This window comes from Bacillus sp. NMTD17, from assembly GCF_002998735.1.
In the GTDB taxonomy this organism is placed as follows: Bacteria; Bacillota; Bacilli; order Bacillales; family Bacillaceae; genus Bacillus.
Window position 1 is genome coordinate 57,672 of record NZ_PVRH01000003.1, and the last position, 55,550, is coordinate 113,221.

The 55,550-nt window shown below is 41.3% G+C and carries 70 protein-coding genes, 1 tRNA gene and 2 riboswitches (1 of these 73 only partly in view); of the genes, 53 read left to right on the forward strand and 18 right to left on the reverse strand.

The features are described 5' to 3' along the window. Positions 1-24 carry the 3' portion of a DEAD/DEAH box helicase gene (locus C6347_RS09810; protein WP_106071621.1) on the forward strand. It extends 1,296 nt beyond the left edge of the window, so 24 of the gene's 1,320 nt are visible here — the last part of the coding sequence; the start codon falls outside the window, past its left edge; the stop codon is at positions 22-24. Between the two features lie 9 nt (positions 25-33). Continuing rightward, entirely contained in the window at positions 34-927 is an 894-nt protein-coding gene (locus C6347_RS09815; RefSeq protein ID WP_106061278.1) for a deoxyribonuclease IV, read from the forward strand. Between the two features lie 48 nt (positions 928-975). On the opposite strand, the gene C6347_RS09820 is transcribed toward C6347_RS09815, so the two are convergent. Then, positions 976-1,230, reverse strand: coding sequence for a DUF2624 domain-containing protein (locus tag C6347_RS09820; protein WP_060596669.1), 255 nt, complete (start codon positions 1,228-1,230; stop codon positions 976-978). Between the two features lie 140 nt (positions 1,231-1,370). On the opposite strand from C6347_RS09820, the gene C6347_RS09825 reads away from it, so the two are divergent. From C6347_RS09825 to C6347_RS09845, 5 genes are all read left to right on the forward strand, one after another. Next, entirely contained in the window at positions 1,371-2,252 is an 882-nt protein-coding gene (locus C6347_RS09825) for a YitT family protein (protein ID WP_066030651.1), read from the forward strand. Positions 2,253-2,387: 135 nt separating this feature from the next. Continuing rightward, a complete protein-coding gene (locus C6347_RS09830) occupies positions 2,388-3,164 on the forward strand; it encodes a metal ABC transporter ATP-binding protein (RefSeq protein ID WP_095285396.1) in 777 nt (258 codons plus the stop codon). Continuing rightward, a complete protein-coding gene (locus C6347_RS09835) occupies positions 3,164-4,024 on the forward strand; it encodes a metal ABC transporter permease (protein WP_106071622.1) in 861 nt (286 codons plus the stop codon). The genes C6347_RS09830 and C6347_RS09835 overlap by 1 nt, the downstream gene beginning before the upstream one ends. After that, positions 4,002-4,430, forward strand: coding sequence for a zinc uptake transcriptional repressor Zur (zur, locus tag C6347_RS09840; protein ID WP_012010595.1), 429 nt, complete (start codon positions 4,002-4,004; stop codon positions 4,428-4,430). The genes C6347_RS09835 and zur overlap by 23 nt, the downstream gene beginning before the upstream one ends. Positions 4,431-4,564: 134 nt before the next feature. Further along, complete coding sequence (locus C6347_RS09845; RefSeq protein WP_060596672.1) at positions 4,565-5,482, forward strand: ROK family protein; 918 nt, start codon at positions 4,565-4,567, stop codon at positions 5,480-5,482. Between the two features lie 86 nt (positions 5,483-5,568). On the opposite strand, the gene C6347_RS09850 is transcribed toward C6347_RS09845, so the two are convergent. Then, positions 5,569-6,147, reverse strand: coding sequence for a 5' nucleotidase, NT5C type (locus C6347_RS09850; RefSeq protein WP_066030654.1), 579 nt, complete (start codon positions 6,145-6,147; stop codon positions 5,569-5,571). 139 nt (positions 6,148-6,286) lie between these two features. Here C6347_RS09850 and C6347_RS09855 point away from each other — a divergent pair, with 139 nt between their 5' ends. Then, a complete protein-coding gene (locus tag C6347_RS09855; RefSeq protein ID WP_060596674.1) occupies positions 6,287-6,649 on the forward strand; it encodes a DUF308 domain-containing protein in 363 nt (120 codons plus the stop codon). A gap of 43 nt (positions 6,650-6,692) precedes the next feature. Here C6347_RS09855 and ispG read toward each other — a convergent pair whose 3' ends face one another. Both ispG and C6347_RS09865 read right to left on the reverse strand, forming a co-directional pair. Continuing rightward, positions 6,693-7,805 (reverse strand): flavodoxin-dependent (E)-4-hydroxy-3-methylbut-2-enyl-diphosphate synthase, encoded by a 1,113-nt coding sequence (ispG, locus tag C6347_RS09860; protein WP_060596675.1) that lies wholly within the window; start codon positions 7,803-7,805, stop codon positions 6,693-6,695. Positions 7,806-7,910: 105 nt separating this feature from the next. Continuing rightward, positions 7,911-8,213, reverse strand: a complete 303-nt coding sequence (locus C6347_RS09865) for a hypothetical protein (RefSeq protein ID WP_003217371.1) — start codon at positions 8,211-8,213, stop codon at positions 7,911-7,913. A gap of 205 nt (positions 8,214-8,418) precedes the next feature. Between C6347_RS09865 and C6347_RS09870 the strand changes: the two genes are divergently transcribed. Then, a complete protein-coding gene (locus tag C6347_RS09870; protein ID WP_060596677.1) occupies positions 8,419-8,964 on the forward strand; it encodes a GNAT family N-acetyltransferase in 546 nt (181 codons plus the stop codon). A gap of 54 nt (positions 8,965-9,018) precedes the next feature. On the opposite strand, the gene C6347_RS09875 is transcribed toward C6347_RS09870, so the two are convergent. Further along, positions 9,019-9,789, reverse strand: a complete 771-nt coding sequence (locus tag C6347_RS09875; RefSeq protein WP_060596678.1) for a DUF1189 domain-containing protein — start codon at positions 9,787-9,789, stop codon at positions 9,019-9,021. Positions 9,790-9,932: 143 nt separating this feature from the next. Between C6347_RS09875 and C6347_RS09880 the strand changes: the two genes are divergently transcribed. The 9 genes from C6347_RS09880 (at position 9,933) to pstB (C6347_RS09920) (ending at position 19,537) form a co-directional block, all read left to right on the forward strand. After that, the gene (locus C6347_RS09880) at positions 9,933-10,418 is read left to right on the forward strand and encodes a DUF456 domain-containing protein (RefSeq protein ID WP_060596679.1); all 486 of its coding nucleotides are present in this window, start codon (positions 9,933-9,935) and stop codon (positions 10,416-10,418) included. Between the two features lie 187 nt (positions 10,419-10,605). Next, complete coding sequence (gene sodA / locus C6347_RS09885; protein WP_007501264.1) at positions 10,606-11,214, forward strand: superoxide dismutase SodA; 609 nt, start codon at positions 10,606-10,608, stop codon at positions 11,212-11,214. A 122-nt stretch (positions 11,215-11,336) separates the two neighbouring features. After that, the gene (locus tag C6347_RS09890) at positions 11,337-12,623 is read left to right on the forward strand and encodes an MFS transporter (RefSeq protein WP_066030655.1); all 1,287 of its coding nucleotides are present in this window, start codon (positions 11,337-11,339) and stop codon (positions 12,621-12,623) included. 122 nt (positions 12,624-12,745) lie between these two features. Next, a complete protein-coding gene (locus C6347_RS09895; RefSeq protein ID WP_060596704.1) occupies positions 12,746-14,881 on the forward strand; it encodes a peptidoglycan D,D-transpeptidase FtsI family protein in 2,136 nt (711 codons plus the stop codon). A 214-nt stretch (positions 14,882-15,095) separates the two neighbouring features. Then, entirely contained in the window at positions 15,096-16,013 is a 918-nt protein-coding gene (locus tag C6347_RS09900; protein ID WP_034661310.1) for a phosphate ABC transporter substrate-binding protein, read from the forward strand. Between the two features lie 79 nt (positions 16,014-16,092). Then, on the forward strand, positions 16,093-17,019 hold the full coding sequence (pstC, locus tag C6347_RS09905) for a phosphate ABC transporter permease subunit PstC (RefSeq protein WP_060596681.1): 927 nt from the start codon (positions 16,093-16,095) through the stop codon (positions 17,017-17,019). Further along, on the forward strand, positions 17,019-17,903 hold the full coding sequence (pstA, locus tag C6347_RS09910; protein WP_003217489.1) for a phosphate ABC transporter permease PstA: 885 nt from the start codon (positions 17,019-17,021) through the stop codon (positions 17,901-17,903). The genes pstC and pstA overlap by 1 nt, the downstream gene beginning before the upstream one ends. 23 nt (positions 17,904-17,926) lie before the next feature. Beyond that, a complete protein-coding gene (gene pstB, locus C6347_RS09915; protein ID WP_106071623.1) occupies positions 17,927-18,739 on the forward strand; it encodes a phosphate ABC transporter ATP-binding protein PstB in 813 nt (270 codons plus the stop codon). A 15-nt stretch (positions 18,740-18,754) separates the two neighbouring features. After that, the gene (gene pstB / locus C6347_RS09920) at positions 18,755-19,537 is read left to right on the forward strand and encodes a phosphate ABC transporter ATP-binding protein PstB (RefSeq protein ID WP_034661307.1); all 783 of its coding nucleotides are present in this window, start codon (positions 18,755-18,757) and stop codon (positions 19,535-19,537) included. A gap of 43 nt (positions 19,538-19,580) precedes the next feature. Here the strand turns inward: pstB (C6347_RS09920) and C6347_RS09925 are convergent, their stop codons facing one another. Both C6347_RS09925 and C6347_RS09930 read right to left on the reverse strand, forming a co-directional pair. Next, positions 19,581-20,072 (reverse strand): endolytic transglycosylase MltG, encoded by a 492-nt coding sequence (locus C6347_RS09925; protein WP_034661306.1) that lies wholly within the window; start codon positions 20,070-20,072, stop codon positions 19,581-19,583. Then, on the reverse strand, positions 20,069-20,416 hold the full coding sequence (locus C6347_RS09930; protein ID WP_003217285.1) for a hypothetical protein: 348 nt from the start codon (positions 20,414-20,416) through the stop codon (positions 20,069-20,071). The genes C6347_RS09925 and C6347_RS09930 overlap by 4 nt, the downstream gene beginning before the upstream one ends. Positions 20,417-20,835: 419 nt before the next feature. Here C6347_RS09930 and rpmG point away from each other — a divergent pair, with 419 nt between their 5' ends. The 11 genes from rpmG to C6347_RS09980 all read left to right on the forward strand — a co-directional run bounded on the left by rpmG (position 20,836) and on the right by C6347_RS09980 (position 30,156). Next, positions 20,836-20,985, forward strand: coding sequence for a 50S ribosomal protein L33 (gene rpmG / locus C6347_RS09940; protein WP_008360061.1), 150 nt, complete (start codon positions 20,836-20,838; stop codon positions 20,983-20,985). Positions 20,986-21,033: 48 nt separating this feature from the next. Beyond that, entirely contained in the window at positions 21,034-21,594 is a 561-nt protein-coding gene (locus C6347_RS09945) for a 5-formyltetrahydrofolate cyclo-ligase (RefSeq protein ID WP_106071624.1), read from the forward strand. Between the two features lie 141 nt (positions 21,595-21,735). Beyond that, a complete protein-coding gene (locus C6347_RS19440; protein WP_258182066.1) occupies positions 21,736-21,870 on the forward strand; it encodes a hypothetical protein in 135 nt (44 codons plus the stop codon). Positions 21,871-21,970: 100 nt separating this feature from the next. Beyond that, entirely contained in the window at positions 21,971-22,144 is a 174-nt protein-coding gene (locus C6347_RS19245; RefSeq protein ID WP_017367602.1) for a hypothetical protein, read from the forward strand. Between the two features lie 86 nt (positions 22,145-22,230). Then, positions 22,231-23,769 (forward strand): rhomboid family protein, encoded by a 1,539-nt coding sequence (locus C6347_RS09950; protein WP_106071625.1) that lies wholly within the window; start codon positions 22,231-22,233, stop codon positions 23,767-23,769. A 70-nt stretch (positions 23,770-23,839) separates the two neighbouring features. Then, positions 23,840-24,043, forward strand: coding sequence for a YqgQ family protein (locus C6347_RS09955; protein WP_008342322.1), 204 nt, complete (start codon positions 23,840-23,842; stop codon positions 24,041-24,043). Positions 24,044-24,056: 13 nt separating this feature from the next. Beyond that, entirely contained in the window at positions 24,057-25,010 is a 954-nt protein-coding gene (locus C6347_RS09960) for an ROK family glucokinase (RefSeq protein ID WP_106030992.1), read from the forward strand. A gap of 214 nt (positions 25,011-25,224) precedes the next feature. Further along, positions 25,225-27,144 carry an LTA synthase family protein gene (locus tag C6347_RS09965; protein WP_106036863.1) on the forward strand — a complete coding sequence of 640 codons (1,920 nt, stop codon included), beginning with the start codon at positions 25,225-25,227 and terminating at the stop codon, positions 27,142-27,144. Between the two features lie 86 nt (positions 27,145-27,230). After that, positions 27,231-28,355, forward strand: coding sequence for a M14 family metallopeptidase (locus C6347_RS09970; RefSeq protein WP_106036862.1), 1,125 nt, complete (start codon positions 27,231-27,233; stop codon positions 28,353-28,355). Between the two features lie 155 nt (positions 28,356-28,510). Further along, a complete protein-coding gene (locus C6347_RS09975; RefSeq protein WP_060596687.1) occupies positions 28,511-29,764 on the forward strand; it encodes an MFS transporter in 1,254 nt (417 codons plus the stop codon). 77 nt (positions 29,765-29,841) lie between these two features. Continuing rightward, entirely contained in the window at positions 29,842-30,156 is a 315-nt protein-coding gene (locus C6347_RS09980; RefSeq protein ID WP_106071687.1) for an MTH1187 family thiamine-binding protein, read from the forward strand. Between the two features lie 24 nt (positions 30,157-30,180). Here C6347_RS09980 and C6347_RS09985 read toward each other — a convergent pair whose 3' ends face one another. After that, entirely contained in the window at positions 30,181-30,354 is a 174-nt protein-coding gene (locus C6347_RS09985; RefSeq protein ID WP_003217333.1) for a DUF2759 domain-containing protein, read from the reverse strand. Positions 30,355-30,511: 157 nt separating this feature from the next. On the opposite strand from C6347_RS09985, the gene C6347_RS09990 reads away from it, so the two are divergent. After that, positions 30,512-31,150, forward strand: a complete 639-nt coding sequence (locus C6347_RS09990; protein WP_060596838.1) for an MBL fold metallo-hydrolase — start codon at positions 30,512-30,514, stop codon at positions 31,148-31,150. 48 nt (positions 31,151-31,198) lie between these two features. On the opposite strand, the gene C6347_RS09995 is transcribed toward C6347_RS09990, so the two are convergent. Further along, entirely contained in the window at positions 31,199-31,441 is a 243-nt protein-coding gene (locus C6347_RS09995; RefSeq protein ID WP_003217440.1) for a DUF2626 domain-containing protein, read from the reverse strand. 213 nt (positions 31,442-31,654) lie between these two features. On the opposite strand from C6347_RS09995, the gene C6347_RS10000 reads away from it, so the two are divergent. Next, positions 31,655-32,035, forward strand: a complete 381-nt coding sequence (locus C6347_RS10000) for a Spx/MgsR family RNA polymerase-binding regulatory protein (RefSeq protein WP_007501232.1) — start codon at positions 31,655-31,657, stop codon at positions 32,033-32,035. A gap of 54 nt (positions 32,036-32,089) precedes the next feature. On the opposite strand, the gene C6347_RS10005 is transcribed toward C6347_RS10000, so the two are convergent. Next, positions 32,090-32,160: transfer RNA gene (locus tag C6347_RS10005), tRNA-Gln, on the reverse strand. A gap of 98 nt (positions 32,161-32,258) precedes the next feature. On the opposite strand from C6347_RS10005, the gene C6347_RS10010 reads away from it, so the two are divergent. From C6347_RS10010 to C6347_RS10055, 9 genes are all read left to right on the forward strand, one after another. Beyond that, on the forward strand, positions 32,259-33,131 hold the full coding sequence (locus C6347_RS10010; protein WP_034661297.1) for an STAS domain-containing protein: 873 nt from the start codon (positions 32,259-32,261) through the stop codon (positions 33,129-33,131). A 177-nt stretch (positions 33,132-33,308) separates the two neighbouring features. After that, complete coding sequence (gene comGA / locus C6347_RS10020) at positions 33,309-34,379, forward strand: competence type IV pilus ATPase ComGA (protein WP_060596836.1); 1,071 nt, start codon at positions 33,309-33,311, stop codon at positions 34,377-34,379. Beyond that, a complete protein-coding gene (gene comGB, locus C6347_RS10025; protein WP_106071626.1) occupies positions 34,360-35,400 on the forward strand; it encodes a competence type IV pilus assembly protein ComGB in 1,041 nt (346 codons plus the stop codon). The genes comGA and comGB overlap by 20 nt, the downstream gene beginning before the upstream one ends. Before the next feature lie 16 nt (positions 35,401-35,416). After that, positions 35,417-35,710 (forward strand): competence type IV pilus major pilin ComGC, encoded by a 294-nt coding sequence (gene comGC / locus C6347_RS10030; protein WP_003217322.1) that lies wholly within the window; start codon positions 35,417-35,419, stop codon positions 35,708-35,710. Then, positions 35,703-36,149, forward strand: coding sequence for a competence type IV pilus minor pilin ComGD (gene comGD / locus C6347_RS10035; protein WP_066030666.1), 447 nt, complete (start codon positions 35,703-35,705; stop codon positions 36,147-36,149). The genes comGC and comGD overlap by 8 nt, the downstream gene beginning before the upstream one ends. Next, entirely contained in the window at positions 36,133-36,450 is a 318-nt protein-coding gene (gene comGE, locus C6347_RS10040; protein WP_034661291.1) for a competence type IV pilus minor pilin ComGE, read from the forward strand. The genes comGD and comGE overlap by 17 nt, the downstream gene beginning before the upstream one ends. Further along, positions 36,389-36,889 (forward strand): competence type IV pilus minor pilin ComGF, encoded by a 501-nt coding sequence (comGF, locus tag C6347_RS10045; protein WP_034661289.1) that lies wholly within the window; start codon positions 36,389-36,391, stop codon positions 36,887-36,889. The genes comGE and comGF overlap by 62 nt, the downstream gene beginning before the upstream one ends. Next, positions 36,886-37,269 carry a competence type IV pilus minor pilin ComGG gene (locus C6347_RS10050; RefSeq protein WP_034661288.1) on the forward strand — a complete coding sequence of 128 codons (384 nt, stop codon included), beginning with the start codon at positions 36,886-36,888 and terminating at the stop codon, positions 37,267-37,269. The genes comGF and C6347_RS10050 overlap by 4 nt, the downstream gene beginning before the upstream one ends. Positions 37,270-37,327: 58 nt before the next feature. Then, positions 37,328-37,522: a YqzE family protein gene (locus tag C6347_RS10055; RefSeq protein ID WP_024718846.1), complete on the forward strand. Its 195-nt coding sequence runs from the start codon at positions 37,328-37,330 to the stop codon at positions 37,520-37,522. Between the two features lie 33 nt (positions 37,523-37,555). On the opposite strand, the gene C6347_RS10060 is transcribed toward C6347_RS10055, so the two are convergent. Beyond that, entirely contained in the window at positions 37,556-37,834 is a 279-nt protein-coding gene (locus C6347_RS10060; protein WP_223251449.1) for a DUF3889 domain-containing protein, read from the reverse strand. A 299-nt stretch (positions 37,835-38,133) separates the two neighbouring features. On the opposite strand from C6347_RS10060, the gene tapA reads away from it, so the two are divergent. The 3 genes from tapA to tasA are packed head-to-tail and all read left to right on the forward strand — an operon-like array spanning position 38,134 to position 40,146. Further along, the gene (gene tapA, locus C6347_RS10065; protein WP_106071627.1) at positions 38,134-38,664 is read left to right on the forward strand and encodes an amyloid fiber anchoring/assembly protein TapA; all 531 of its coding nucleotides are present in this window, start codon (positions 38,134-38,136) and stop codon (positions 38,662-38,664) included. A 51-nt stretch (positions 38,665-38,715) separates the two neighbouring features. After that, a complete protein-coding gene (gene sipW / locus C6347_RS10070) occupies positions 38,716-39,288 on the forward strand; it encodes a signal peptidase I SipW (RefSeq protein ID WP_066031752.1) in 573 nt (190 codons plus the stop codon). Between the two features lie 57 nt (positions 39,289-39,345). Then, positions 39,346-40,146, forward strand: coding sequence for a biofilm matrix protein TasA (gene tasA, locus C6347_RS10075; RefSeq protein WP_106071628.1), 801 nt, complete (start codon positions 39,346-39,348; stop codon positions 40,144-40,146). Between the two features lie 67 nt (positions 40,147-40,213). Here tasA and sinR read toward each other — a convergent pair whose 3' ends face one another. The 4 genes from sinR to C6347_RS10095 all read right to left on the reverse strand — a co-directional run bounded on the left by sinR (position 40,214) and on the right by C6347_RS10095 (position 43,412). After that, positions 40,214-40,549 carry a transcriptional regulator SinR gene (gene sinR / locus C6347_RS10080; RefSeq protein WP_095285385.1) on the reverse strand — a complete coding sequence of 112 codons (336 nt, stop codon included), beginning with the start codon at positions 40,547-40,549 and terminating at the stop codon, positions 40,214-40,216. 33 nt (positions 40,550-40,582) lie between these two features. Next, on the reverse strand, positions 40,583-40,747 hold the full coding sequence (locus C6347_RS10085; protein WP_106031001.1) for an anti-repressor SinI family protein: 165 nt from the start codon (positions 40,745-40,747) through the stop codon (positions 40,583-40,585). A 182-nt stretch (positions 40,748-40,929) separates the two neighbouring features. Next, on the reverse strand, positions 40,930-41,727 hold the full coding sequence (locus C6347_RS10090) for a YqhG family protein (RefSeq protein ID WP_034661279.1): 798 nt from the start codon (positions 41,725-41,727) through the stop codon (positions 40,930-40,932). 14 nt (positions 41,728-41,741) lie between these two features. Next, complete coding sequence (locus C6347_RS10095) at positions 41,742-43,412, reverse strand: DEAD/DEAH box helicase (RefSeq protein WP_060596833.1); 1,671 nt, start codon at positions 43,410-43,412, stop codon at positions 41,742-41,744. 250 nt (positions 43,413-43,662) lie between these two features. Continuing rightward, positions 43,663-43,770: riboswitch (glycine riboswitch) on the forward strand. A 3-nt stretch (positions 43,771-43,773) separates the two neighbouring features. Next, a riboswitch (glycine riboswitch) is annotated at positions 43,774-43,869 on the forward strand. A 104-nt stretch (positions 43,870-43,973) separates the two neighbouring features. Here C6347_RS10095 and gcvT point away from each other — a divergent pair. From gcvT to gcvPB, 3 genes are read left to right on the forward strand one after another with little or no spacing between them, the layout of a single operon-like run. Then, positions 43,974-45,071: a glycine cleavage system aminomethyltransferase GcvT gene (gcvT, locus tag C6347_RS10100; protein ID WP_060596832.1), complete on the forward strand. Its 1,098-nt coding sequence runs from the start codon at positions 43,974-43,976 to the stop codon at positions 45,069-45,071. A 16-nt stretch (positions 45,072-45,087) separates the two neighbouring features. Beyond that, entirely contained in the window at positions 45,088-46,434 is a 1,347-nt protein-coding gene (gene gcvPA, locus C6347_RS10105) for an aminomethyl-transferring glycine dehydrogenase subunit GcvPA (protein ID WP_106071629.1), read from the forward strand. Further along, complete coding sequence (gene gcvPB / locus C6347_RS10110) at positions 46,427-47,884, forward strand: aminomethyl-transferring glycine dehydrogenase subunit GcvPB (protein ID WP_060596830.1); 1,458 nt, start codon at positions 46,427-46,429, stop codon at positions 47,882-47,884. Before gcvPA ends, gcvPB begins: the two co-directional genes overlap by 8 nt. A 44-nt stretch (positions 47,885-47,928) precedes the next feature. Here the strand turns inward: gcvPB and C6347_RS10115 are convergent, their stop codons facing one another. Further along, positions 47,929-48,309 (reverse strand): rhodanese-like domain-containing protein, encoded by a 381-nt coding sequence (locus C6347_RS10115; RefSeq protein ID WP_024718853.1) that lies wholly within the window; start codon positions 48,307-48,309, stop codon positions 47,929-47,931. Positions 48,310-48,529: 220 nt separating this feature from the next. On the opposite strand from C6347_RS10115, the gene C6347_RS10120 reads away from it, so the two are divergent. The 3 genes from C6347_RS10120 to C6347_RS10130 all read left to right on the forward strand — a co-directional run bounded on the left by C6347_RS10120 (position 48,530) and on the right by C6347_RS10130 (position 51,070). Continuing rightward, on the forward strand, positions 48,530-49,366 hold the full coding sequence (locus tag C6347_RS10120) for a lipoate--protein ligase family protein (protein ID WP_003216009.1): 837 nt from the start codon (positions 48,530-48,532) through the stop codon (positions 49,364-49,366). A gap of 85 nt (positions 49,367-49,451) precedes the next feature. Continuing rightward, positions 49,452-49,886, forward strand: a complete 435-nt coding sequence (mntR, locus tag C6347_RS10125; protein WP_003215946.1) for a transcriptional regulator MntR — start codon at positions 49,452-49,454, stop codon at positions 49,884-49,886. Between the two features lie 308 nt (positions 49,887-50,194). Next, entirely contained in the window at positions 50,195-51,070 is an 876-nt protein-coding gene (locus C6347_RS10130) for a patatin-like phospholipase family protein (RefSeq protein WP_060596829.1), read from the forward strand. On the opposite strand, the gene C6347_RS10135 is transcribed toward C6347_RS10130, so the two are convergent. Then, positions 51,067-51,462: an SA1362 family protein gene (locus C6347_RS10135; RefSeq protein ID WP_060596828.1), complete on the reverse strand. Its 396-nt coding sequence runs from the start codon at positions 51,460-51,462 to the stop codon at positions 51,067-51,069. The two genes, C6347_RS10130 and C6347_RS10135, sit on opposite strands and share 4 nt — an antisense overlap. 38 nt (positions 51,463-51,500) lie before the next feature. Continuing rightward, positions 51,501-52,457, reverse strand: a complete 957-nt coding sequence (locus tag C6347_RS10140) for a DUF1385 domain-containing protein (RefSeq protein ID WP_060596827.1) — start codon at positions 52,455-52,457, stop codon at positions 51,501-51,503. Between the two features lie 222 nt (positions 52,458-52,679). Here C6347_RS10140 and C6347_RS10145 point away from each other — a divergent pair, with 222 nt between their 5' ends. From C6347_RS10145 to efp, 4 genes are all read left to right on the forward strand, one after another. Then, the gene (locus C6347_RS10145; RefSeq protein WP_066030670.1) at positions 52,680-53,207 is read left to right on the forward strand and encodes a YqhR family membrane protein; all 528 of its coding nucleotides are present in this window, start codon (positions 52,680-52,682) and stop codon (positions 53,205-53,207) included. A gap of 108 nt (positions 53,208-53,315) precedes the next feature. Then, positions 53,316-53,759 carry a type II 3-dehydroquinate dehydratase gene (aroQ, locus tag C6347_RS10150; RefSeq protein WP_003215787.1) on the forward strand — a complete coding sequence of 148 codons (444 nt, stop codon included), beginning with the start codon at positions 53,316-53,318 and terminating at the stop codon, positions 53,757-53,759. Continuing rightward, the gene (locus C6347_RS10155) at positions 53,756-54,817 is read left to right on the forward strand and encodes a M24 family metallopeptidase (protein WP_060596826.1); all 1,062 of its coding nucleotides are present in this window, start codon (positions 53,756-53,758) and stop codon (positions 54,815-54,817) included. The genes aroQ and C6347_RS10155 overlap by 4 nt, the downstream gene beginning before the upstream one ends. Before the next feature lie 25 nt (positions 54,818-54,842). After that, complete coding sequence (efp, locus tag C6347_RS10160) at positions 54,843-55,400, forward strand: elongation factor P (RefSeq protein ID WP_012010541.1); 558 nt, start codon at positions 54,843-54,845, stop codon at positions 55,398-55,400. The last annotated feature ends 150 nt before the right edge of the window (positions 55,401-55,550 follow it).

The following is a 55,550-nucleotide window of genomic DNA, read 5'->3' on the forward strand; positions in this document are numbered from 1 at the left end:
AAGTCAAAGCGTAATGGAAAGTAGGGGGAAACATTGTTGAAGATTGGTTCACATGTATCCATGAGCGGAAAACATATGCTTCTTGCAGCGAGTCAAGAAGCTGCCTCTTATGGTTCGAATACGTTTATGATTTATACAGGTGCACCGCAAAATACGCGCCGCAAAAAAATTGAAGACCTCAATATTGAAGCTGGACAAGCGCATATGAAAGAGCATGGTATGACAGATATCGTCGTACATGCACCGTATATTATTAATATTGGGAACACCGTCAATCCAGCGACATTTGAGCTTGGCGTGGACTTCCTTCGCTCTGAGATTGAACGTACAGAAGCGCTAGGTGCAGGGCAGATTGTTCTCCACCCAGGTGCACATGTCGGAGCAGGACCAGAAGCAGGAATCCAAAAAATCATTGAAGGTTTAAACGAAGTCATCGTAAAAGGGCAAAAGGTTCAAATTGCACTTGAAACAATGGCAGGCAAAGGATCAGAGTGCGGAAGAAGCTTTGAAGAGCTTGCCCAAATTATCGACGGAGTGACACATAACGAAGCACTTTCTGTCTGCTTTGATACGTGTCACACACACGATGCTGGTTACCCGATTGTGACTGACTTTGATGGGGTGTTAGAAGAATTTGATCGAATCGTCGGTATTGACCGAATCAAGGTTCTTCATATTAATGACAGTAAAAACGTACAAGGCGCAAGAAAAGACCGACATGAAAATATCGGCTTTGGTGAAATTGGCTTCGATGCACTGAACTATATTGTGCATCACCCGCAGCTTCAAGAAGTGCCCAAAATCTTAGAAACGCCTTATGTAGGTGAAGATAAAAAGAACAAAAAACCACCTTACAAATTCGAAATTGCGATGCTGAAAGAAAAGCAATTTGACGAAGGCTTACTAGATAAAATTAAGGGTCAGTAAAAAAGCATACAACATCATGAGGTGCCGCTAAATGCGGCCCTTTTTTGCTTAACTTGTAAACTGATTAAACAGATCATTGACAGTCTGAGCTGTCTGTTTAGAAGTAATCGCTTCCACTTGCTTAAGAAGCCGGTTACGCTCTGCATCATTAAAAATATTGACGTTTTTCCCATTCATGAGTTTGGCCACCTCGGCAGCTTGGTTTGACGTTAAACTGACACCATACTGTTTCGCATACCTTAACAGATCATTTGCTGTGATCTGATTAAGCCGCTGCAGGACAATTTTTTGAATTAAAATCAATTCCATTCCTCCCCTCTGTAACAATGTATGGGCGAAAACGGAAAATGTGCAAAAAATTTTATTTTACCCTGTGAAATGATAAAATAGTAAAGTGAATAAAATGATTATTGAAAATTTAACATGTGTAGAAGGGAGAACGTATGGCAAATAGTAAACAGCATAGAAAGGAATCAGTGCCTCATTTTATTTTGAGAATTTTCCTGATTCTAGTAGGAGCTGCATGCGCAGCAGTCAGCATTGAATTATTTTTAGTGCCAAACAATATTATTGATGGAGGCATCATCGGCATTTCGCTTATTTTGGATTATCTCTTTACAGATAACCCATTCATCAATTTTGCGACGATTGTTGTCATTTTAAATATTCCATTTATGATATCAGGATACAAACATATTGGGAAAACGTTTCTCATTTCCACTGTGATTGGGATTGTCAGCTTAGCCGTGATTGAATCTTCACTCCATCATGTAGAGGCATTTACAAATCAGCCGATCTTAGCCACTGTATTTGGCGGGCTATTACTTGGTTTTGGTGTTGGACTTGTCATCCGTAATGGAGGCTCAATGGATGGAACAGAGATCTTAGGAATTCTTCTGACGAAAAAAATTCCTTTCTCCGTCGGTGAGTTTGTCATGATCGTCAATGTGTTCATTTTTATTTGGGCAGGCTTTGTCTTCGGACCAGAGCAGGCTATGTATTCTGTCATGACATATTATTTGGCAATGAAAACAATTGATGCTGTCATTCAAGGGCTTGATGAAACAAAAGCTGTCATTATCGTGTCAGATTATTATGATGAAATTTCAGATGCGATTCTTCATCGACTTGGCAGGGGAACGACAAAGCTGAGAGGGAAAGGCGGTTATACAGATGAAGAAAAGGATGTCATCTACGCCGTTGTCACAAGACTTGAAATTACAAAGCTAAAATCCATTGTATTTGAAATTGATGGTCAAGCATTTATTACGATTATGGATACGCATGAAACAAAAGGCGGTAAGTTCAAAACAGCCATTCATTAGCTTTTATTTTACTTTTTAATCTTTCTTTTATATAATGAAATATATGTATGGACAGAGAAAATGGCAAAAGCCATTTTCTTTTTGTTGTATAAATCGTAATCATTCTTTTTATATTGATTAAAGGTGGAAAGATTCATGGCAAAGCCAATTATTGAAATGAAGGATATTTCGTACTCGTATGGACAGCGAAATGTCATTGATCACATTCATTTAACAGTAGAGGAAGGGAACTTTCTAGCACTTGTTGGACCGAATGGATCTGGTAAAACAACCTTATTAAAATGCCTGCTTGGGCTCATTAAACCACAGCAAGGTGAATTAAAGCTATTTGGCACGCCTGCGTCAAAATTTAGAGACTGGGATCAAATTGGATTTGTTTCTCAAAAGGCGAATAGTTTTAATACGGGTTTCCCTGCTTCTGTTTACGAGGTCGTTGCAAGTGGATTGACGGCGAAAATTGGTTTATTCAAACGAATGAGCAAGCAGGACAAATGGCAAGTTGAGGATGCCATTCGCTCAGTTGGCATACAAGATTTAAAGCACCAAAACATCGGTGAACTTTCAGGCGGTCAGCAGCAACGTGCTTTTATTGCCCGTGCGCTCGTCAGTCAGCCAAAGCTGCTCATTTTAGATGAACCGACGGTTGGGGTAGATCAGCGGACAGTAGAAGGCTTTTATCAGCTGCTTGAAACATTGAACAAAGAAAAAGGAATGTCTTTAATTCTCGTCACACACGACGTTGGCACCGTGTCTGATAAAGTCACCCATGTGGCTTGCTTAAATCAGACACTTCATTTCCACGGGGATGCAGAAACGTTTGATTCAATGGATGATCAAGCGTTATCTCAATTTTACGGACATGACATTCAAGTGATTCATCACGATCATCACCATCATGGGGGACATGAATAATGCTATTTCCATTTTTTCATTATGAATTTTTACAAAATGCGTTTATCGCAGGAATGCTGATCGGCTTTATTGCGCCCTTACTTGGTGTATTTATCGTCGTGAGAAGGCTCTCGCTGATTGCAGATGCCCTCAGTCACGTATCACTTGCCGGTATTGCAGCAAGCTTATTTCTTGATAAAAAGTTTGGCCTCTTTACAGGGGTGAGCCCGCTGTACTTAGGGATGGCGTTTTCTGTTGCCGGTTCATTGTTTATTGAACGTCTGCGCTCCGTGTATAAGCATTATCAGGAGCTTGCGATTCCTATTATTTTATCAGGTGGTATCGGGATTTCCGTCATCTTCATTTCACTAGCGAATGGCTTTAATACCGATTTGTTTAGTTATTTGTTCGGAAGTGTCAGTGCGGTTTCGAGATTAGATCTTTGGATTATTGTTGGGATTTCACTCGTTGTTGTGTTAGTTGTCGTGCTTTTATATAAAGAATTGTTTTTACTTTCTTTTGATGAAGAGCATGCAAAGGCTTCTGGTATTTCAGCGAAATGGATTCATTTTATTTTTATCTTAGTCGTCGCACTTGTCATTGCGGCATCAATGCGTATCGTAGGTACACTGCTTGTCTCTGCGCTTATGACGCTTCCTGTTGCGGCAAGTATCCGCATTGCCAAAGGATTCAAACAAGCGATCTTCCTTTCGATCTTGTTCGGTGAATTGTCTGTATTGGCCGGATTAATCTTAAGCTATTATCTAGATTTAGCGCCAGGCGGAACCATTGTGATGCTGTCCATTTTGATTTTAATCGGATGTATTAGTATTGGAAAATTCAGAAGGGGGAATCATCATGAACGTACAAGAAGCACTTGATTTATTAAAGGAAAAAGGCTACAAATATACAAGCAAACGTGAAGATATGCTTCAATTGTTTTCTGATTCTGATAAATATTTGACCGCTAAAAATGTGCTGACGGCACTAAGTGAAGACTACCCAGGTCTTAGCTTTGATACGATATATCGAAACTTATCGCTATATGAAGACTTAGGTATATTAGAAACAACGGAATTGTCAGGGGAGAAGCTTTTTCGTTTTAAATGCTCATTTTCTCATCACCACCATCACTTTATTTGTCTTGCATGCGGTAAAACAAAGGAGATCGATGCCTGTCCTATGGACAAGCTAGACGCCGATTTAGAGGATTATCACATTAGCGGACATAAATTCGAAATCTACGGAACGTGTCCTTCCTGCGAACCGAAGGAAGTTCACTCATGAAAAAGCCAGCCGCAGAGCTGGCTTTTTCTTTTGTCTTTTTGAAAACGTTTTACAAAGGGCGGCTGTTTCATTAAAATGAGAACAAGGTACGATGCAGCAATTTGCGTCTTTTGGAGTAAAGGGAGGGGTCAAAAGTGGCGTATTATGTCGTGTTCGATGTAGGCGGGACGAGAACAAAACATGGATTAATGGATCAGGATGGGGAGCTGGTCACGAGCGGTGACTATCAAACGAACTGCCGGCAGCTTGAACCGTTTTTAGAAGCTATGGCGGATGTGGTCAAGCAATATCAAAGAACGTCGGATGTTAGCGGAATCGCTATTAGTCTTCCGGGTTTTGTGGACAGTGAAACAGGTTATACAGAATTTGCAGGAGCCATCATCGCCTTAAATGGCCAAAATGTAAAAACACTGCTAGAAGAGAAAACATCTCTTCGTGTTGAAGTTGAAAATGATGCGAATTGTGCAGCTCTTGCAGAAAAATATAGTGGCCATGCGAAAGATTGTGACAGCTTTATTTGTATGACGATTGGGACAGGTGTTGGCGGTGGTCTTTTCGCTGGCGGTCAGCTTGTGCGCGGGGCTTCCTTCCGCGGCGGTGAATTTGGCATGATGCTGACAGAGACAGAAAATGGACAATTTACAACACTCAACAGCAGTGCTTCAACGGCTGGATTAATTCGCAGCTATAAAGAAAAGCAAGGAATTCCGCAAAGTACTCAAATAGACGGTCAAGAAATTTTTGAAAAGGCAAAGCACGATCCGTCCATTGAGAAGCTGGTGGATCAGTGGTATAAGCGAATCGCCATTGGCATTTACAATGTAGCAACTGTTCTTAATCCAGAGAAAATCCTCATAGGCGGCGGCGTAAGTGCAAGACCGGATTTACTATCAAGCATTGAGAAACATTTACATACACTGCATGCATGGAAGAATATTCAGGTGAAGCTGGAAACGTGCTACTACTTGAATCAGGCAGGCATGAAGGGAGCACTGTACCATTTTCTCATGAAAGAAGGTCAGCTTGTTCCATCAAAAAAGCCGATACATTAAACGTATCGGTTTCAGCATGTAGACAAACCCTTGCATTCTTTGTCCACAATCAAAAGCCGATATATTAAAGTATCGGCTTTTCTACATTAATAAGCAGTTTCCAAACGCTGCTCGTATTGTTTGATCCATTGAGATGCTTCCTGCCAGTTGTTGACGCGTATAATCCTGTCGTCAAGGGGCATTTGATTATAAGGGGAGTTAAAAAGAATAACCGGAATGTCAGCCTCTTTTGCAATCATCGTAGCATTCCCATGATGATCCTCGAAAAACACATCAATCTTGTGCTTTTGAACAGCTTCGAGCTTATGATGACCGCCAACCAGCTCAATGTCATCATAGTGCACGTGGTGTTTGTGAAACCACTCAAAGGTGATATCCGCGTGATGCTGCCTTCTTGCTGTAATATAAATCAGCCTGTGTTGATGTTTCATTTGATCAAGAATCTCTTTTGCATCCTTAGCAGGCTTTGCCTGTTTATATATAAGAGGCTCATGCTCATTCATCCAGCCCCAAAATTCTTCTTGAGAAATATTTAAAAGCTTCGTCAAATCATATTCTGTCATATCATCTAGTGTCATGGCACATCGAAACGACTTATTTAAATAGGGAACAAAGGTGTCCTGCGCCGTCACTGTGCCATCTATATCAATTCCTAAACGTAACATGCCCACACTCCTCATTTTTATACTCTTAAAGTGTAACATAATCAATTCACAATTCCAGCAAGTTTTAGCAAACATGAAACAGACATTTTTGCTCATACTAAAAAAGCTCCTTTCTATTAACCAAAAGGGGGAATTGATCATGGAAAGAGACGAAGATTTCAGAAGAAATGATCGTGAAATCGACACAAACTTTAGTAATGATGATGGCTATCTAGAGGAAACAGCTGCTGAAATTGCAGAGCCATATCAGGCTTCAAGAGATCGAGTAGACAGACGAGAACGTGACCAAGCAGGTGACGATTCAGGCAGTAAGGGGATAGGCTATACAGCACTCGCAATTGCGATTATCTCACTATTTGTCTTGCCGGTGCTATTAGGAGTAGCGGCAATCGTCGTTGGTTATATTGCAAGAAGAAAAGGAGCACATGCGCTTGGCGCATGGTCAATCGGGATCGGAATTGTTTCCGTCATCCTTGGCATATTTATCACCCCGTTCTTTTAACAAGAACAGGAAAACGCCTGACAGTGACGTCAGGCGTTTTTTGTTATGCGTTCGCTTTTTCTTTTTCAGCTTCCATTTTTGCATAATGCTCTTCAGCGATTTTATCGATTTCTTTTTTCAGTTCTTCGACCATTGTTTCTTCTGGCACTTTACGAACAATTTCACCTTTACGGAACAATAGGCCTTCGCCTCTAGCGCCGGCGATTCCGATGTCAGCTTCGCGCGCTTCACCTGGACCGTTTACAGCGCAGCCAAGAACAGCTACTTTAATCGGTGCTTTAATCGTGGAGATATATTCTTCGACTTCATTTGCAATGCTTATGAGGTCGATTTCAATTCGGCCGCAAGTTGGGCAAGAGATCAGTGTTGCTGCATTTGATGCAAGACCAAATGATTTCAACAGTTCACGTGCTACTTTCACTTCCTCAACTGGATCAGCACTTAATGAGATGCGAAGTGTATTCCCAATCCCCATATTCAAAATAGCGCCGAGACCAGCTGCACTTTTGACTGTACCTGCAAATAATGTACCTGATTCAGTAATCCCAAGGTGAAGAGGGTAATCAAACGCTTTTGCCGCTTTTTCGTACGCCTCAATTGCTAGGTTAACATCAGATGCTTTCATGCTGACGATGATATCATGAAAATCTAGATCTTCTAGAATTTTAATGTGGTGCAGTGCACTTTCGACCATACCATCTGCTGTTGGGTAGCCGTATTTATCAAGAATTTTTTTCTCTAATGAACCGGCGTTTACCCCAATACGGATTGGAATGCCTTTTTCTTTTGCTGCTTTCACAACAGCTTCGACTTTTTCTCGTCTTCCGATGTTCCCTGGGTTGATTCGAATTTTGTCTGCACCTGCTTCAATGGCTTTCAGTGCAAGCTTGTAGTCAAAATGAATATCGACAACAAGCGGGATGTTGATTTGTTTTTTAATATCCGCAATCGCATTTGCTGCACGCTCGTCTGGGCATGCGACACGCACGATTTGACAGCCTGCTTCTTCAAGACGCTTAATTTCAGCTACTGTCGCTTCGACATCATGTGTTTTGGTTGTTGCCATACTTTGGATGACAACTTCATTATTTCCACCTATAGTTAAAGGTCCCACTTTGACGGGACGCGTTTTAGTACGATGTGTGACTTCACTCACTTGTCAATCGCTCCTTAGTGTACAAGCAATCATTTGCCATGTACGTCTTGTTTTACAGTTCATATTGTAACAGTCTCTTTGTATGAATGACAAGGAATTAACGTTTTATCTCTTATACACCGGAAACTTATATGTGCTGCCTGCCCGAATTTCGTTTGCTTTGACGCCTTGATTCAGCTCTTCAAAATCTTCAATGACTTCATCAAGTGGCTTGCTTGTATGGACGATAGAGACGACGGTTTCACCTTGTTTCACAGTCACATTCTTATATGCTTTTTTCTCAGGTGTTTGAAAGGCATTTGCAGGGACAGCTGGACCTTCTTCAACAGGAATGGTGCCATTTTTTAAATCAAAAAAGATAATAAAAAGGACAAACAAACTGATTAGCAAAAAAATAATACGCCGCATTTCACTCACCGCTTTTAAGAGTTTACTTCAGTCTATGCATGTCCTGAAATGATAGAACCAAAATGAGGAGAAAAGCTGGAAAGCGTGGTTCTAGTTAGTTCTAGTGAGTCTTGTAATGAATTGAAAAAACACTTTGTTTTACGCTTGGCGGTGCTTTTTTCAAGCTTCTATGACCATTATGATAAAATAAAAGAAGGGGGAGTTTATGAAGAAACTAAGTCAGCATATATATGTGAGAACGCTAACAGAAAATGATGCACAATCACTATTCACACTTGAACTTGAGAATCGCTCATATTTTCAGCAATTTACACCTTTGGTCAAAGATGATTTTTTCACGTTATCTCGTCAAATTGAACGAATTCAGCGCAGTGTGGAAAGATGTGCACGGGATGAAGCTTACATGCATGGTATTTTCTTAAATGAAACAGATGCCTTAATTGGGACGATCTCATTAAGTTCTGTCGTAAGAGGCCCGATAGAAGGAGCTTGGCTGGGGTATGTACTTGATGAAAAGCATGGCGGGAAAGGGTATATGACAGAAGCCATTCGTTTAATCATCGATTATGCCTTTGATGAACTGCACCTTCATCGTATTGAGGCTGGAGTAAAGCCGGGTAATATAGGTTCCATTCGTGTGCTTGAAAAGACAGGTTTTGAAAATGAGGGACTGAATCGTAAAAAAGTAAAGATTAATGGCGTGTGGGAGGATCATTATTTGTTTGCGATGATTCATCCAGATGAATCATAGAGCATGAACATACATAAAAAGCTCCTCCAAGTTGGGGGAGCTTTCATTTACTCATTAACTTTTGACAAGTGGTTTATGTTTAGCGGGTATTTCCTTTACGACAAGGTATAAGAAGATAAAGTTAATGACCCAATTTAATAAAAATGAATTCGCAACAGGCGTGTTTAATGCACTCATGATGGCGAAAAAGACCGTTGTTAATGTGAGTGAATAAGCAGAGAGTTTCCAAAGCATTTGGAAAGACAGCTCTTTTTGCTGCATGCGTTTAATAAATGTACCAAGCATCGCAAGGAAAGTTGCGCTAATGAACATGAGAGCCGCAGTTGATAGATACAGCAGCACACAGATGACTGGGATAATAATCGCTTGATTCTGATTTGTGACGCGGGCAAGTTCGTCTTTTGTCAGCGTCCCACCAAGCAGCTGATACGGGATATCTGTCATTTGGCCATCAATGGCAATCACTGCTTTTTCTTTTAATAATGCGATGGCTGTTTGCTTTGATTCAAGCTCACTTGCTTTTATTTTTTCAGCAGGATCAAAAATGATCGTAATGCCGTTTTCTTCTTTTTCTATCGGTTCACTTTGATCGGCTTGAAGCTTTCCTTTTTCGATTGAGAAATCAGGTAAATCTTTTTTGATCACATGCTGAAATCCTGACATCGCATTCGAGATCTCCTGACTCATATGATAACCCTGAGGAACTGCTGCGATAATCGAAAGGATAAAAATGAATAAAATCGCTTTGCCAATCCCTGTAAACCGTGCTTTAGCAATATCTTTTGGAGAATAAATGCCTTTTAACAATAGTTTAAATACGTTCAATCAATTCACTTCCTACATTCTTTTCTATTTCTCATATTGTATCAATGTCTATCTATCAAGTACAAGTATGGCCTTCATCGCTGGTTAAGATAGATGGAATGAGGCATAATGTATACAGCATATAAAAAGGAGGCGGCAGTGACTTGGACGTGCTGTATTGGATTCTGGTTATCTGTGCATTTATCATTGCGTTTGTTGGACTTGTTTATCCAATTATCCCTAGCGTGGTCTTTATGGTTCTCGGATTTATTCTATATGGTTTCTTTTTCAGCTTCGAGCCGCTTACACTGACGTTCTGGCTCATTCAAGCCGTGTTTACCGCGGTATTATTTGCGGCAGATTATGTCTCAAACCTCATTGGGGTCAAGCGTTTTGGCGGCAGTCGTGCAGCTATTTGGGGAAGCACCATTGGGTTATTAGTCGGTCCTTTTGTGATTCCCGTTGCAGGAATTATCATTGGTCCATTTATCGGAAGTGTCATTGCAGAGCTCCTTGTTCATCAAAAAGATGTGAAGACGAGTGTGAAAGTGGGATTAGGCTCATTAATCGGGTTTATATCAGGTGTATTTGCCAAAGGATTGATTCAAGCGCTGATGCTGGGCATCTTTTTATTTTATGTCCTTCGCTAAATAGAAAAAGGGAGTTTAAAACTTTTTCTAAAGGGCTAAATACAAAATAAACACTGAAATGTTTCAGATCATGAGCAATAACATTGAAACAAGCCAATTCTTTTGATACTCTTTGAGTAGGTTGAATTGCTTGCTTACGACCTAAGGAAGCATTTCAGTACATACATTTCTAAGGAGGAATTTAACCATGGCTTTTAAACTTCCAGAATTACCATATGCTTACGATGCATTAGAACCACATATCGACAAGGAAACAATGACGATTCACCACACAAAACACCACAACACATACGTAACAAACTTAAACAAAGCAATCGAAGGTGTATCAGCTCTTGAAGATCAATCAATCGAAGAGCTAGTGGCTAACCTAAACTCTGTGCCTGAAAACATCCGTACAGCTGTACGTAACAATGGCGGAGGACATGCTAACCACTCATTATTCTGGACGCTTCTTTCACCAAACGGTGGCGGCGCACCAACTGGTGAACTTGCAGATGCAATCGAAAAAGAATTAGGCGGATTTGAAAAATTCAAATCTGATTTCGCTGCAGCAGCTGCAGGACGCTTTGGTTCTGGTTGGGCATGGCTTGTTGTGAACAATGGCAAACTTGAAATCACAAGCACGCCAAACCAAGATTCTCCTTTAACTGAAGGAAAAACACCAATTCTAGGACTTGACGTTTGGGAGCATGCTTACTACCTAAACTACCAAAACCGTCGTCCTGATTACATTTCAGCTTTCTGGAATGTTGTGAACTGGGATGAAGTGGCTCGCCTTTACAGCGAAGCTAAATAAATCATTCGATTTGAAAAGACCTGCTCTTTAGAGAAGCAGGTCTTTTTATATTTTCCCTCCTTTTTTTACATATCTGCCTTTTGATGAGACAGACTATTGTGTAGAAAAGGAGAATGAAATATATGAGCAGATTAAAGAAAATGTTCGGGGACATGGATGTTACAAGAGATTTAATGCTCCTCCTCACGATTGGCGGATTATACGCACTTGCCATTGCGCTTTCAAATACGTTTGTAAACGTGTATTTATGGAAACAGTCTGGGAAATTCACGGATCTTGCAATTTACAATCTGGCTATTGTTGTGCTTCAGCCCATTACATTTTTATTCGCAGGCCGGCTCGCTAAAAAAATAGACCGGGCGTTTGTCCTTCGTTTCGGCGTTATCTTTTTAGCCGCTTTTTACTTAATTGTCTTAATGGCAGGAGAGCAAGCGGCCACGCGGCTTGTTTTATTAGGGAGTGTCCTTGGGATCGGCTATGGTTTTTACTGGCTTGCTTTTAACGTACTTACCTTTGAGATCACTGAGCCTGAAACAAGAGATTTCTTTAATGGGTTTCTCGGAGTGCTGTCATCTACTGCTGGCATGATCGGTCCTCTCATTGCGGGGATTGTCATTTCTCAATTAACGGATGATACAGGCTATACGGTGATTTTCACGTTATCGCTTTTTTTGTTTTCACTGGCGGTTGTTATGAGCTTTTTCCTCAAGAGAAGGCAGTCAAAAGGGAAATTTATCATCAAGCAAATATGGAAAGAACGCCATGCCGACGAGAATTGGCGTAAGATTACAACAGCTCACTTTTTTCAAGGGCTTCGTGAAGGGGTCTTTGTCTTCTTAATCAGTGTCTTTGTGTTTATCGCAACAAACAGTGAGCTTGCTCTCGGGACGTTTGGTTTAGTGAACTCCGGTGTTGCCTTTTTCGCTTATTTCTTCGCTACACGTTTGATTAAGAAAAAGTGGCGAAAGAAAGCCATTATGCTTGGCGGGCTGATTTTATACGGCGCCTTGTTCTTAATCGTCTTTCACTTGTCCTATGTATCACTTCTCATGTATGCGGTAGCCATTGCGATAGGATACCCGCTTCTGCTTGTTCCATATGTATCCTTAACATACGATGTCATCGGTCATGCAAGGTATGCAAGGAAAGCCCGAATTGAATATATTGTGGTCAGAGAGCTGTTTTTAAATGCTGGCCGTATTTGTTCCATTGTGTTGTTTCTTCTGTCTGTCACCTTACTAGGTGATGAGCTCGGAATTCCTGCTTCTCTTGTTGTGCTTGGAGCGGGACACACACTCATTTATTATTTTGTAAAAGATATTCATTTAAAAGAAAAAACAGCTGATATGAAAGAGACTGACGGTCAAAAGCCAGTTTCTCACACGAACCTTATTAAGGGAGAAAGGTAAAATTTCTTACCAATGGAACATCAAATTTCTAGATAAATAATAGAAAAACCGCTAAAATGATGATGGCACCTTTTATACACAAAAAGGGGTGCCATTTCTTTCTTGATAGAAAAGGTGATGTGATGAGAAACAAGAAAAACAAAAAAGACGCAAAGGAAGGGCGCAAAACACTTCCACTCCGGCTGAATTTACTATTTTTAGCTGCGTTTATTATTTTTACCGGTGTTGTTGTGAGACTCGGATTTGTACAAATTGTCAATGGAGAAGATTATAAAAAGCAGGCAGAAAAACAAGAAGATGTGAATGTCAGCTCATCTGCTCCGCGCGGAAAAATTTACGATCGAAACTATAATACGATTGTCAGCAATAAAGCGCTAAATGCCATTACATATACGAGAACCTCGACAACTTCACAAGAAGAGCGGCTCAAAGTGGCAACAAAATTAGCGGATATGATTCATGTGAGTACGAAAAAAATCACAGATCGTGACAAAAAAGATTTCTGGATCTTAACGCATCCGAATGAAGCGAAAAAGCTTGTTCAAAAGGAATCGGAATTAAAGGGTGACGATAAGGTCTCTGATGATAAACTATATGAGCTACAACTAAAACGCATCACGGACAAGGAATTAAATCAACTGACGAAAAAAGACTTGCAAGTGCTTGCGATTAAAAGACAAATGGATGCAGGCTATGCACTTACGCCTCAATTCATTAAAAATGAAGATGTGAAGCCAAGCGAAATTGCTTACGTCTCTGAGCATTTGGACGAGCTGCCAGGTGTGGATGTCACGACAGACTGGTCACGCAGCTACCCGTATAAAGGACTGCTCCGCAGTATGCTCGGCAGTGTATCCTCAAGTGATGAAGGGCTTCCGCAGTCACTTCTTGAACATTATTTATCGCTCGGCTACAGCCGAAATGACCGTGTAGGAAAAAGCTATCTAGAATATCAATATGAAGATGTCCTGCAAGGCCAAAAGGAAAAAGAACAGAGCACAACTGATAAAGAGGGCAATGTGACAAGCTCTAAAGTGCTAACAGAAGGAAAGAGCGGGAAAGATCTTGTGCTCACCATTGATATTCAGCTGCAAAAAGCGGTTGAAAAAATCGTTGAAAAGAATTTGAGAAGTGCGAAACAAAGAGGCGGAACAGAGCTTCTTGATCGCGCGTTTGTTGTCATGATGGACCCGAGAAATGGAGAGGTTCTCTCAGTTGCGGGGAAACAGATTTCAAACAAAAACGGAAAATACAAATTTGATGACTACGCATTAGGAACGATGACATCATCTTATGCGATGGGCTCAGCTGTCAAAGGGGCAACTGTACTGACGGGATATAAAACAGGCGTGCTTCACATAGGAAGTACCCAGTACGATGAACCGCTGTATATCGCGCAGTCACCGCCCAAGAAATCCTATCAAAATATGGGACTCATTAATGATTTAACGGCACTCGAGCGTTCATCTAACGTGTATATGTTTAAAACAGCGATTGCCGTTGGAAAAGGGGAGTATCGTAAGAACCAGCCGCTCCCAATCGATCCGAAAGCTTTTGATACATTCCGCTATAATTTCAGTAAATTTGGTCTTGGGGTCAAAACAGGGATTGACCTGCCAAACGAAGCGACAGGCTACCGTGGAACGTCTACACAATCTGGTCTCCTGCTTGACTATGCAATTGGACAGTATGATACGTTTACACCGCTGCAAATGGCGCAATACGTTTCAACAGTTGCCAATGGCGGATATCGTTTACGTCCGCAGCTTGTTAAAGAAGTGAGAGAGCCAGATCCGCAGCGCGGCATTGGTGCTGTGACAGAATCCGTCAAACCGGACGTATTGAATAAGCTAGACATGACGAGTGATGAGATCAAGCGTGTTCAGCAAGGCTTCAAGCTTGTTATGCAGAACCCACGAGGGACAGCCTATTCGAACTTTGGCAACAAAAAATACAACCCGGCTGGCAAAACAGGGACCGCTCAATCATTCTATGACGGCCCAATTAAAAGCAAACGCGGCACACCGACGTATAACACCACTCTTGTTGCGTATGCGCCTGCTGATAATCCAGAAGTGGCCATTTCCGTCGTTGTACCGTGGGTGTATCAAGACTACAATCAGCGCTATCCAATTACAAATGATATCGGTGAACAAGTACTAGACAAGTACTTTGAGCTGAAATCAAAACAGGAAAGCAATGATACACAAGCGAAGAACAAAAATAAAATTGAAAATGAAGCAGAAACAAATGACTAGACCTTTTCTAGGTAAAAACGCTCACTTTTTGTGGGCGTTTTTTTACGTTTTCTTCAAATTATTCGAGATAAATTGACAAAATGCATAAAAAACATCGCAAGAATTCTACAAAACTTCGACATTTACAAAACCTTAACATTCCATTTAAACGAAATTAATAAAGAACCTTTAATGTATTACTCGTAGGACAAATTATTCAGGGGGTATTCTTGAAATGAAAAAGAACAAATTATGGCTGCTTACTTTCCTTACTATCGCATTGTTAGCATTCGTCACAGCATGCGGAAACAGCAGCTCAAGCGGAGATTCAAAAGACAGTAAAGGAAATGCTTCAAACAAAGATGAGGCATCAGGTTCCATTACCATCTCAGGATCATCTGCGATGCAGCCTTTAGTTCTTGCGGCAGCAGAAAAATTCATGGATAAACATCCAAAAGCCGATATTCAAGTGCAAGCCGGCGGTTCAGGAACTGGACTTTCTCAAGTGTCAGAAGGATCTGTACAAATTGGTAACTCAGATGTATTCGCAGAAGAGAAAGACGGAATCGACGCAAAAGCTTTAACAGACCACAAAGTAGCAGTTGTTGGAATGGCCGCAGCTGTAAACCCTGAAGTGGGTGTCAAAGACATCACAAAGGACGAATTGAAAAAAATCTTCACTGGTAAAATCAAAAACTGGAAAGAGCTTGGCGGGAAAGACCAAAAAATCACTCTTGTGAACAGACCTGACTCTTCAGGAACTCGTGCAACATTTGTGAAGTATGCACTTGATGGTGCAACACCTGCAGAAGGAATCACAGAAGATTCTTCAAACACAGTGAAAAAACTGATTGCAGAAACACCAGGTGCGATTGGATACCTAGCATTCTCTTATTTAACAGATGACAAAATTACACCGCTTAGCATTGATGGTGTGAAACCGGAAGAAAGCAATGTAGAAAGCGGTAAATATACAATTTGGGCTTACGAGCATTCTTATACAAAAGGTGAGCCGGATGGTCTAGCAAAACAATTCTTAGATTACCTCATGAGTGATGAAGTACAAAAAGAAATCGTCAAAGACCAAGGTTACATCTCAGTTTCTAATATGAAAGTAGAAAGAGACGCAACAGGCAAACAAACAGATAAGTAAGAGGTCTTGAATTGCTGATGAAGGAAAAGTGGAGCTTTTCACTTTTCCTTTTATGACATTCATAGGAGTGTAGAAAAAGATGAAGCAGATAGAACATACAGAAGCGAGCGATCGACTGATCAGCTCGAAGAAAAATAGGCAAATGGATGAAGTAAGAGGAAGTATTTTGGTGAGATTCTGCGCATTCTTAATGATTGCTGTATCAATCGCCATTACCATCTTCCTTGGCATTAAGGGTTTACAATCTTTCATCGTAAATGGTGTAAGCCCAATTGAGTTCTTAACCAGTATCAATTGGAACCCAACAGCAGAAAACCCGCAGTACGGTGCATTTCCGTTTATCTTTGGATCAATCGCCGTCACGCTCCTATCGGCACTCATTGCAGCGCCGCTAGGCATCGCAGGCGCCATCTTTATGACAGAAATTGCACCTGCTTGGGGACGTAAAATCCTCCAGCCAGTCATTGAATTGCTTGTAGGGATTCCATCCGTTGTTTACGGATTCATAGGTCTTACAGTATTGGTGCCGTTTATCGGACATTTCAAGTCAAGCGGCTCAGGACATAGCGTGCTAGCAGGAACGATTGTCCTGTCTATTATGATCCTGCCAACCGTTACATCCATTGCGACTGATGCAATGGCTTCACTACCAAAAAGTTTACGTGAGGGATCGTATGCACTAGGCGCAACAAGATGGCAAACGATTAGACGTGTGCTTGTCCCGGCAGCTCTGCCAACATTAATGACAGCGGTCGTGCTCGGCATGGCTAGAGCATTTGGAGAAGCCCTTGCTGTACAGATGGTCATTGGAAACACGCGTAATTTACCAGAGAGCATTATGGATACAGCTGGTACATTAACAACCATTATTACGTTAAACATGGGTCACACAACGTATGGAAGTGTTGAGAACAATACACTTTGGTCAATGGGACTTGTCCTTCTAGTTGTATCATTTATGTTCATACTCATTATCAGATACTTGTCGTCTAGGAGGAAGATTTAATGAATAGCAAAATGACCGATCGTTTTGCCACATTTATATTTGGATTATGTGCTGCCATTATTACGGCGATTCTCGTTGGTTTGTTTTCTTATATCATTTTCAACGGTGCAAAAGAATTAAATTTCGACTTTTTGACAACCCGCTCAAGTGCGATTGGCTCTGGCGGCGGCATCAGGGATCAGCTGTTTAACTCGTTTTATATTTTGTTTATTACGATGCTGATCACAGTCCCGCTTGGCGTCGGCGGGGGAGTGTATATGGCAGAGTATGCACCTCAAAACAAAGTCACAGATTTTATTCGTACATGTATTGAAGTGCTGTCTTCACTTCCGTCTATCGTCATTGGGATGTTTGGTTTACTCATGTTTGTGAATTTAACAGGCTGGGGCTATACGATCATTGGAGGAGCTCTGGCGCTCACTGTGTTTAACCTGCCGGTGATGGTCAGGGTGACAGAAGATGCACTGCGCTCTGTACCGAAGGATCAAAAGGAAGCATCACTTGCGCTTGGTGTAACGAAGTGGCATACAGTCAAGACGGTTCTTATTCCAGGTGCGCTCCCGTCTATTATCACCGGTGCGATTTTAGCATCAGGAAGAGTCTTTGGTGAGGCGGCTGCCCTTCTTTTTACAGCAGGTCTCTCAACACCGCGCCTTGATTTCACAAACTGGAGTCCTTTTTCTGATACGTCACCGCTGAATGTTTTTAGACCGGCTGAAACATTAGCCGTTCATATATGGAACGTCAATACACAAGGAATCATTCCAGATGCAGAAGCCATTGCAAATGGTGCATCAGCCGTACTTGTGCTTTCAGTCTTATTGTTCAACTTAGCAGCTAGATGGCTTGGTTCATTTATTCATAAAAAGCTTACGTCAAAATAATGTGAGAGAGGTGTGAAGGGGATATGGTTCAAATGCTGGCAGAAAAAAAAGAGATTGCAGCGAAAAAGGCTCCACTTCAAGCGGAACAGATTTTACAGGTGCAGGATTTAAGCATTTATTATGGTGAAAAAAGAGCGGTCAATCACATTTCATTCGAGATCGAGAAGAATGCGATTACCGCATTAATCGGCCCATCTGGCTGCGGTAAGTCTACCTTTTTACGCAGCATTAACCGCATGAACGACTTAATTCCAGGTGCGAGAAGTGAAGGGGCGATCATGTACGAAGGGTTAAATATTTTGGATGACCGCATTAATGTGGTGAATTTAAGAAGAGAAATCGGCATGGTCTTCCAAAAGCCAAATCCATTTCCTAAATCGATCTACAATAACATCACCCATGCGTTAAAGTATGCCGGGGAAAAAAGAAAATCTGTGCTTGATGATGCGGTTGAGGAAAGCTTAACAAAGGCGGCGCTATGGGATGAGGTCAAAGATCGTTTGCACAGATCTGCTTTGTCATTGTCAGGCGGTCAGCAGCAGCGCCTTTGTATTGCACGTACACTTGCGATGAAACCTAGTGTTCTGTTATTAGATGAACCGGCTTCTGCCCTAGACCCCATCTCAAATGCGAAAATTGAAGAACTATTAGGGGAATTGAAAAATGATTATTCAATCGTCATTGTGACACACAACATGCAGCAAGCGCTCCGTGTATCAGATCGTACGGCCTTTTTCTTAAGCGGAGATCTAGTGGAATATGATGCCACAGAACGTATCTTTACACGTCCTGCGCAGCAAAAAACAGAAGACTATATCAATGGTCGATTTGGATAAGGCGGGTGGATTTTGATGAATGCAGTAGCAACTGAAACAGCAAAAAAAGAAGTGTTTCGTGTGAATGATATGAATCTTTGGTATGGACAGCATCATGCACTGAAGCATATTGACTTAGCTATAAGAGAGCATGAAGTCACAGCGATTATCGGCCCATCCGGCTGCGGAAAGTCAACGTTTATTAAAACGTTAAATCTTATGGTCAAAACAGTGCCAGGTGTGAAAATCACTGGGGATATGATGTATAAAGATGACAACATTTTAAAAGGCCGTGTCGATTTAGTGGAGCTGCGTAAAAATGTCGGGATGGTGTTTCAAAAAGGGAATCCATTCCCTCAGTCTATCTTTGATAATGTCGTATACGGACCAAGAATTCACGGAGTAAAGAGCAAGCAGCAATTGAAAGAAATCGCTGAAAAAGCGCTTCGAGATGTTGCCCTTTGGGATGAAGTGAAAGATCGATTAAGTGCTCCCGCTCTAGGCCTTTCTGGCGGTCAGCAGCAGCGTCTTTGTATCGCAAGAGCCATTGCCACAAGCCCAGACATCTTATTAATGGATGAACCAACATCAGCGCTTGATCCTGTCTCAACATTAAAGATTGAAGAATTGATTATGAAATTGAAAGAGAAATATACAATTGCCATTGTGACGCATAACATGCAGCAAGCGGCTAGGGTATCAGACCGAACGGCATTCTTCTTAATGGGGGAGCTTGTTGAGGTTAATGATACGAATGTGATGTTTTCTGAGCCAAACGATCAAAGAACGAATGATTATATATCTGGTCGATTTGGATAAGAAAAGCCCCCTGGAGGTCAGTGCCGCCAGGGGGCTTTTGTTGTTATTTTGTTAAGGCTTTGACAATCTGTTTGAACGTCATCCCTGTTTTTAAATTGAACTTGCCTGCACGAATTTCTTTATGGTAGCCGGCGTCAATTACGTAATCATTAAAATCTTTAGACGAGTTGATGATGCCGTCCTTTTCAAGCATGTCTGAAACATCACTTGTACTCATACCGTTTTTAATCACGAATTTGATCGATTTGCCTTTAGGCTTTTGTTTATCACTCTTAGAATCGCCGTCTTCATTTGCCTTCAGCGCTTTTTCTTTATAGTCAAGAAGCTGCTGGTACGTTTCACGGCTGACAGTGACTTCTTTTTTGGAGTCTAAATAGTTTTTCACGTCAGTGTCTGTTACTTTCTGTGCGAGGGTTTCTTTTGTTGTTGTATCAGCTGCTGCCTCGTCTTTCCCAGTGAGAAAAAAGACAATCGCAAGAACCCCAGTTGCAAGAATCATACCTGCTGCAAACGTTTGGATGCTTTTTTTCGTCATACAAGCACCCTCTCGTTGTCTTTAATGATCATGTTGACATCTTCTACAGATACATGCTCAGCGCGCGCAATGGCCTCAGGAGACATGCCATTTTGGTGCTTTGAAATGATCTGTCTTGCGATGGATGGATCAATTTCTGAATGCTTGCGAACGACGATGTTTGTTTCAAGTAATTCTTCTTCAAGCACTTTCATTTTCTTTTTCAGTTTATAGATTTCTTGCATTGCAGATAGTTGAAGTGTTTCAAGTTCCTGCTCGACTTCTTTAATCGGCTCTCTTTGAAAATATGAGAATGCGATCAGTACAATACTGACAACAAGCAATCCGATAATTGCAATTTCCATGTTTCATCACCTTTTATTCATATTTTTATGCTGAAAGCCATAAAAGGCTTTCAAGATTGTTTCAGACAGTTTTCGACCCTTCTTTTTTATACCATAAAAAAGCTAGTTTCAAAAGGAATTGCTGAAGAAAATCACCTTTTTTTCATCTTTTTTCTTTTTATATGTAAAACGGGTATGAAACCTTGCTTCGCTGTCAAAATAAATGAAAGAGGCGCGGAGAAGAGGGGTCTCATGTATACAGTACGACAAAGGATAAGGTTTTATAGGGGAGCAGACGATTTTTCATGACATAACCATGCGATATGTAAGTGAATGCACTCAAAATGAAATTGGTGAAAAAACATTCTAGCATTCCTAAGCTAGAAGTGGTATTATAGTTAGGTCTGAATGTGAATTGATTTTAGTTTGGAGGGAAAAATATGCGCGTAAATATTACTCTAGCTTGCACTGAATGCGGTGAGCGTAACTATATTACTAAAAAGAATAAGCGAAACAATCCAGATCGCGTTGAATTCAAAAAGTATTGCTCACGTGATAAAAAACAAACTTTACATCGTGAAACAAAGTAAGCAGCAGGGAATTTTCCTGCTGTTTTTTTATGATGGGAGATGATCTTTATGAAAAAGGAGCTTCGCCTTCAAACATTAGCCAAGCTGGATCAGATAAGCGCTGAAGAGTTTGAGCGCAGCACGGCTTTACTTCATGAGTACTTATTGCAGCTGCCAGCATGGAAACAGGCGAAAACGATCGCTTTGACAATGTCTAGAGGAAAAGAGATACCGACAATGCCTCTGATTGAAAAAGCGTGGGAAGAAGGAAAAACAGTATGTATCCCTACCTGTTTTCCGAAAACAAAAGAGATGATGTTTTATGAATATACACCGCAAACAAAGATGACATCCAGCTACTTTGGGCTATTGGAACCAGACCCTCAAGTATCAACAGCTGTACATAAAGAAACCATTGATTTAATCATTGTGCCTGGGGTATGCTTCGATCAAAAAGGCTACCGGATTGGATTTGGGGGCGGCTATTATGACCGCTACTTAGCTGACTATCACGGTGTAACCATTGCACTTTGTCTGTCTTTACAGCAAATCACACATGTGCCGTCTGAAGCACACGACATACCGGTGTCTATGATTGTCAGTGAAAAAGGTACGTTATATCAAAAGTAAAAGTCCGCTGATTGTCCAAAGAACGGGCTTTTTGTGTTGAGATCGTTTCATCAGAGTTGCAGGTACGGTAGGGTGAAACGCAATATGATTTCACATTGATTAAAAACCAGCATGTAATGGCATTTTGCTAGGAGGTCCGTTTTGAAAAAATTTCGTGGAAAGAAAAGATACTTCCGTAATATGTGGGAGGAAGTGAATAATGACGTTTCTTATGATCAATCAGAGTGTGAAGAGGTCTATTATATTCAATCAAAAGAACAAGGGATTAGATTGTGAAAGCCGGCTAATGAAAAGAACCATTGAAAGTGATAAAAATGATGGTTCATGCATAAACAAATCCTATTTAAGCCACGATACGAACATAGGAGGGAATATGATGAATAAAATGATTTGGAGCATTGTGTTCACATTGTTTGCATTCGTTCTCGTGCAAAATCGTTATCGGCTGATGAATTTGATCTTAGGTCAAAATCAAGTGCGTCACTTTTTTATTAAGTGGCTGATGAAAATCCCATATTTTCGGACGAAATTTATTCGCCAAGCATTCTAATCCCGCAGAAGCCGGGATTTTTTTGTTCAGAAATGCGGATCAGAACGATTCTTGTTATAATAATGTAAAAAATGGAGCGCGAATGAATGAATGTCATAGATAGTCTATTTTGGCGAGTTGTTGATGAATTAAGACAAAAAGGGTACGAGATGATTCAAAGTCCGTATCCAGAAGATGAAATATTTTTTGAAGCACCACGAAACTCAGGGTATGATCTCATCCGTCTATATAGAAAAGATGTGAATTTTAGACAGGAGATCGTTCGAGATATCGAAGAGCAGACGTATCGGATGAATCAGCTGAGAGAGGCGATGCGTAAACGGTCTCTTCATCTCTTGCAGCTCCAATTTACAGCTGACAATCCTGTAGATGATTGGGAAGACTTAAACGGTCAGCCGCAAAAAAAACAAAAGGTGACGGTTACACCTGTATTACTGAACGCAGACACTCTTCAGCACGACGTAAACGAGCTGCAAAAATGGCTGAACACCTCGCTGACAGTGGATGTAGAAGAGGCGAAGAGAGACACAGCTGAGGATGTCATGCGGCTTAAAGTGAACGTACTTCAGGCATTTGATGATCAGGAAAAGCAGCGTGAACGAGAACGGGCCGTTTTTCAAAATGGCAGACCGATTTTCACCTACTTGCTCATCGCTGTTCAAGTGGTGATGTTTCTTTTGCTTGAACTATCTGGCGGAAGTACCAATACGGCAACTTTAACAGCGTTTGGTGCTAAAAATAATGGGCTGATCTTAGATGGAGAATGGTGGCGCCTCATTACACCAATGTTTTTGCACATTGGCTTGACGCACTTACTCTTTAATACATTTGCTCTTTGGTCTGTCGGAGCGGCTGTTGAGAGAATTTATGGCTCAGGGAGATTTTTGCTCATCTATTTCATTTCCGGCATTTTTGGCTCCATTGCGAGCTTTGTCTTTAATACGGCCATCGCAGCCGGTGCATCAGGTGCGATCTTTGGCTGCTTAGGTGCGCTATTATATTTAGCAATTTCTAACCGCAAGCTATTCTTTCGAACGATGGGGACAAATATTATTGTGATCATCCTTATCAATTTAGGGATAGGCTTCACCGTATCAGGTATTGATAACGCAGGGCACCTTGGCGGTCTGGTTGGCGGTTTTTTAGCCGCTTTAGCTGTCCGGCTCCCTAAACAGGTGCAGCCTGTCAAAATGTTTGTTGCTAGTGTTGTTTTGCTGTTGATTGGCAGTTTTGGACTGTATACAGGGTTTCATTCAGACGATCAAAAGGAAGCGGCGGCAGTAAGTGAGGCAGCAAGTCTATTTGATGAGAAGAACTATAACGAAGCAAGTAAACGGTTAGAGGAACATGTACACCAAAAGGATGCATCAGCTGATGCTCTCCATATATATGCACTATCTGAAGCGCAGCTCGGCCACCTTGACAAAGCGATTGAATTTTTACAAAAGTCGCTTAAAAAAGATCCTGATGATCCAAATAAACTGTATCATTTATCGTTGTTGTACGTAGAAAAAGGAGAGACAGCGAAAGCGGAGGATCTAATCGAGAAAGGGTTAGACCAAGATCCAAAAAATGATCAATTTTTAAAACTGAAACAATATATTGAAAGCACGCAAACACATTGAATGACTTGACTGAAAGCGCATTTATGAATACGCTTATCCTATCTGTTGATGAGAAGAAATGGTGGAAATAATGAAAACGTTATATGATGTACAGCAGCTGCTCATGAGATTTGGAAATTATGTGTATTTCGGAGATCGTGAAGTGGAATTAGAATTTATGGCAGATGAACTGAAGGAAATGTATACATCGGGCATTATTGACCGGACCGAATGGTCAAACGCAATGACTATTCTTCAAATGGAACTAGCCAAATTAAATCGAAAAACAATGTGAAGGTGGAGGGCATATGATAGGGGATTGGTTTGTAGGAGTTGATCTTGGCGGTACGACAATTAAGCTTGCGTTCATTAATCTATATGGTGAAATTCAGCATAAGTGGGAGATTCCTACGGATAAATCAGGGCAGACGATCACAGTCGATATTGCCAAATCAATTGACCACAAACTGGTCGAAATCAGTATGCCAAAATCAGCGCTTATTGGGATTGGAATGGGTGCACCTGGGCCTGTAGATAAAGTATCTGGGATTGTCTATAAAACAACGAATCTCGGCTGGACAAACTATCCACTCAAAGATCACCTGGAGGCAGAGACAGGACTTCCATCTGTCATAGAAAATGATGCGAATATTGCTGCACTCGGTGAAATGTGGAAGGGGGCAGGAGATGGCGCAAAAAATATCCTGATGGTCACACTTGGCACGGGTGTTGGCGGCGGTATTATTGTAAATGGTGAAGTTGTTCAAGGTGAGACTGGGGCTGGCGGAGAAATTGGCCATATTTGTGCCGTTCCATTCCAAGGAGCACCGTGTAACTGCGGAAGAACAGGCTGTATTGAAACCATTGCTTCTGCGACTGGCATCGTTCGGCTTGCAAAGGATAAATTAGAAACGGAGCAGCATACATCTTCACTTGGCACGCTCACTTCGCTGTCTGCAAAGGATGTGTTTAGGGCCGCTGAAAGTGGAGATGATCTTGCCATACGTGTCGTAGAAGAAGTGACGACTCATCTTGGACTAGTCTTAGCGAATCTTGCCAGTGCGTTAAACCCAACAAAAATCGTCATTGGCGGCGGTGTTTCAAAAGCAGGGGAGCTTCTTCGCAGTAAAGTAGAGCGCGTTGTTAAACATCACGCATTTCCGCCTTGCGCTGATGATGTCGAAGTCGTGATTGCTTCACTCGGAAACGATGCAGGAGTCATCGGTGGTGCATGGATGGCAAAAAACAAATGGCTGTCATAAACAAAAAAGTCATCATGATGTCATTTTTATTAAAAAAAGCCATAGATGGGCATGAAATGAAATGTTTAGCATATTCATAAGTTTGTCATGAGGAAAAAGACATTGATTTTCCAGCACATACAGGATAAGATATAGTTTAGTTATTTTTGAAGAAGCACCAATAATTAGGGTATTCCCTAACTTGAGTGCATGCTTAGAGCATAAGGAGGTTACAATGCGAAAGAAAAGATTAAAGGCGATTTCATTTTTACTGATTGCGACATTGTTAATGTGGGTCAAAACCTATGTTATCTATAAATCTAGCTTTAATATTAAAATAGAAAATTTCATGCAGGAGTTTATCCTGTTTATTAATCCGCTTAGCTTTCTCTTGTTTATCTTCGGTATCGGTTTATTTATGAAAGAAAAAAATCGCAATCGATATATCATCGTGATGAGTTTTATCCTGACATTCATTTTGTTAGCTAACATTGTGTTTTATCGATTCTATAGTGACTTTCTAACCATCCCCGTCCTATTTCAAACAAACAATATGGGTGACCTCGGGTCAAGTATTACCTCTTTAATTGAACCAGTCGATTTTCTGATGTTCGTTGATATTATGATTTTAATGTGGCTCTATAAAAAGCAGCCTTCCTTTAGAACGGATGTCACCATTTCACGAAAAGAACGAGCAGCTTATTATTTATTTGTGGCAGCCACTTTCTTCTTTAACCTTGGTTTGGCTGAAACAGAAAGACCAGAACTGCTCACTCGCTCATTTGACCGTGAGATGCTGGTGAAAAATATTAGCTTATATAATTTCCATATTTATGATGGAGTGTTGCAATCGAAGCAGTCTGCTCAACGAGCCCTTGCCGACAGCAATAGCTTAACGGAAATTGAAAACTATGTAAGCGCAAATCAAACCGACCGTAATGAAAAAACGTTTGGTCAAGCGAAAGGGCGAAATGTCATTCTTGTCTCCCTAGAGTCTACTCAGAGCTTTGTGGTCAATGAAAAATTAAATGGGAAAGAAATTACCCCATTTTTAAACAAACTAATCAAGAAAAGCTACAACTTTACTAATTTCTATCATCAAACAGGTCAAGGGAAAACATCGGACTCAGAGTTTATTGTTGATAACTCTCTCTATCCACTTGGAAGAGGGGCTGTGTTCTTCACAAACCCAAGCAATGAGTATACAGCCACACCTGAGTTGTTAAAGGATGAGGGGTATCACTCTTCTGTTATTCATGCGAATAACAAAAGTTTCTGGAATCGTGACCTGATCTACGATAGCTTTGGCTACGATAAGTTTTTTGATATTAAATCATTTGATGTGAATGAAGAGAACTCAGTTGGCTGGGGCTTGAAAGATGGTCCGTTCTTTGAACAGTCAGCGGAATTGATGAAATCGATCCCGCAGCCTTTCTATACGAGATTGATTACATTAACGAATCACTTTCCATTTGATCTAGATGAAGAAGATAAGCTCATTGATGAATATGATTCTAAGAGCAAAACGTTAAACAAGTTCTTTCCTACAGTGCGTTATCAAGATGAGGCGCTGAAGATTTTCTTTGAAAAGATGAAGGAAACAGGTTTGTACGAAAATTCCATCTTTGTTTTATATGGGGATCACTATGGAATTTCAGAAAACCATAACGAAGCAATGGGACAATTTTTAAATAAAGAGATTACGCCATTTGAAGAAGTGCAGCTTCAAAAAGTCCCGTTTGTTGTACACATTCCAGGGATCACAGATCAACATCCAAAAGAAATTGATACGGTAGGCGGTCAAGTCGATATCCGTCCAACTATACTCAATCTTTTAGGAATTGATACAAGTAAACAGATTCAATTTGGTCATGATCTTTTATCAAAAGATAAGAATGACTTTACCGTGCTTCGTGATGGCAGCTTTATTACGAAGGACAGTGTTTTCACAGATGGAGTTTGCTACAATAAAGAAACGGGTGAGCCAAGAGATGATGAGACCGTTTGTCAGTCTTATGAAGAGAAGGCAAAGCAAGAGCTCCAATTCTCTGATCAAATCATCTACGGTGATCTCCTTAGATTTTATGACCGGAACAGCCCGGACCATTCTCCATCCAAAAAAGAAGATGAAACGAAGCTGAAAAAGGCGTCCTAACATATGAGAAAACCTCTGCTATTTTTAGATGCAGAGGTTTTCTTTTTTTGTCTGCCGGCTCATATAGTATGAGAGGAGGGATGTAAATGAAGACAACGTCGTTTGGGAAAATTGAATGGCAGCTGGATGAAGCGGGAAAGGATAATGTGGCAAAACAGTTAGGGATAGGGAATGCGGCTTTTCATTTATCCAATCAAACAAGCACTGATCACCTTCTTTTACCGGGATATAGACTTCCGGAAGGCATCCATTCATTTTCTTCCATAGGTGAGCTGCAGAAATTTATTGCGCCTTACAGGCTGCAGCAATCCGATGATTGGATCAATGGAACCTTTGAATATGATAGTGCTCAATTAGAAGAAGAGCTGAGCCGCTTGAAAGCCGCATTTCCTTTTCTTCAAATCAGCATAATAGGTCATTCAGTGCTTGATACACCTATTTATGAAATCCGAACAGAGCCTGTTCAGCATTTACATTCTATTCATTTGAATGCCTCTTTTCATGCAAATGAATGGATCACGACGTCTGTTTTAATAAAATGGCTGAAATCGCTGTGTTTAGCCGCATCTGACCCGGTGCAAGCAAGACATCATGAAGCCGTTCATATTCTGCGAACCACAGCTCTCTCCATCGTGCCAATGGTGAATCCAGATGGCGTAGACCTCGTTCGGAATGGACCTGAGTCGCTAGGTCTCAGCAGTGAAGAATTCACACCGCTACATGGTGGATATGCTGATTATCAGGAGTGGAAAGCAAATATTCGAGGGGTGGATTTGAACAATCAATTTCCAGCTTATTGGGAGGTCGAATACTACCGTCATGAGCCTAAGGCACCGTCCAATCGGGGGTTTCCAGGGCGCGAGCCGTTAACAGAACCAGAAGCGAAAGCGATGGCAAATCTAGCGTTACGAAAACGCTTTGACCGGCTGATCGCTCTCCATACACAAGGAGAAGAGATATACTGGGGTTTTCTTGGCCACGAACCTGCCATCTCAAAAGAAACGGTCAAACGATTCGAGCAAGTAAGCGGCTATAAACCGGTTCGATATCTTGACAGCTATGCAGGCTATCGCGATTGGTTTATTTATCAATTTCACAATGAGGGCTATACAGTCGAGCTTGGTCTAGGAAAAAATCCTCTTTCCATGAATCAATTTGACACCATCTATGAGAAAACAAAGCGGCTGTTATGGGAAGCATGTAAGTGTTAAAAAGCACCTGTCAGGTGCTTTTTACATTTGAACGTGAATCAATTTCTTATTGTCAATAAAAATAATGTTAGAGCAATTGACGAAGGCCGCCTTGTGAGCTATTGTGAAAAGTACGGATGTAAAAAAAAGGATATGTTTTAGGGAGATGTCGAACATTGAGTGCTCAAAGCCTGTGGAAAAGGAATTTCACTTACTTATTTATTTCTAAAATGTGCAAAATAACAGCTGATAGTTTATCTTTCAACACCATCTTGTGGCTTTTAGTACTAGGCGGGAAAGGGGCAATTGGAACAGCTTTTTTTATTGCGGTCAGCTTTGTTCCGCAAGCCATTGTTGGGCCGCTGATTACCCCAATGATGAAGCCGCATCAATTGAAATTTTGGATGTGTTTTGCTGATTTAACAAGAGGAGCGATAATCCTTGTGATCGTGGTCAGTTACTTTTATGATTTCACGCCATTAGCACTTGTGATTGGCTGTATGCTGCTTCATTCGGCGACTGGTGGCTCCTACGAACCGGCGTCCGTATCAATTATTCCAAAGCTTGTCCATGAGGACCTCATACAAAAAGCGAATGCAACTATCCAATCAGCAAGTCATGTGGTCAGGCTTGTGACGGTAACGATTTGTGGTGTCATGATTGCGTTTGTAGGGGTAGGGTATACAATGCTTGTGATCATTCCTCTTTATCTCTTCTCCGCTTTATTGGTATTAATGATTACATATGAAACAGAAGTCATCATCGATAAAGCCAAAAAAGGGTTATCATACGGCAAAAGATTAATTCGGGGATTTTCACTTGTTAAAAGGCATCATATTTTGTTTCCATTGGCGATTTTTTGTGTCTGTTCAAACTTCGCTGCAGCACCATGGGAAGCATTGTCTGTTATTTATTTAACAGAGGATTTACATAGTGGACCAGTTATCTATTCATTTATTAAAGTCACAACGGCACTAGGTGCCTTCTTGATGGGGTTTGTTTTGACAAAGGTAAAAGTGAACCGGTATGGGCTGCTGTTTATAGGTGCCGGGATCGTTGATGGAATCTCGTTCTTCATCACAGGCATGAACGCATTTTTACCACTTGTGTTTATATCAGCCTTTGCTTTAGGGGCTGCCATCAGTGCAGTCAACGTGCCTGAACATACAATGATTCAATTGTCAGTAAAAGCAGAGGATCAGCCGCAAGTGTATGCGATTATCAACATGATCTCCTTCTTCATGATTCCGTTAGGCGCTCTCATTGGCGGCTATATGGCGACACTATTTGGGTCTGGGTATGTCATTGCGGCTGGCGGCATCATTGAAGCTGTGTCAGGGATATGCCTGCTTCTATTCACAAAGATTGGGAAGGTAGAGAGGGCGGATTTGACGATAGAACGAGACAAACCTTCTTTAAATGCAACGTGAGCATGGCATGATTGATTGTGAATAGGTTACAATGAGGACGAGAAAACATGAGGATTCAATGGAAAGGGGCAAGAAACATGGCCATAGCAGATGTGACCATCATTCCAATAGGTACTGAAACACCAAGTGTCAGTGCTTATGTAGCAGATGTACAAAGAATTTTAGAAGGCTTTCAAAAAGGAGGGAAAATTAATTATCAATTAACACCAATGAATACGTTAATTGAAGGTGAATTATCTGTTTTATTTGAAGTCATTCAGCGCATTCATGAAGCACCTTTTGAAAAGGGATTGCACCGCGTAGCGACCAATATCCGCATTGATGACAGGCGGGATCAAACCACAACGCTTACAAGTAAAATAGAAAGCGTGAATAAGCACTTGAATCAATAAAAAAAGCCTGCTATTTGCAGGCTTTTAATGTGCGGTTGGATAACCGCTATAGATGATGGTCATGACAGTAAACCATCCAAAAACCAAAAATGTCGCGCCAGCAAAAGCGATGGCAAGTACGTTCACTTTTTTAAGTGAGCGATAGATCCCGAGTGCAGCTAAAATCGTGACTAGACCAAAAATAATGACGAGCATCATGTGAAAGTCCCCCTTTGTCATCAATCCCCTTGATTTCCTTTCTTTTCATTTTAACCGTTTTCATAAAGCTTGTCGAGTAGATTCCAGTTGACGATTGTTTGAATTTTTATTGTGTAGCCTTCATAATAAAAAAGAATGAATAAAGTAGGTGATGAAAATGAATTGGAGAAGAATGCCACTAGGCTATGTACAAGCAAATGCGTATATTTGGAAAAATGAGCACGGAGAATGCTTAATCTTTGATCCAGGCGGTGAAGCACAAAAGCTGATTTCCTATATAAAAGAAAAACAGCTCACACCGCTTGCTGTCTTACTGACACATGCTCATTTTGATCATATCGGTGCGGCAGATGAGGTGCGTGCAGAGTGGGGAGTGCCACTCTATGTACACGAGAATGAAAAGGAATGGCTGACGAACGCTGAATTAAACGGTTCAGCTCGATTGATTGGGAATGGAATTACGGTCAAAGAAGCAGAAAAATTAATTACGTCAGAAGGAACTCTTCAAATTGGATCGTTTACATTAGAGATGTTCCATACACCTGGGCATTCACCAGGCAGTGTGTCTTACTATTCGGCGGAAGAAGGATTTGTGATTTCTGGTGACACGTTATTCGAAGGTGGCATCGGGAGAACAGATTTAGTAGGGGGCAGTCAAGAAGTGCTGCTTCAATCGATTCATAACAAATTGTTGTCATTACCAGAATCAACTCTTGTTTTAAGTGGACATGGCGGTGAAACCACTGTACTCACAGAGCAGGAGCAAAATCCGTTTATCAATGGTTTTTCTCTTTAAACACAGGTATGAAAAAAGCATCTCTTTTTAAAGAGACGCTTTTTTCAATTAATGTCCGGTACCGGGAACCATGATGAAGATCGAATAATATGTAAATCCGGCAAAGAAAATCGTCAAGTACGCTCCGAAAATGTAAATATACATTCTTTCGGATAAATTCAAGTAGGATAAAAATACAAAAAGAACGGTTTGACCGAAGAACAGCAACGATGCATCTTTCATATGCCCTAAATAGAACATGACAGCAAAAATACCCGTCCAAAAGCCAAGCACGCGGAACATGCGATTCATTTCTTTCCCTCCCCTTAAAAAAACCCCTTTGATTCATATTATAGCTGATCACCACTTGTTATGTAAACATTTACATTTTTGACAACGTGTGAACATTTATTTTACAAGTAGAAAAAATTTTTTTGAAAAAGTGATCAAAACGTGTTTATGCCGAAATACATGAGGGTACTTACTCCATAAGAGAAAAGGTTAACGACCTAAGGAGGAAGACTAATGAGTGACATTACTTTTTATTCATACCCGAGCTGCACGTCTTGCCGCAAAACAAAACATTGGCTAAAGGCGAATCAAATTGATTTTAAAGAGCGTCACCTTTTCAGAGAAACGCCAACCCTAGATGAATTAAAAAAGATTCTTTCCTTAACAACAGAAGGAATGGATGAAATTTTAGCCACACGAAGCCAGGCTTTTAAAAGCTTAAATTTAAATATTAATGATTTAAAAGTAAACGAGGTTCTTCAGCTTCTCATTGAAAAACCAAAACTGCTCCGGAGGCCAATTATCATTGATGGAAATAAATTAGTAGTAGGCTATAATCCCGGAGAACTCATGAAAATATCAAAAAAGAAAGCGATTCATCAATCAGTTTCCTAATAAAAACGAAGATCAGCTGAAACATTCTTCAGCCGTCTTCGTTTTTGTGCTGAACTGGGCTAGCTGGGTTCGAACCAACGATCACGGAGTCAAAGTCCATTGCCTTACCACTTGGCTATAGCCCAATATCAAACGTGTAATGATATTGTTCACCATCTGCGGTCATTTATACATAAAAGTTGTATGTCACTAGTTTTAAGTGAAAAAGGAGCGGAAGAAGTAAATGAAAAATGAAAAATCTAAGCAATTATATGAATTTATCCTAAAAGAAGCCCCTGTCATGACCGAAGAATGGCTGAAAACAAGAACAGAAGAAGGCTCATTATATTCCAAACATGCTTCAGAGGAAACGGAAATGAAGCTGAAGGAACAGAACACAGCGTTTATTCAAACCATTGCAGCAACGCTTGTGACGCTGTCAGACAAAGTAGAAAATCATTTAAAAAAATGGTCTGTTGATATTGCACGTGATCGAGCCGTTCACGAGGTGCCTTTATATGAAATCATTGGACAATTTAAGATATTCCGTCAGATTTTCTGTTCGAGAATCGAGAAATTCATACTAGAAACCGAGCTTGAAGTGACGCTCCAAGATGTGTGCGGGTGGAATCAGCATTTTCATTCCACGTTTGATAATATGATCGAGCGTTTATCAGAAGAATACGACCGTGTGACACTGAGTCAGCTAAATGCACAAAGAGAGATGATTCAGGAACTGAGTGCTCCTGTTATTCCAGTTTCAAAGGAAATTGGGATTTTGCCGCTCATCGGAGAGATTGATACGTATCGGGCCAAAATTATTCTAGAATCCGTACTAGAACAGGCTTCAAGACTGCGTCTAACGCATTTGTTTATTGATATATCAGGCGTACCGGTCGTTGATACGATGGTTGCTTATCAGCTCTTTAAAGTGGTGGATAGTGCGAAGCTTCTAGGAATCGAGACGATTATTTCAGGCATCCGCCCAGAAATTGCTCAAACCGTCGTGAAATTGGGCATTGATTTCTCAAAAGTAAATACTGAACACAGCCTTGCAAAAGCTTTAGAAAAAAGAGGATTTCGTATTTTTGAAGAACAGCCGCAAGAAGCCACATGACCAAAAAACCTGCACTTGTAAAAGTCAGGTTTTTTTATATGCTCTTTTTTAAAAAACCACGTTTTCCATCGCAAGCTGATGATTTTTTCGCATGCTTAGTCGTTAAAATGATAAAATGCTCTTTTGTCAGACAGGTTCCTCCAACTTACAATATGGTCAGAGAAGGGAGTGAACCATTTGTATGGTATTGAATATTTGGGACAAGAGCTGCTAGAAGAAGCATGCCGCATGAGAGCATCTGATGTGCATATTGTTCCAAAAGAAAAGGAAGCGTCGGTATCTTTCCGCGTAGACTCAGATTTAATTCAGCAGCGAACCATTGATAAAAAAAGCGGCGAGCGGCTCATTGCTCATTTTAAATTTTTATCATCCATGGATATCGGGGAAAAAAGGAGGCCGCAAAATGGGTCACTAGCTGTGATGCTAAGAAGCGGCCAGGTGTTTATTCGGATGTCTACCTTACCAACTGTAAATGATGAGAGTTTAGTGATTAGAATATTGCCGCAGGATCATGTTCCAAAAATAAAACATCTGTCACTATTTCCGAAAGCCTCCATCAGATTATTATCATTTTTGAATCATTCGCATGGGCTGATTTTATTTACCGGTCCAACAAATTCAGGGAAAACAACAACCCTTTATTCATTAATCCAGTTTGCAAAAAAGAATTTCAACCGAAATATTATTACACTTGAAGATCCTGTGGAAACAAGAAATGAAGAAGTGTTACAGGTTCAAGTGAATGAAAAAGCCGGCATCACATATGCCGCAGGATTACGTGCTATTTTAAGACATGATCCAGATCTGATTGTGCTAGGAGAAATAAGAGATGCCGAAACGGCCCGAACGGCAATTAGAGCAGCACTGACAGGCCATTTAGTGATGAGTACGCTTCATGCGAAAAATGCAAAAGGAGCCCTTTATCGTATGCTTGAATTTGGTGTCACGATGAATGAACTCGAACAAACGATGGTTGCGATTGCTGCGCAGCGATTAATCGAGCTTACCTGTCCTTTTTGCGGAGAAACATGTCAGCTTTACTGTAAATTAAATCGATCGGTCAGACGAACAAATGTATTTGAACTGCTGTTCGGAAAGGAGCTAGGTGAGTGTATCAAGGAGGCTAAAGGAGAATATGCTCACTCGTCATATGAAACACTGCAAAGATTAATTCGGAAAGGAGTGGCACTAGGCTATTTATCGAAAAACACCTATCATCGCTGGGTTTATGAAGAAGCAAGCCTCTAAAGCATGGTCTAAAAAGGACCAAGCGGAATGTCTATCAAAACTTGCTCAATTGATTCAGGCTGGATATACAGTGATTGAGGCATTAACGATGGTGAATATCCAGTTGTCGAATGAGCAGCAGCAACAATTAACACCGGGCATTCAGTGGCTGCTCGAAGGGGAGCCTTTTTATGTGGTGCTGGAGAGACTCCAATTTCAGCGGGAAGTCATTGCCATATTAAGTTTCTCCGAAAAGCATGGCAGTCTAGCACAAGCACTTGAACAAAGCGCGCGGTTTTTAGAGAAAAAAATCAAACAGGTAGACACGTTTAAACGCATGTTACGTTACCCGATCTTCCTCATCTTTACGGTTTTGGTCGTGCTCATACTCGTTCAGCAAATGATCATTCCTCAATTTTCTCTCTTGTACTCCTCGATGGATACCCGAATGTCATGGCTGATTCAAGGTATGTTTGGACTTTTTCAATTGCTGCATGTTTCTCTCCTCCTCATCGGCTGTGTGTGTATCTGTTTGACCGGATACTATGCTGTCTTTTTTAGGAAAAAGTCCACCCTTGAGAAGCTGAGGGTGATAAGCAGGTTTCCTTTTTTATATAAAGGAATGCGGCTGATGCATACGTACCTTTTCTCTCTTCAGTTAAGCGGACTGCTTCAAGCTGGATTATCGATGTACGAGAGCTTGCAAGCTTTTAAACAGCAAAGCTACTTACCCTTTCTTCAAGAAATATCAGAACAGATGATTGAAGAGCTAAGAAAAGGAGAAAGCATGGCACATCAAGTAAGTTCGTCTCCTTTTTTCGAGAAACATTTTGCAGCCGTCATCGAGCATGGTGAAGCGAGCGGGATGCTTGCAAGAGAAATGTACACGTACAGCCAATTTCTATTAGAGAATGCAGAGCTGAAAATTGAAAAATGGATTTCGTGGCTGCAGCCGGTTATCTATGGTGTGACAGCACTTCTTATACTCATTGTGTATCTATCTATTCTTTTACCAATGTATCAACTCATGGAGCAAGTGTAAGAAGGAGGACAAAGACATGAATGATAAAGGATTTACCCTGTTAGAAATGTTAATTGTCATGCTCGTGATTTCGATTCTTTTACTTATTACCATTCCGAATATCACTCGTCACCACCAAACGATTCAAGCAAAGGGCTGTGAAGGGCTTAAATCAATGGTGAGCACACAGGTGATGGCATATGAATTAGAGCATGATGGCAAGACACCATCTTTAGCTGAATTAGAAAAAGAAGGCTATGTCAAAAAGGGATTAACGTGTCCTAATGGAAAAGCGATTGTCATTCAAAACGGCCATGTGAAGCATGAATAAATTGATTTTTCATGAGAAGGGTTTTACCCTCATTGAACAGCTAATGATCTTACTTGTTCTATCGATTCTATTGTCGATCATAGGAGGAAAAATCCCAAATTTAATAGAAGGCGCTGAAGCCAAAAGACAAGTGAACATCATGAAACAAGATTTTCAATTGGCTGCTTATACTGCATTTATCAAAAAAACACGTGTGTATGTTGAATTCCATCCGCCACATGTATCGTATCAGGTAATCGATCAAAAGGATGGCGAAGTCATTACTTCTTTTCAGCAACAAAAGGGAAGCATTAAGGCTTCTACATTTCCACAAGGTATCTATTTTAATGTAAACGGACATCCAAGCAGCGGCGGGTCTCTCATCATTCAATTTGGCAGTCAAACGTATAAACTCACGATCTATTTAGGAAGCGGGCGAATCCATGTTCAAAAACAATAGAGGGTTTAGTACGATTGAGGCGCTGTTTGCTTGTCATATCTTCCTATTTGCAGCCCTTGTGCTCATGCCAGCCTATGAAAAAATCATGATAGGGAAAAATGAAGTAAGAGCCAAACTTGAAGCTTACCAAATCTTGCATGAACAGATGAATGAATCGTTCATAGATGGTACAAAACCTTCTGTCAAAAAGAAACGAGGCGACGTCACATATGTATTCAATTGGAGTAAAGAGAAGGGATGTGTATCATACAAAATACAAAAAAAGCAGACCATATGCTTTCACCATGTTGCTGAACGGTGAACAAGGTTTTACCCTTGTCCAGGCTTTGTGGCAATTACAGCTATTTTTGTTCCTTTCTTTTGGCTGTGTACTAATCTTTTCTACAGCTGAGAAAGCCCGTCCTTTTGAAGAGATTAACCGATTTTCACAAATGGAGTGGAAACAGACTGTCCTGCAATTAGATGAGGAATTAAGCCGTGCAACGGCTGTTAGATCGGTGCAAGGAGGTAAAGCGTTAGAGTATGTATCTGATCAAGGGCGAGTGGTAACGATTGAGCCATATCAAGAGATGCTTCGGAAGCGAATGGATCAAGCAGGCCATCTTCCTTTATTGCAAAAGGTGAAAGAATTTCGTGTCAGAACGAATCAATATAGAGCCATCCTGAAAGTCACAGATGAATCTGGTAAGGTGTATGAAGCCGTTTTTTTCATATATAAAGGGGTGGTTCCTACATCGTGAAAAGAGAAGGAGGATTTATCTATCCGCATGTACTAGCTGCGATTCTATTTTTTCTCTTGATCCTAGGATCAATGACGATAGGGTTTCAAAAAGAGCTGAGAAGTGCAGAGCTGACGATTTCTTTTTATAAAAAACAGCAGCTTTTCAGGGTGGGGGCGAGTGAAGCTGCCCGTACATTACATCGTTTGTGTGAAAAGCAGCATACCCATATTGACACTGAAGAAGGCCGCGTGACATTGAAGCAGATGACATGCGATCAAAAGAAAAAGCGTATCCTCATGTTAGTCAGTGTGAAAACAAAGGATGGTTTATCAGATGAGCGGGAACTGGTGCTGGATTGGAAGACCCGTGAAATCATGAAATGGGCAAACCCTGAATAGCCAGTGTATAAAATGATCCTCTTCTAGGTAACACTTGAAGAAAGAAGAGGTGAATGTGTTGAAAACCAATGACTATGTAAAATATATGACACAGGAAATCATTAAATATATGAATACACCACGTGACGAACGGAAGGAACATAAACAAGAGAAAATGGAAACGAAACCGCCATTTTCACAGCGTTTATTTGGGGTTCTGCCGTTTGGGTTTTCAATGATGTTAAAAAAACGTCAGCGACATCGACGAAAGTAAAAAGCCGCCAGCAGGCGGTTTTTTTATGCCCCTTTAGCTGTATTCTTCCACAACTATCACTTTATTGACCTTGTTTGAGTAAGGGTTATAAGAAATAGTGACAAATACCCCAAATTCTTTGGCGTGGTCTTTTAACGTAATATGATACTGTTTCACAGATTCCTTCTCACGATGACGGTCCCATACTTTTTGTTTGAATAAGACTTGTGCCAGCGGATATCGTTTCTTTGCTTCTTTGACTGCCCGTGTTTCCCATTGATCTGCGGCGGCAGTGAAACCTTTCGCATCAGCAGGATTGGCGTCGTGTATCATAGGGCTCAACAGTAAACTGAGCATGATTATCATCTTTCCATATTTCACTTCACATCACCTCACCTGTTATTATTCTGACCAAATGCTGCACTTTTATGTAAATTTTTAAGAAGTACAAATGTCACACAAAAAATTATTGAATACGGCGAAAGAATGAGAAAATGGAAGAATTTTCTCGTAATAGTTCTTGTTTAAGAACAAAATGGACTAATTTGACGTTTTGGGTTTTATAGGTATTTCCTTATACTGTATGTAATCGTTCTTATTAAAGAACAATCGTTCAAGGAGTTGGAGAATGAATGAAACAGTCGCTCTTTGTACTCTTTTGTACCATTTGTTTGATTTTCACATCTCTTTTGATCTCAACAACGAACGCTTCTTTTAACGATGTTGAGCACTCAAACTTTGTCATGAAAACATGCGAAAATTTTGAACAGACGGATCAGCATTGTCAGCCTACCAAATGGGATAGAAGTCATTTGGAACTCATCGATCAAACGATGAACAAAGGAACAGTCTGCGCGCCTCAAAGCTTGAGCATGACATTAAAAAATAGTGGACAACCTATTGCACACTCTGAATGGAAATGGGAATTACATAAAGTAAAAAGTGAGCAGAAGCCGTTACAAGATGGTCATATTCTTGAAAAAGGCTCTATACAGTCCCTTCTTTCACAAGAAACAACGACTGTCACGACAGATAAAGCAAAAACGAATGGAATCTATGCGTTTAAAATCTATTATCCTAAAGGTTTTGGTGGATCTGAAGAAGCATTCATATGGTCTAAACATATGCAGCTCGCAAAGTGTCAAGAAAAAAAGGCATCCTAAATGGAACTGTCTTCTAAAGGAAACAATGATAGGCGAAGGGGAGAAGAGGTCATGAAAAAATGGATGAAGATGTCTGGAAGTATTCTTTATGTGGTGGTGTTCACGGTGATGATTGCATGTATTATTGTCGTATTGTCTTCAAGAACTACTGGGGGAGATCCTCAGATTTTCGGTTATCAATTCAAGCAAGTATTATCTGGATCAATGGAACCAGAATTTTCGACTGGCTCACTCATTGTCGTAAAAGAAGTGACTTCACCGGAGGCGCTTAAAAAAGGAGATATTATCACGTTTCAAACGAAGCAGGACCAGTCTTATGTGACCCACCGAATTGTTGGGGTGAAAGGAAAGGGAGCAAATAAAGCCTTTGAGACGAAAGGTGACCACAATATGTATCAGGACGGCACGCTAGTAAAAGCGGATCAGGTGGCTGCGCAGTATACGGGTGTGAACATTCCTTATGCAGGAAAGCTTCTATCGTATGCAGGGACTTCGGCTGGAACTGCGTTGCTGCTCATTATACCAGGTGTGATGCTGCTCGTTTATTCCACTCTTCATTTTGTGGGCGCTGCAAAACACCGAAGACACACGGCTGATTTACATATGTCAGAGGAACAAGCTTAAATTTTCGTTTGTAACCTAATTAGGTTTCAATAAAACAATTTATTAGGGGGTTCATTCATGGCAAAGAAAAGATCAATTCGTTTAGGTGTATTATCAGGGGCTTTAGGCCTTGCATTAATCGGCGGGGGGACATGGGCGGCGTTTAACGATGTAGAAACGGCAAACGCGGTCTACTCGACAGGAGAGCTGGATTTATCAGCAAAAGAGAACTCCGGCGCCATCAACCTTGCGAACTTAAAACCTGGTGATCGGATCAAGAAAGAATTTCATTTTGAAAATAAAGGATCGCTTGCGATCAATCAAGTGCTGATGAGTCTTGATTACAGCCAGTTTCAAGACGGAGCTTCCGCGAAGAATGGCGGTAAGAATACAGCTGAAGAATTTCTCAGCCAGTTTCAGGTGAGTGTTCTTACGGTTGGAGCCGAAGGTGGAAATGGTTATCCGAAAAATATTATCTTAGACCATGCAAACCTGCTTGACTTGCATCAACTAACGTCAAAACAGGATCAGACCGCATTTGAAAAGCTTCGTCATGCCGTCGATGAGAAGTTTTTACATGAAAGTGGGAAGATTAATGTAGCAACTGTTGATGGAACAGTGGCTCCAGAGTATGACGGCATTCCAAAGAACCCGTTTGATTACGATAAAATGGAAATGATCATTGAATTTGTCAATGACCAGACGAAGGATAAAGCTGGTCACTATATCCAAAATAAATACCAAGGCGATGCGATTCAAATTGATCTTTCCTTCGAAGCGACTCAGTGGAATGGTTTAACGATCAATCCCAAAAAGCATACGGATGAAAAAGGCTACGTGAAAGAAAACGAAAAAGCACACAGCGAAGATAAAAAATAAAGCCAGTCTTTAGACTGATATCAAGCTCTGCATAGCAATTGGAGGAGTATGCGCTAAAATGTGCGCTTTACTCCTCTTCTTGATTTTTTTTCCAGATTTGATAATCTAAAAATTCACGAAATTGCTTTTTCGAAACCCCTGATGTCATTGCATCTCGAACTAGTTTTTCCCATTCACTATCTAATTGACCATCGTATTCGGTTTCATCTTTTTCGTGTAACAGTGTATGAACCGAGACGTCCAGAACAGCGGAGACTTTTTCAAGAAATTGAATGGAGGGGTTTGTTTGCAAGTTTCTTTCTATTGAGCTTAAATAAGACTTCGCTACCCCAGCCTTTTCGGCCAGTTCTGATAGTGAGTAGCCTTTTTCATTGCGGTATTGTTTAATACGCTGGCCAATCAATGTCATCACCTTCCTTTCGATATTATAGCACATTCAGAAAGGTTTGATAGAATGACTTCTTACCAGAGGGTGAGACTCAGAGGACTTTTCACTTGATTTGAGGAATTGACGGACTTCTTCAACTGTTAGCCCTGCTTTACGAGCTTCAAGTAATAATTCAATCCATTCACTGTCTAATATGTTCGTTTTCTTTTCCATACAAATACCCTCCTAAAATACTGAATCATGTATTTCAGGCACTTAACGCATGAAATGGAAAGACACAGGTGGTAAGACCTCATAGTTTGCTTGCGTCATTTTTCCGCCCAATACAAACAGACAAACGTTGCTTTTGGCTGATCGAAAATTGTATGTCACATGAAAGGGAGGGGACCTATGGGTCAACCTCCTCTTTTTTGCTGTAAGTAAAAAAGTCCGCCATTTTCAATCGTAAGACTGATTTTTGGTTCGTATAAAGTTTTAAGTGCTTGTCTTTCTATTTCATATTCTACAGACGTGTCTGAAGTCCCTTCATAAAATTGGTTTAAAAGTTCAGTGTCTTCTTTCCATTTTTGAACAGCTCTCACCGCCCAATTGTCTGGTTCCTCATGGGCGTAACGCTCCATTAGACTATAGAGCCGTTTGACTCCGCTTTCTGGCTTGATCATTGTACTCATTGTAAAGCAATAATCGGGAATTTGAGATGACAGCTCACGGGTTTCCAGCTTTTCTTGAAATTGTTCAACGACTTCTCCGCGTATTAGATGAAGTCCTAGTGATAAAAGTTTATCCTTCTTTCGATCTGCGAGATAAGAAATTTTCACATTGAGACCAAGCCATGGCTCGAGTGCGATCTGGTTGTTCGTGAGCGGAGTGACTCGTTCATAGAGACGGATAAAACGGCCCTGCTGTTTGACAGCTTCAAATATTTGAAATAAACGAGGGGAGCCAAAGTGGATAAATTCACCCTCAATCGTATCATCCACTTTTTTTTGATCGGTGATGAGGGTCAATTGCCGCGGCTCTGGTACACCACCAGTTTTTTCAAGCCAGTGCCAATAAAAAGGGCGGTTCATAATCAATTTATCCATATCGATGGTTAGTTGTACGGTCATATGTCCTGCACTTTCTTCTAGTATGTCGCATTGATTTGCCTGAAAGAAACGGAGAAGAAAGGTATGTATGTCACGCTGCTCCATTGATCAACTCTCCTTTATGAGCCTTGCTGTCTTTTTTCTAAAAGTGGTGTTTTTGCTTCTGATAAATAGGAAGCAAACTGGGTTAATTTCTTTTTCATGTCTCCGTCTGATTCGTGCTGAAAGAGAATCTGATGTAGTTCTGTTTCGGCATCTTTGATATCTATTCGCGTTAAAATATCATCTAGATCGCCAATGACGTTTTCAAACAGCTGAATTTTTTCATATAAAAGCTTTAAGATATGTTCCTCAACGGTTCCGTTTGTTGCCATATTGTAAATGTGGACATCTCGCTCTTGTCCAAGGCGGTGGATACGTCCAATTCGCTGTTCTAGACGCATCGGGTTCCACGGAAGATCGTAGTTGATGATTTGGTTACAAAACTGAAGGTTGATTCCTTCGCCGCCCGCTTCTGTCGCAATTAACACTTGCGCCCGTTCTCTAAATAAATCTTTCATCCAATCTTTTTTGCCCCGCTTAAAGCCGCCTCGAAAAGGAACGGAGCTGATGCCATTTTGCTGAAGAAACCATTGTAAATATATTTGTGTCGCGCGGTATTCGGTGAAAATAATGACCTTTTCATTTAACTGCTGAATAAGCTTGACGACTTCAAGCGCCTTTGTGTTTTGCTGAACTTGATTGATTTTCTCCATAATTTGCGCTATAGCAGAAGATCCAAGGATATGTTTTTCATCTTCCTGCATTTTTTTAATCGTCATATAGACCGCCTCGCGGCTTGAACAGCATTCACGTTCCAAGGTCATGATGGAAAACATGTGCTTTGTATAAGACGGGTTCTCTTTCAGCTTGCAGATTTCATCATATAAAGCTTGTTCCGTTGGAGAGAAATCAATGGAAATCGTTTTGACATGCCGTTTTGTCCACTCGATGCCCGTGTCTTGCCTTCGGTTACGAATCATCACTTTATTCACAAGCTGTTTTAATCGGTCGTGGTCTTCAAGCTGTAAATCCTTTTTGGCAAAGACATCTTTAAACTGATGTTCATTCCCGAGGTGGCCTGGCTTCAGAAGGGAAACGAGATTAAATATTTCTCCGATACGGTTTTGGATAGGTGTCGCTGTCAGCAGCAGGCAGAATTTTTTATTTAGATTTCTCACAAATTCATAGTTTTTCGTTTTATTGTTTTTCAGTTTGTGTGCTTCATCAATAATGACCATATCGTAGGCAATTGATAAAATGGTGTCTCGATGCGGCTGTCTTTTGGCTGTATCAATGGAGGAAACCACGACGTCACACTGCTCCCACACGTAGCTCTTTTTTTGTTCAACAGCATCAATGTAAAATTTCGTCCGCAGCTCCTGTACCCATTGAGACACAAGGGAGGCGGGGACAAGTATGAGAATTTTTTTTGCAAGTCCACGAATCATGTATTCTTTGATAATGAGTCCTGCTTCTACGGTTTTTCCAAGTCCCACTTCATCTGCTAAAATGGCTTTTCCGTTCATCTCTTCTACGACTCTTCTGGCTACTTCAAGCTGATGTTTTAAAGGCGTGAATGCAGGCAGGTGCGCGGGAGCTTGCAGTCCTTCAAATGAATCAATGGCTGTGACTTTTTGAACCTGCGTCGCTAAACGGTACATTTCCCAGTTCGCCCAGGGGCCGTCTGCTGCAAGCCGCTGCTGAAATTCACTTGCCCATTCCTGATCAAAAATCGTTTGAATATTCAATGTGATCGCCTGCCTTTCTAATAGGTTAATGATAAAATTGTTCTGTATTTAAACGCTTCATTTTTTAAGAGGTCTTTAAAAGACTAGATATATGAATAAAAGCGAACGATAGTGAATGTTTGTTTAAAAAATGTTAATGATTTTTCTGTTGCTCTTCATCCGTTTCTAATGGTAGGATGTTGGTAAGTGATCTAGAAAATAAGTCACCCATTTTGATAGTATGTCCAATAAATGTGAAGAATATGAGCGGATGATGGTATGGGGAGAGACTTGGCGGTTATTTAGCACTGGCAGGCGCCGAAGGAGCAAGCTGAATCGTTTCAGTGAATCTCTCAGGCAAAAGTACTCTTACCGGACGCAACTCTGGAGAGTGTTTGCTCATCGATTTTTAGCAAACCACCAAAGGGGAAAACGCACAATGCTGTTGTGCTGTAAACTTTCAGGTGCAAGGACAGAGACTTCTTTTTGATAAAAGGGAGCGCTCTGTCCTTTTTTGCTGCGATTTTTTTCTGAAAATTCAGCTTGTGATCTGCACTGAAAGAAAAAAGGGGGAAACGATTGATGTTGAAACGAACACCGCTTTTTCATGCGTATGAAACGTTTGGCGCAAAAACCATTGACTTCGGGGGCTGGGAATTACCTGTCCAATTTTCTTCCATTAAAGAAGAACATGAAGCTGTTCGAACAAAAGCAGGGCTTTTTGATGTGTCTCACATGGGTGAGGTGGAAATCAAAGGTCAAGATGCCCTTCCTTTTTTACAAAGGTTATTAACCAATGATGTGTCTAAGCTGACAGACGGTAAGGCACTATATACAGCCATGTGCTATGAAGATGGCGGGACGGTGGATGATCTGCTCGTCTATCAAAAAGAAAAGAACAATTATCTGCTTGTCATTAATGCATCAAATATTGAAAAAGATGTGGATTGGCTGCTTCAGCACCAAGGTGAGAACGACGTATTGATCCAAAATGTCTCTGATCAAATCGCCTTGCTAGCACTTCAAGGACCTCTTGCTGCTGACATTATGAAAGATGTGGCGGATGAAGAGGTGACATCTCTCAAGCCATTTACATTTTTATCAAAAGCTGAGGTCGCTCAAAAAGAAGTGCTTGTTTCGAGAACGGGCTACACAGGGGAGGACGGCTTTGAAATCTACTGCCAGTCAGAAGATGCGGTCCACATCTGGTCGGCTTTATTAGAAGCAGGCGAGCCAAAAGGGTTAATACCGTGCGGGCTCGGTGCACGTGACACCTTAAGATTTGAAGCAAGACTTCCGCTTTATGGCCAGGAGCTGACAAAGGATATCTCTCCATTAGAAGGCGGGATTGGCTTTGCTGTCAAAACGGATAAAGAAGCCAATTTTATTGGCAAAGAAGCGCTCAAACAGCAAAAAGAAGAGGGAGCGAAGCGAAAGCTTGTCGGCATTGAAATGATCGATAAAGGGATTCCGCGCACAGACTATCCGGTCTTTTCAGGAGAAAAGCAGATTGGGGTTGTCACAACCGGCACACAATCCCCAACACTAAAGAAAAATGTCGGGCTTGCTTTGATCGAATCTTCTCAGGCGCAGCTTCAGGCAGAGGTGGAAGTACAAGTTCGCAAAAAACGTCTAAAAGCTAAAATCGTCTCGACACCATTTTATAAAAGAGCCAAATAATGAGGGGGAATAGAGGATGAAGCACAGGTATCTGCCGCAAACAGAGCAAGATCAAAAAGAAATGCTGGATGTCATCGGCGTTCAGTCGATTGATGAGCTTTTTTCAGATATCCCAGAAAAAGTGAGATTTAAAGGAGCATACAACATTAAAGAAGCCGCATCTGAAACAGAGCTTGTAAGGGAATTATCCCGATTAGCTGCAAAGAATAAGGATACGGTTTCCTATGCATCGTTTCTTGGTGCCGGTGTATATGATCATTACCAGCCTGTCATTGTTGATCATGTCATCTCACGTTCCGAATTTTATACAGCCTACACACCTTATCAGCCGGAGATTTCGCAAGGTGAACTACAAGCCATTTTTGAATTTCAAACAATGATTGCTGAGCTGACGGGTATGGATCTTGCTAACTCCTCGATGTATGATGGCGGGACGGCATTAGCTGAAGCGGCGATGCTGGCTGCGGGACATACAAAAAAGAAAAAAGTGGTTGTTTCTGAAACGGTTCACCCTGAATCAAGAGCAGTGCTAAAAACATACGCCAAAGGACAGCACATCGAAGTTGTTGAAGTGCCTGCAAAAAAAGGGCAGACGGATCTAGCAGCATTAGAGAAGGCCGTCTGTGACGATACAGCAGCAGTTCTTGTGCAATATCCAAACTTCTTTGGTGTCGTCGAACCGTTAAAAGACATTGAACCTATTGCGCATAAAGGAAAAAGTCTGTTCATTGTCTCAAGTAATCCGCTTGCACTCGGGTTACTGACGCCGCCAGGTAAACTTGGGGCAGACATTGTCGTTGGTGATGCACAGCCGTTTGGCATTCCAGCAGCGTTTGGCGGGCCGCATTGCGGATATTTTGCTGTGACGAAAAAGTTGATGCGAAAAGTGCCAGGTCGTTTAGTCGGGCAGACAGAAGACGAAAATGGTGTTCGTGGGTTTGTGCTGACCCTTCAAGCGCGTGAGCAGCATATTCGGAGAGATAAAGCGACGTCCAATATTTGTTCGAATCAGGCATTAAATGCATTAGCCGCTTCCGTTGCCATGACAGCACTCGGAAAAACAGGCATCAAAGAAATCGCCTATCAAAACGTGCAAAAAGCGCACTATGCTAAGACGCAGGCTCAAACATATGGACTGCTTGCTGATGTAGAAGGGGCCCATTTTAATGAATTTGTGATCAAATTACAAGAGCCTGTGAAAGAAGCCAATAAACGATTGCTTGAAAAAGGAATCATCGGCGGCTATGACTTAGGGATAGACTACCCAGAGCTTCAACATCACATGCTTGTCGCCGTAACAGAGCTAAGAACGAAAGAAGAAATTGATACGTTCATTAAGGAATTGGGGGATCGCCATGAATAAACAAGATCAGCCGCTTATTTTTGAATTATCCAAAGAAGGAAGAATTGGTTATAGCCTGCCTGATTTAGATGTACCTGAACAGGAGATCCCGTCTTTATTTGATGACACGTATATCCGTCATGAGGATGCTGAGCTTCCTGAAGTATCTGAGCTTGATATCATGCGTCATTATACAGCATTATCAAGACGTAATCATGGGGTCGATTCCGGATTTTATCCTCTTGGCTCTTGTACGATGAAATATAATCCGAAGATTAATGAAAAGGTCGCACGCCTTGCAGGCTTCGCGCAAGTCCATCCACTACAGGAGGCAGACACTGTACAAGGTGCATTAGAGTTACTCTACGACCTGGGTGATCATCTTGAAGAAATTACGGGGATGGACGCTGTGACATTACAGCCTGCGGCAGGAGCACACGGGGAATGGACAGGACTCATGATGATCCGTGCGTACCATGAAGCAAGAGGAGACCATAAGCGAACAAAGGTCATTGTGCCTGATTCTGCCCATGGAACGAACCCGGCATCTGCGACAGTGGCCGGATTTGAAACCATTACCGTCGCATCTGATGCGAATGGGCTTGTTGATTTAGAGGACCTGCGCCGTGTTGTCAATGAAGAAACAGCTGCTTTAATGCTGACGAATCCGAATACACTCGGTCTATTCGAAGAAAATATTTTAGAAATGGCTGAAATCGTTCATGGAGCTGGCGGTAAGCTTTATTATGACGGAGCCAACTTGAATGCCGTTTTAAGCAGAGCAAGACCGGGGGATATGGGGTTTGACGTCGTTCACTTAAATCTCCATAAAACCTTTACAGGTCCACATGGAGGCGGAGGCCCTGGTTCAGGTCCTGTAGGCGTCAAAAAGGATTTGATCCCATACTTGCCAAAGCCGGTGCTTGTGAAGAAGGAAGGCCGCTTTTACTTTGATGATGATCGACCAGAATCAATTGGCCGCGTGAAGCCGTTCTATGGCAACTTTGGCATTAACGTCAGAGCATATGCGTACATTCGCTCTATGGGTCCAGACGGCCTAAAGGCTGTAACGGATAATGCCGTGTTAAATGCGAACTATATGATGCGCCGCTTAAGTGCTCATTTCGATTTGCCATTTGACCGTCACTGTAAGCATGAATTTGTTCTTTCAGGTAAACGTCAGAAAAAATTAGGTGTGCGGACACTCGATATTGCCAAACGATTACTTGATTTTGGCTATCATCCGCCAACGATCTACTTCCCGCTCAATGTAGAGGAATGTATCATGATTGAACCAACTGAAACAGAATCAAAAGAAACTCTTGATGCCTTTATCGAAGCGATGATTCAGATTGCCAAAGAAGCAGAAGAGAATCCAGAAGTGGTACAGGAAGCGCCGCATACGACGGTCGTCAAACGAATGGACGAAACAAAGGCCGCGCGGAATCCAGTCCTCGTTTTTGAAAGATAAAGAAAAAAAGACTCAGGGGGATCACGCTCCCAGAGTCTTTTTTGTTAGTTCTTCGTTTTGATGCGGCCGCCCCATTTTTTAAAGCCGCCTTTTAAATTATAAATCTCACGACAGCCGTTTTTACGTAAAGTTTGAGCTGCTTTTCCGCTTCTTAAATTGTTTTGGCAATAGAGATAAACAGGCTTGTCAGGACGAATTTCATTTTTGCGCTGCTTTAGCTGGGAAAGGGGGATGTTTCTTGCCCCTAAAATATGTCCGCCTTCAAACTCATTTGGCTCTCTCACATCAATGAGTTGAGCTTTGCGGTAACCTTTAATAAATTCTGCTTCCGTCAGCGTTTTCATAATGCGCTGCTGATAAATGTAGCTGCCGATGGAATAAAGAACGAAAAGTCCACAAAGTGAGAGGACGATATAGTTGAATATTGACAATACAACTCGACTCCTTCTTGAGCATCAGCACAGTAGCCTGTCTGATGGTACGTTTTAGACAAATACTATTATAGTAAAGCAAAAGAAACTTGTCATCATAAATGGTAAGAATTATTTTCAATTCGTTCCCTATTTGATAGACTGATGAAGAGAGAAAACCGGTGGCCATCACCATCATCTAACATTGACTACGTAAAAGAGAAGGGATTTTTATATGCAAAAAGAGAAATGGTGTTTCATTGATACAGGAAATCAAGACCCTGCCTTTAACATGGCAATGGATGAAGCCTTGCTTTATTGGCATAGTGAGAAGCTCATCCCGCCTGTCATCCGTTTTTATGGATGGAATCCGGCGACATTGTCTGTTGGGTATTTTCAGCATGTTGAAAAGGAAATCAACATGGAAGCAGTCGAGCGCTATGGTCTTGGGTTTGTCCGCAGACCAACTGGAGGGCGGGGGGTTCTTCATGATCAGGAGCTGACCTACAGCGTGATTGTGTCAGAGGAACATCCAGAAATGCCAGCGACGGTGACAGAGGCATACCGCGTCATTTCAGAAGGCATTTTAGAGGGCTTTAAAGAACTGGGACTCGATGCATATTTTGCCATTCCTCGTACAGATAAAGAAAAAGAAAGCTTAAAAAATCCAAGGTCGTCTGTATGCTTCGATGCTCCTTCCTGGTATGAGCTTGTCGTAGAAGGCAGAAAGGTAGCAGGCAGTGCTCAAACGAGACAAAAAGGAGTGATCCTCCAGCACGGCTCCATCTTAATTGACCTTGATGAGGACAAATTGTTCGATTTATTTCTTTATCCAAACGACCGTGTGAGAGAGCGGATGCAGCGGAGCTTTAAAAACAAAGCGGTCGCCATCAATGAAATCTCAGACCGAACTTGTACAATAGACGATGCGCGTGTTGCGTTTAAACGAGGATTTGAAAAAGGGTTAAATATTGAGCTTGTGCCTTATGAGCTGACAGATGAAGAATTAGCGTTTGTCCATCATCTCGCCAAAACGAAATATGCCTCAGACGAGTGGAATTACAAGCGCTAAGACAGTGGACACTCCTTGTTTTTTAATGGGCGATGGTGTAGAATTGTTATGATTATTAAGTAAAGGTGCATTATGGAGGGGTTTTATGACTACACCTAGTATGGAAGATTACATTGAACAAATATATATGCTGATAGAAGAAAAAGGATATGCCAGAGTCTCTGATATTGCAGAAGCACTTGCTGTCCATCCCTCCTCTGTAACAAAAATGGTTCAGAAGCTAGATAAAGATGAATACCTCATTTATGAGAAGTATCGTGGTCTAATTTTAACCCCGAAAGGCAAAAAAATTGGAAAACGTCTCGTATACAGACATGAACTGCTAGAGCAATTTTTAAGAATCATTGGTGTAGATGAAGAGAAAATTTATGATGATGTAGAAGGCATTGAACATCATCTCAGCTGGAACAGCATTGACCGCATCGGCGATCTCGTTCAATTCTTTGAAGAAAACGACGAGCGATCTGTTCAGCTGAAAGCGATTCAAAAGAAAAACGAACAAACAAATCAAGAATCTTAAGAAAAAGGACACCCTTAGCAAGGGTGTTCTTTCATATTGTTGACAAAGGGCTAAAATGATTTTTATTTTAGCCCTCTGTCTTCTTTTCAGCGTGATTTGAAAACCTTTGCAGTCTAGGAAGGACGAGTACCGGAGCGGAGCGAATTTGACATTCGTGAGCACCGGAGCGCAGACCTGACACCGAATGCGAGGGTTTGTCCGCGCGCTGAAAGGACACCCTCAGCATGGGTGTCCTTTTTGATTAAAGTTCTAATTGAAAGCATATGCTCTTACACTATTAATAGCGTGATATCAAAGGGGGCTCCTTGATGAAGATAGATGGTGTGTTCTCAGGTGGAGGCATTAAAGGGGCAGCACTTGCGGGTGCCTATGAAGCGCTTGAAGCGAGAGGATATCAATTTGTCCGCCTTGCTGGTACAAGTGCTGGAGCGATCATTGCTTCATTCATCGCAGCAGGTTTTACTAGTCAGGAGATTCGGGAGCTTTTAGATGAAATGGAGGAACATCACTTGCTTGACAGGAGATGCCAATTCATTCCGTTTCAAATGCTCAGGTGGGTATCCATTTACTGGCGCCTCGGTCTGTACAAAGGCGACCGGCTGGAAAAATGGCTGACAGACGTTTTAAAACGAAAAGGGGTCACCGTATTTGGAGATCTTAAAAAAGATTCGCTGAAAATTGTTGCCTCCGATTTAACAAATGGGAAAATCCTCGTGCTGCCAGACGACCTTCCTTCATACGGCTTAAATCCAGAGCGCTTTTCCGTTGCAAGGGCGATTCGGATGAGTTGCAGCCTGCCGTATTTTTTCGAGCCTGTCAAACTAAGGTCATCAAAAGGCATTTGTACCATTGTGGATGGAGGAGTGCTTAGCAATTTTCCAATTTGGTTGTTTGCGGAAGAGAAAAAAAGACCGTTCGTCGGTGTCACATTAACCCCAAACGAAAAAGAACGCCCTCAACACTCCATCCGCAATGCGTTTGAACTGTTTGGCGCTCTTTTTGAAACGATGCGTGGTGCTCATGACGAAAGACACATTGCCACAAAACACGAACGTCATGTTATTTTTATTCCTGTAGAACACGTCATTGCCACTGATTTTCATCTGAAGACAGAAAAGAAAAAGGCGCTTGTCGATCTAGGCAGACAGAAAGCCGAGCAATTTTTAAAAAGCTGGACATTTTAAAACAAAGCGCGATTTTTCTTTTTGTTTTTCTTGCCTTCAATCACAGTTAACTGTGTTTGGCTTTTCTTTTTGAGAAGGACGGGCTTAGACTTGTGGTCAGTCGGCACGCTTCGCAAATGAGTGACCCGATTTTTCATCTGGCTTTTCGTTTTTGGTTTAGGCTGCTGGTAGCGACGTTTTGATTGTTTGACTGCTTTACGATAAAGATTGCCCTCTGTTCCAGTTCTTCGATTCATCAGCCATCTAAATAGGAAAAATAGAGCCGCTCCAATGATCACAACTGATAGCAGCATTGTAAAAAGTCTGCCTGGATTCGTTGTGAGTAAATACACAAATCCCAAAACACCTAAAGCGAAAATAATGGTAAAAGCAGGATGTACTCGGCGATTCATAACTGTCCACCTCCGAAGGAATTTACCGGATTTATAAGTTAGATCACTTGATGAGCAGAATCTGATGCTTGTTTCTCAGACGCTTCCTCTAAACGAAGAAGTTCATTAAAACTTGCAATGGCTACCTCGACTTGATCGTCAGAGGGTTCTTTTGTTGTGAGCAATTGCAGCCAAAGGCCAGGATAGCCAAGCACTTTAAGCACAGGCACTTCTCGGAGTTTGTTCGTGAGCTGAAGCACTTCAAATGAAATGCCCAGAACAACCGGAATGAGCGCCAAGCGATTCAGAACTCTCACCCATAAAGGATCTGTCGGTACGAGTAAATAGACGAACATTCCGACAATGACAGTGAATAAAATAAAGCTGCTACCGCATCGATAATGCAGCCGTGATTGTTTTTGTACATTTTCCACTGTGATGTCAAGATTCTGTTCATAGCAGTTTATGACTTTATGTTCTGCGCCATGATATTGAAATACCCTTTTAATTAAAGGGGTCATGGAAATAAAGTAAATGTAGCCTAATAACAGGACCAGTTTAAAGAATGTTTCCACTGCGATTTGTGCGAAATTCCCTGAAAAGACGGGCCGCACCAGTTCAGCTAAAAAGACAGGTACTAGGGTAAAGACAAATTTACTAAAGAGAAGAGAGAGAACTCCGATTACAGCAATGCCGAAAATCATGGATAATTTCGAGCTTTTTTGTTCTTTTTCAAGAGTATGATCTTCTGAAGGATCTAAGTCATAGCGCTCGCTGGAGAAGTTCAAGTGCTTACTGCCATTTGCGCTTGCTTCAACAAGTGCAGCAACACCCCTGACAAAGGGGATTTTCTTGAGAAAGGCGGTTCGTTTATTGGAGGTCCGGGGAAGCTTCAAAAACTCAATGGACTGATCCTTTCGCCGAATCGCTGTCACATAGTTCTTTTTACCTCCAAACATGACACCTTCGACAACTGCCTGCCCTCCATATGCTGGACGTTTTGTTTGATTGGACATATTTCATCAACCTGCCTGTTTCCTGTAATTTACATGCATTTCCTTATACCTTTATTGTACAGGAAATGAGGGGAAATCACTAGCGCACAAGTCGATTATCTACTAGAATTCTATCTACCTCTTTTTAGCCAGTATACCCTGTTATAAAAATTTTACACTCACGTATGGAAATCCTTTTTTTTATGACATTTTGGACATACTACTTGCTGGAGGTGTTCACAAATGAAACGTGATGAAAAGAAAAACCAAGAAGAGACAAATCAGGCTGTACAAACGTCATCGCTGTGGGCAAGAGCAGCTGCGACAGGCTTTGTTGGCGGTGTTTTTTGGGGCTTTATCGGGTTTCTGACCCATATGTTTCATTTCTCAGAGGTGAGTCCCAATATGCTCCTTCAGCCTTTTGTGCTCGGAGAGTGGAAAAAGGGAGGACTTGGCACTTTTATTAGTATTGTGCTTTTAGGGGTTTTATCGATTGGAGCAGCCTTTATTTATTATGGGGTTTTAAAACGAATCAAAGGCTATTGGATGGGGCTGATATATGGCGCGCTTTTATGGCTGCTCGTTTTTTACGTATTTAATCCGATTTTCCCAGATGTAAAGCAAGTCCAAGATTTGCAGCAAAGCACCATCGTCACGACATTTTGCCTATATATTTTATATGGCATGTTTGTCGGGTACAGTATTTCGTTTGAATATAATGAATTAACGAGTCAGAAGCTTGCAAGGGCACTCGGGAAAAAGACAGAATAAAGTGTAAATCACCTATTCATATGATAAAATATTTTTGGAAACGAAAGGTTTCTAATGAAAAAGAAACAGATCTCGATATAGATTGAATTAGGGTGAAGGAGTGGTTGTATGCCTCATTTTCTTGTGCTGAATGGGCCCAATTTAAATAGGCTTGGCAAAAGAGAGCCGGCTGTTTACGGAAGTAAGACGCTGACAGATTTAGAAACGGATTTGTTCCAGTTTGCAGAAAGAGCCAATATCCAGTTAACGTTCTTTCAATCGAATCACGAAGGGGATTTGATTGATGCGCTCCACGAGGCAGAAGATCAGTACGATGGAGTCGTGTTTAACCCGGGTGCTTTTACACACTACAGCTATGCGCTGAGAGATGCCATTGCAAGTATTTCTTTATCCGTCGTCGAAGTACATATCTCAAACGTTCATAAGAGAGAGGAATTCCGCCATCATTCTGTACTTGCTCCAGTATGCCAAGGGCAAATCGTTGGTCTTGGTTTAGAAGGGTATAAATTGGCGATTCGTTATTTAGTGAGTGAAGGGGGAGCAGTATCATGAAACTTGAAAAGTTAAGAACACTTTTATCTGAATTAGAGATCGATGGTCTTGTCATTACGAGCAGCTTTAATTTACAGTACATGACCAGCTTTACTGGCTCAGCCGGTCTTGCAGTTGTTTCAAAGGACCAGGCAGCTTTTATCACGGATTTTCGTTATACAGAGCAAGCGAAGGACCAAGTAAAAGGCTACGACATTATTGAACATAAAGGAAACATCGTGGAAACCGCAGCCCAAACGGCAAAGGAATTTGGGATAAAACGCCTTGGGTTTGAACAACATCATATGACATTTGCCACGTACCAGCAGTATGCAGATAAAGCAGGCGATATAGAGCTTGTTCCGGTCTCAGAATCAGTTGAAAAGTTGCGCTTGATTAAGTCTAGTGAAGAGATTAAGATATTAGAGGAAGCTGCGAAGATTGCAGATCACGCCTTTGATCATATTCTCACTTACATCAAGCCGGGCTTGACGGAAATTGCTGTCATGAACGAGCTTGAATTTTTCATGAGAAAAGAAGGCGCTGAAGGATCTTCATTCGATATGATTGTCGCCTCAGGTGTTCGTTCAAGCCTGCCGCACGGAAGAGCGAGTGAAAAGGTGATTGAATCTGGTGATTTAGTCACACTCGATTTTGGTGCTTACTATAAAGGTTATTGTTCTGATATGACAAGAACGATTGCTGTCGGCACACCGAGCGATAAGCTAAAGGAAATTTATCATATCGTATTAGAAGCAGAAAACGCTGGTGTGGATAGAATCAAGCCAGGCTTAACAGGAAAAGAAGCTGATCGCATCACACGTGACATCATTGAAAAGTATGGCTATGGTCAATACTTCGGGCATTCAACTGGCCACGGGCTAGGGATGGAAGTACATGAAGCGCCAGGCCTTTCCTCACGATCAGAGGTCGTCTTAGAAGAAGGAATGGTCGTGACAGTTGAGCCGGGAATTTACTTGCCGGATGTCGGCGGCGTGAGAATTGAGGATGATATTGTCCTGACAGCTGACGGCAATAAACGATTGACCCACTCACCGAAAGAACTTATCATATTATGATGGTGAAATGTAGGAGGATGACAAAATGATTTCAGTAAACGATTTTCGTACAGGCCTGACAATTGAAGTGGACGGCGGTATTTGGCGTGTAGTGGATTTCCAACACGTAAAGCCAGGGAAAGGCGCAGCGTTTGTTCGTTCGAAACTGCGTAACCTGCGTACTGGTGCCATTCAAGAAAAAACATTCCGTGCAGGCGAAAAAGTAGCGAAAGCTCAAATTGAAACAAAAACAATGCAGTACTTGTACGCAAATGGCGACCAGCATGTCTTCATGGATACAAGTTCTTATGAGCAGCTTGAACTAAGTGAAACACAAATTAAAGATGAGCTGAAATATTTGCTAGAAAATATGTCAGTTCAAATTGTGATGTACGGTGCTGAAACACTTGGAGTAGAACTTCCAAACACGGTAGAACTAGAAGTAGTAGAAACAGAGCCTGGTATTAAAGGTGACACAACATCAGGCGGCTCAAAACCTGCAAAAACTGAAACTGGTTTAATCGTCAACGTTCCTTTCTTTGTGAACCAAGGAGATAAACTAGTCATTAATACATCAGACGGTTCATACGTGTCAAGAGCGTAATGAACGAAGAAAGACTGTAAACCTCGTGTTTACAGTCTTTTTAGATTGTTGACAAAGGGCTAAAATGACGTTTATTTTAGCCCTTTGTCTTCTTTTCAGCGTGATAGAAAACCTTTGAAGTCTAGGAAGGACGAGCACCGAAGCGGAGCG

Bases quoted from the DNA above. Each gene is read 5' to 3' on its own strand.
- C6347_RS09825 (WP_066030651.1), top strand. From the start codon at position 1,371: ATGGCAAATAGTAAACAGCATAGAAAGGAATCAGTGCCTCATTTTATT.
- C6347_RS09830 (WP_095285396.1), top strand. From the start codon at position 2,388: ATGGCAAAGCCAATTATTGAAATGAAGGATATTTCGTACTCGTATGGA.
- C6347_RS09835 (WP_106071622.1), top strand. From the start codon at position 3,164: ATGCTATTTCCATTTTTTCATTATGAATTTTTACAAAATGCGTTTATC.
- zur (WP_012010595.1), top strand. From the start codon at position 4,002: ATGAACGTACAAGAAGCACTTGATTTATTAAAGGAAAAAGGCTACAAA.
- C6347_RS09850 (WP_066030654.1), bottom strand. From the start codon at position 6,147: ATGTTACGTTTAGGAATTGATATAGATGGCACAGTGACGGCGCAGGAC.
- C6347_RS09855 (WP_060596674.1), top strand. From the start codon at position 6,287: ATGGAAAGAGACGAAGATTTCAGAAGAAATGATCGTGAAATCGACACA.
- C6347_RS09865 (WP_003217371.1), bottom strand. From the start codon at position 8,213: ATGCGGCGTATTATTTTTTTGCTAATCAGTTTGTTTGTCCTTTTTATT.
- C6347_RS09870 (WP_060596677.1), top strand. From the start codon at position 8,419: ATGAAGAAACTAAGTCAGCATATATATGTGAGAACGCTAACAGAAAAT.
- sodA (WP_007501264.1), top strand. From the start codon at position 10,606: ATGGCTTTTAAACTTCCAGAATTACCATATGCTTACGATGCATTAGAA.
- C6347_RS09890 (WP_066030655.1), top strand. From the start codon at position 11,337: ATGAGCAGATTAAAGAAAATGTTCGGGGACATGGATGTTACAAGAGAT.
- C6347_RS09895 (WP_060596704.1), top strand. From the start codon at position 12,746: ATGAGAAACAAGAAAAACAAAAAAGACGCAAAGGAAGGGCGCAAAACA.
- C6347_RS09900 (WP_034661310.1), top strand. From the start codon at position 15,096: ATGAAAAAGAACAAATTATGGCTGCTTACTTTCCTTACTATCGCATTG.
- pstC (WP_060596681.1), top strand. From the start codon at position 16,093: ATGAAGCAGATAGAACATACAGAAGCGAGCGATCGACTGATCAGCTCG.
- pstA (WP_003217489.1), top strand. From the start codon at position 17,019: ATGAATAGCAAAATGACCGATCGTTTTGCCACATTTATATTTGGATTA.
- pstB (WP_106071623.1), top strand. From the start codon at position 17,927: ATGGTTCAAATGCTGGCAGAAAAAAAAGAGATTGCAGCGAAAAAGGCT.
- pstB (WP_034661307.1), top strand. From the start codon at position 18,755: ATGAATGCAGTAGCAACTGAAACAGCAAAAAAAGAAGTGTTTCGTGTG.
- C6347_RS09925 (WP_034661306.1), bottom strand. From the start codon at position 20,072: ATGACGAAAAAAAGCATCCAAACGTTTGCAGCAGGTATGATTCTTGCA.
- C6347_RS09930 (WP_003217285.1), bottom strand. From the start codon at position 20,416: ATGGAAATTGCAATTATCGGATTGCTTGTTGTCAGTATTGTACTGATC.
- rpmG (WP_008360061.1), top strand. From the start codon at position 20,836: ATGCGCGTAAATATTACTCTAGCTTGCACTGAATGCGGTGAGCGTAAC.
- C6347_RS09945 (WP_106071624.1), top strand. From the start codon at position 21,034: ATGAAAAAGGAGCTTCGCCTTCAAACATTAGCCAAGCTGGATCAGATA.
- C6347_RS19245 (WP_017367602.1), top strand. From the start codon at position 21,971: ATGAATAAAATGATTTGGAGCATTGTGTTCACATTGTTTGCATTCGTT.
- C6347_RS09950 (WP_106071625.1), top strand. From the start codon at position 22,231: ATGAATGTCATAGATAGTCTATTTTGGCGAGTTGTTGATGAATTAAGA.
- C6347_RS09955 (WP_008342322.1), top strand. From the start codon at position 23,840: ATGAAAACGTTATATGATGTACAGCAGCTGCTCATGAGATTTGGAAAT.
- C6347_RS09960 (WP_106030992.1), top strand. From the start codon at position 24,057: ATGATAGGGGATTGGTTTGTAGGAGTTGATCTTGGCGGTACGACAATT.
- C6347_RS09965 (WP_106036863.1), top strand. From the start codon at position 25,225: ATGCGAAAGAAAAGATTAAAGGCGATTTCATTTTTACTGATTGCGACA.
- C6347_RS09970 (WP_106036862.1), top strand. From the start codon at position 27,231: ATGAAGACAACGTCGTTTGGGAAAATTGAATGGCAGCTGGATGAAGCG.
- C6347_RS09980 (WP_106071687.1), top strand. From the start codon at position 29,842: ATGGCCATAGCAGATGTGACCATCATTCCAATAGGTACTGAAACACCA.
- C6347_RS09985 (WP_003217333.1), bottom strand. From the start codon at position 30,354: ATGATGCTCGTCATTATTTTTGGTCTAGTCACGATTTTAGCTGCACTC.
- C6347_RS09990 (WP_060596838.1), top strand. From the start codon at position 30,512: ATGAATTGGAGAAGAATGCCACTAGGCTATGTACAAGCAAATGCGTAT.
- C6347_RS09995 (WP_003217440.1), bottom strand. From the start codon at position 31,441: ATGAATCGCATGTTCCGCGTGCTTGGCTTTTGGACGGGTATTTTTGCT.
- C6347_RS10000 (WP_007501232.1), top strand. From the start codon at position 31,655: ATGAGTGACATTACTTTTTATTCATACCCGAGCTGCACGTCTTGCCGC.
- C6347_RS10010 (WP_034661297.1), top strand. From the start codon at position 32,259: ATGAAAAATGAAAAATCTAAGCAATTATATGAATTTATCCTAAAAGAA.
- comGB (WP_106071626.1), top strand. From the start codon at position 34,360: ATGAAGAAGCAAGCCTCTAAAGCATGGTCTAAAAAGGACCAAGCGGAA.
- comGC (WP_003217322.1), top strand. From the start codon at position 35,417: ATGAATGATAAAGGATTTACCCTGTTAGAAATGTTAATTGTCATGCTC.
- comGD (WP_066030666.1), top strand. From the start codon at position 35,703: ATGAATAAATTGATTTTTCATGAGAAGGGTTTTACCCTCATTGAACAG.
- comGE (WP_034661291.1), top strand. From the start codon at position 36,133: ATGTTCAAAAACAATAGAGGGTTTAGTACGATTGAGGCGCTGTTTGCT.
- C6347_RS10060 (WP_223251449.1), bottom strand. From the start codon at position 37,834: ATGATACACGACGCCAATCCTGCTGATGCGAAAGGTTTCACTGCCGCC.
- tapA (WP_106071627.1), top strand. From the start codon at position 38,134: ATGAAACAGTCGCTCTTTGTACTCTTTTGTACCATTTGTTTGATTTTC.
- sipW (WP_066031752.1), top strand. From the start codon at position 38,716: ATGAAAAAATGGATGAAGATGTCTGGAAGTATTCTTTATGTGGTGGTG.
- tasA (WP_106071628.1), top strand. From the start codon at position 39,346: ATGGCAAAGAAAAGATCAATTCGTTTAGGTGTATTATCAGGGGCTTTA.
- C6347_RS10085 (WP_106031001.1), bottom strand. From the start codon at position 40,747: ATGGAAAAGAAAACGAACATATTAGACAGTGAATGGATTGAATTATTA.
- C6347_RS10090 (WP_034661279.1), bottom strand. From the start codon at position 41,727: ATGGAGCAGCGTGACATACATACCTTTCTTCTCCGTTTCTTTCAGGCA.
- gcvT (WP_060596832.1), top strand. From the start codon at position 43,974: ATGTTGAAACGAACACCGCTTTTTCATGCGTATGAAACGTTTGGCGCA.
- gcvPA (WP_106071629.1), top strand. From the start codon at position 45,088: ATGAAGCACAGGTATCTGCCGCAAACAGAGCAAGATCAAAAAGAAATG.
- gcvPB (WP_060596830.1), top strand. From the start codon at position 46,427: ATGAATAAACAAGATCAGCCGCTTATTTTTGAATTATCCAAAGAAGGA.
- C6347_RS10120 (WP_003216009.1), top strand. From the start codon at position 48,530: ATGCAAAAAGAGAAATGGTGTTTCATTGATACAGGAAATCAAGACCCT.
- mntR (WP_003215946.1), top strand. From the start codon at position 49,452: ATGACTACACCTAGTATGGAAGATTACATTGAACAAATATATATGCTG.
- C6347_RS10130 (WP_060596829.1), top strand. From the start codon at position 50,195: ATGAAGATAGATGGTGTGTTCTCAGGTGGAGGCATTAAAGGGGCAGCA.
- C6347_RS10135 (WP_060596828.1), bottom strand. From the start codon at position 51,462: ATGAATCGCCGAGTACATCCTGCTTTTACCATTATTTTCGCTTTAGGT.
- C6347_RS10140 (WP_060596827.1), bottom strand. From the start codon at position 52,457: ATGTCCAATCAAACAAAACGTCCAGCATATGGAGGGCAGGCAGTTGTC.
- C6347_RS10145 (WP_066030670.1), top strand. From the start codon at position 52,680: ATGAAACGTGATGAAAAGAAAAACCAAGAAGAGACAAATCAGGCTGTA.
- aroQ (WP_003215787.1), top strand. From the start codon at position 53,316: ATGCCTCATTTTCTTGTGCTGAATGGGCCCAATTTAAATAGGCTTGGC.
- C6347_RS10155 (WP_060596826.1), top strand. From the start codon at position 53,756: ATGAAACTTGAAAAGTTAAGAACACTTTTATCTGAATTAGAGATCGAT.
- efp (WP_012010541.1), top strand. From the start codon at position 54,843: ATGATTTCAGTAAACGATTTTCGTACAGGCCTGACAATTGAAGTGGAC.